Origin of the sequence: Sphingobacterium bambusae, from assembly GCF_033955345.1 — a bacterium.
GTDB classification, from domain to species: domain Bacteria; phylum Bacteroidota; class Bacteroidia; order Sphingobacteriales; family Sphingobacteriaceae; genus Sphingobacterium; species Sphingobacterium bambusae.
The window spans coordinates 461,372-519,042 of the sequence record NZ_CP138332.1; the positions used below are offsets into that span (position 1 = coordinate 461,372).

General features: G+C 45.3%; 48 protein-coding genes, 3 tRNA genes and 2 pseudogenes (2 of these 53 running past the window's edge). 22 read left to right on the forward strand and 31 right to left on the reverse strand.

Features of this window, described 5'->3' with window-relative positions:
* The 6 genes from SCB77_RS01930 to ygiD all read left to right on the forward strand — a co-directional run.
* Positions 1-351: the 3' portion of a C40 family peptidase gene (locus SCB77_RS01930; protein ID WP_320184747.1), read on the forward strand. It extends 882 nt beyond the left edge of the window; the window shows 351 of its 1,233 coding nt (coding positions 883-1,233); its start codon lies off the left edge, out of view; the stop codon is at positions 349-351.
* 7 nt (positions 352-358) lie between these two features.
* Positions 359-1,414, forward strand: coding sequence for a dipeptide epimerase (locus SCB77_RS01935; RefSeq protein ID WP_320184748.1), 1,056 nt, complete (start codon positions 359-361; stop codon positions 1,412-1,414).
* Positions 1,415-1,559: 145 nt separating this feature from the next.
* The gene (locus SCB77_RS01940) at positions 1,560-4,760 is read left to right on the forward strand and encodes a SusC/RagA family TonB-linked outer membrane protein (RefSeq protein ID WP_320184749.1); all 3,201 of its coding nucleotides are present in this window, start codon (positions 1,560-1,562) and stop codon (positions 4,758-4,760) included.
* 18 nt (positions 4,761-4,778) lie between these two features.
* Entirely contained in the window at positions 4,779-6,248 is a 1,470-nt protein-coding gene (locus tag SCB77_RS01945) for a RagB/SusD family nutrient uptake outer membrane protein (protein WP_320184750.1), read from the forward strand.
* 180 nt (positions 6,249-6,428) lie between these two features.
* Positions 6,429-7,259: an AraC family transcriptional regulator gene (locus tag SCB77_RS01950; protein ID WP_320184751.1), complete on the forward strand. Its 831-nt coding sequence runs from the start codon at positions 6,429-6,431 to the stop codon at positions 7,257-7,259.
* A gap of 89 nt (positions 7,260-7,348) precedes the next feature.
* Positions 7,349-8,230: a 4,5-DOPA-extradiol-dioxygenase gene (ygiD, locus tag SCB77_RS01955; RefSeq protein ID WP_320184752.1), complete on the forward strand. Its 882-nt coding sequence runs from the start codon at positions 7,349-7,351 to the stop codon at positions 8,228-8,230.
* Positions 8,231-8,294: 64 nt separating this feature from the next.
* Here ygiD and SCB77_RS01960 read toward each other — a convergent pair whose 3' ends face one another.
* Genes SCB77_RS01960 through SCB77_RS01970 form a run of 3 tightly spaced genes read right to left on the reverse strand, consistent with a single transcriptional unit; the run spans position 8,295 to position 12,841 of the window.
* Entirely contained in the window at positions 8,295-9,977 is a 1,683-nt protein-coding gene (locus tag SCB77_RS01960) for a sodium/sugar symporter (RefSeq protein ID WP_320184753.1), read from the reverse strand.
* A 47-nt stretch (positions 9,978-10,024) separates the two neighbouring features.
* Positions 10,025-11,353 (reverse strand): xylose isomerase, encoded by a 1,329-nt coding sequence (gene xylA / locus SCB77_RS01965; protein ID WP_320184754.1) that lies wholly within the window; start codon positions 11,351-11,353, stop codon positions 10,025-10,027.
* Complete coding sequence (locus SCB77_RS01970) at positions 11,354-12,841, reverse strand: xylulokinase (protein ID WP_320184755.1); 1,488 nt, start codon at positions 12,839-12,841, stop codon at positions 11,354-11,356.
* A gap of 90 nt (positions 12,842-12,931) precedes the next feature.
* Between SCB77_RS01970 and SCB77_RS01975 the strand changes: the two genes are divergently transcribed.
* On the forward strand, positions 12,932-13,957 hold the full coding sequence (locus tag SCB77_RS01975) for a LacI family DNA-binding transcriptional regulator (RefSeq protein WP_320184756.1): 1,026 nt from the start codon (positions 12,932-12,934) through the stop codon (positions 13,955-13,957).
* 51 nt (positions 13,958-14,008) lie between these two features.
* Here SCB77_RS01975 and SCB77_RS01980 read toward each other — a convergent pair whose 3' ends face one another.
* The 4 genes from SCB77_RS01980 to SCB77_RS01995 all read right to left on the reverse strand — a co-directional run bounded on the left by SCB77_RS01980 (position 14,009) and on the right by SCB77_RS01995 (position 18,987).
* Positions 14,009-14,266: a hypothetical protein gene (locus SCB77_RS01980; protein ID WP_320184757.1), complete on the reverse strand. Its 258-nt coding sequence runs from the start codon at positions 14,264-14,266 to the stop codon at positions 14,009-14,011.
* A 20-nt stretch (positions 14,267-14,286) separates the two neighbouring features.
* Complete coding sequence (gene icd, locus SCB77_RS01985) at positions 14,287-15,549, reverse strand: NADP-dependent isocitrate dehydrogenase (RefSeq protein ID WP_320184758.1); 1,263 nt, start codon at positions 15,547-15,549, stop codon at positions 14,287-14,289.
* Positions 15,550-15,564: 15 nt separating this feature from the next.
* On the reverse strand, positions 15,565-17,721 hold the full coding sequence (locus SCB77_RS01990; RefSeq protein WP_320184759.1) for a cation:proton antiporter: 2,157 nt from the start codon (positions 17,719-17,721) through the stop codon (positions 15,565-15,567).
* Positions 17,722-17,841: 120 nt separating this feature from the next.
* Entirely contained in the window at positions 17,842-18,987 is a 1,146-nt protein-coding gene (locus SCB77_RS01995; RefSeq protein ID WP_320184760.1) for an ABC transporter permease, read from the reverse strand.
* A 157-nt stretch (positions 18,988-19,144) separates the two neighbouring features.
* Here SCB77_RS01995 and fmt point away from each other — a divergent pair, with 157 nt between their 5' ends.
* A complete protein-coding gene (fmt, locus tag SCB77_RS02000) occupies positions 19,145-20,059 on the forward strand; it encodes a methionyl-tRNA formyltransferase (RefSeq protein ID WP_320184761.1) in 915 nt (304 codons plus the stop codon).
* Between the two features lie 10 nt (positions 20,060-20,069).
* Here the strand turns inward: fmt and SCB77_RS02005 are convergent, their stop codons facing one another.
* Positions 20,070-20,282 (reverse strand): helix-turn-helix domain-containing protein, encoded by a 213-nt coding sequence (locus SCB77_RS02005; RefSeq protein ID WP_320184762.1) that lies wholly within the window; start codon positions 20,280-20,282, stop codon positions 20,070-20,072.
* Positions 20,283-20,627: 345 nt separating this feature from the next.
* On the opposite strand from SCB77_RS02005, the gene SCB77_RS02010 reads away from it, so the two are divergent.
* Together SCB77_RS02010 and SCB77_RS02015 are read left to right on the forward strand one after the other, a co-directional pair.
* The gene (locus tag SCB77_RS02010; RefSeq protein WP_274265926.1) at positions 20,628-21,488 is read left to right on the forward strand and encodes a sigma-70 family RNA polymerase sigma factor; all 861 of its coding nucleotides are present in this window, start codon (positions 20,628-20,630) and stop codon (positions 21,486-21,488) included.
* Positions 21,489-21,690: 202 nt separating this feature from the next.
* Positions 21,691-22,572: an OmpA/MotB family protein gene (locus tag SCB77_RS02015; protein WP_380935297.1), complete on the forward strand. Its 882-nt coding sequence runs from the start codon at positions 21,691-21,693 to the stop codon at positions 22,570-22,572.
* Positions 22,573-22,723: 151 nt separating this feature from the next.
* Here SCB77_RS02015 and SCB77_RS02020 read toward each other — a convergent pair.
* The 5 genes from SCB77_RS02020 to xerD all read right to left on the reverse strand — a co-directional run bounded on the left by SCB77_RS02020 (position 22,724) and on the right by xerD (position 27,203).
* Positions 22,724-22,795, reverse strand: a tRNA-Arg gene (locus SCB77_RS02020).
* 113 nt (positions 22,796-22,908) lie between these two features.
* Complete coding sequence (locus tag SCB77_RS02025) at positions 22,909-23,538, reverse strand: hypothetical protein (protein WP_320184764.1); 630 nt, start codon at positions 23,536-23,538, stop codon at positions 22,909-22,911.
* 11 nt (positions 23,539-23,549) lie between these two features.
* Positions 23,550-25,874, reverse strand: coding sequence for a TonB-dependent receptor (locus SCB77_RS02030; protein ID WP_320184765.1), 2,325 nt, complete (start codon positions 25,872-25,874; stop codon positions 23,550-23,552).
* Positions 25,875-25,915: 41 nt separating this feature from the next.
* Complete coding sequence (locus SCB77_RS02035; RefSeq protein WP_320184766.1) at positions 25,916-26,239, reverse strand: hypothetical protein; 324 nt, start codon at positions 26,237-26,239, stop codon at positions 25,916-25,918.
* Positions 26,240-26,309: 70 nt separating this feature from the next.
* A complete protein-coding gene (xerD, locus tag SCB77_RS02040) occupies positions 26,310-27,203 on the reverse strand; it encodes a site-specific tyrosine recombinase XerD (protein ID WP_320184767.1) in 894 nt (297 codons plus the stop codon).
* A gap of 97 nt (positions 27,204-27,300) precedes the next feature.
* On the opposite strand from xerD, the gene SCB77_RS02045 reads away from it, so the two are divergent.
* Positions 27,301-30,156, forward strand: coding sequence for a M16 family metallopeptidase (locus SCB77_RS02045; protein ID WP_320184768.1), 2,856 nt, complete (start codon positions 27,301-27,303; stop codon positions 30,154-30,156).
* A 137-nt stretch (positions 30,157-30,293) separates the two neighbouring features.
* Here SCB77_RS02045 and SCB77_RS02050 read toward each other — a convergent pair whose 3' ends face one another.
* A complete protein-coding gene (locus SCB77_RS02050; RefSeq protein WP_320184769.1) occupies positions 30,294-31,310 on the reverse strand; it encodes an endonuclease/exonuclease/phosphatase family protein in 1,017 nt (338 codons plus the stop codon).
* A 196-nt stretch (positions 31,311-31,506) separates the two neighbouring features.
* Here SCB77_RS02050 and SCB77_RS02055 point away from each other — a divergent pair, with 196 nt between their 5' ends.
* Genes SCB77_RS02055 through SCB77_RS02065 form a run of 3 tightly spaced genes read left to right on the forward strand, consistent with a single transcriptional unit; the run spans position 31,507 to position 34,839 of the window.
* On the forward strand, positions 31,507-32,682 hold the full coding sequence (locus tag SCB77_RS02055; RefSeq protein ID WP_320184770.1) for a glycosyltransferase family 4 protein: 1,176 nt from the start codon (positions 31,507-31,509) through the stop codon (positions 32,680-32,682).
* On the forward strand, positions 32,667-33,689 hold the full coding sequence (locus SCB77_RS02060; RefSeq protein WP_320184771.1) for a lysylphosphatidylglycerol synthase transmembrane domain-containing protein: 1,023 nt from the start codon (positions 32,667-32,669) through the stop codon (positions 33,687-33,689). The genes SCB77_RS02055 and SCB77_RS02060 overlap by 16 nt, the downstream gene beginning before the upstream one ends.
* Complete coding sequence (locus SCB77_RS02065) at positions 33,670-34,839, forward strand: glycosyltransferase family 4 protein (protein WP_320184772.1); 1,170 nt, start codon at positions 33,670-33,672, stop codon at positions 34,837-34,839. Before SCB77_RS02060 ends, SCB77_RS02065 begins: the two co-directional genes overlap by 20 nt.
* 26 nt (positions 34,840-34,865) lie before the next feature.
* Here the strand turns inward: SCB77_RS02065 and SCB77_RS02070 are convergent, their stop codons facing one another.
* The 6 genes and pseudogenes from SCB77_RS02070 to SCB77_RS02095 form a co-directional block, all read right to left on the reverse strand.
* Entirely contained in the window at positions 34,866-35,384 is a 519-nt protein-coding gene (locus tag SCB77_RS02070) for a hypothetical protein (RefSeq protein ID WP_320184773.1), read from the reverse strand.
* A 105-nt stretch (positions 35,385-35,489) separates the two neighbouring features.
* Complete coding sequence (locus tag SCB77_RS02075) at positions 35,490-36,293, reverse strand: GNAT family N-acetyltransferase (protein WP_320184774.1); 804 nt, start codon at positions 36,291-36,293, stop codon at positions 35,490-35,492.
* Positions 36,294-36,367: 74 nt separating this feature from the next.
* On the reverse strand, positions 36,368-36,649 hold the full coding sequence (locus tag SCB77_RS02080; RefSeq protein WP_320184775.1) for an antibiotic biosynthesis monooxygenase family protein: 282 nt from the start codon (positions 36,647-36,649) through the stop codon (positions 36,368-36,370).
* A 448-nt stretch (positions 36,650-37,097) separates the two neighbouring features.
* Positions 37,098-37,451: an aldo/keto reductase gene (locus SCB77_RS02085; protein ID WP_320186649.1), complete on the reverse strand. Its 354-nt coding sequence runs from the start codon at positions 37,449-37,451 to the stop codon at positions 37,098-37,100.
* 68 nt (positions 37,452-37,519) lie between these two features.
* A complete protein-coding gene (locus tag SCB77_RS02090; protein ID WP_320184776.1) occupies positions 37,520-38,056 on the reverse strand; it encodes a hypothetical protein in 537 nt (178 codons plus the stop codon).
* Between the two features lie 487 nt (positions 38,057-38,543).
* Positions 38,544-39,720 (reverse strand): annotated as a pseudogene (locus SCB77_RS02095) (IS3 family transposase).
* A gap of 506 nt (positions 39,721-40,226) precedes the next feature.
* Between SCB77_RS02095 and SCB77_RS02100 the strand changes: the two are divergent.
* Both SCB77_RS02100 and SCB77_RS02105 read left to right on the forward strand, forming a co-directional pair.
* Positions 40,227-40,493 carry a hypothetical protein gene (locus tag SCB77_RS02100; RefSeq protein WP_320184777.1) on the forward strand — a complete coding sequence of 89 codons (267 nt, stop codon included), beginning with the start codon at positions 40,227-40,229 and terminating at the stop codon, positions 40,491-40,493.
* A gap of 74 nt (positions 40,494-40,567) precedes the next feature.
* Positions 40,568-40,810 carry a hypothetical protein gene (locus SCB77_RS02105; RefSeq protein WP_320184778.1) on the forward strand — a complete coding sequence of 81 codons (243 nt, stop codon included), beginning with the start codon at positions 40,568-40,570 and terminating at the stop codon, positions 40,808-40,810.
* 37 nt (positions 40,811-40,847) lie between these two features.
* Here the strand turns inward: SCB77_RS02105 and SCB77_RS02110 are convergent.
* Positions 40,848-40,921 (reverse strand) — tRNA-Arg (locus SCB77_RS02110).
* A gap of 191 nt (positions 40,922-41,112) precedes the next feature.
* Between SCB77_RS02110 and SCB77_RS02115 the strand changes: the two genes are divergently transcribed.
* Both SCB77_RS02115 and SCB77_RS02120 read left to right on the forward strand, forming a co-directional pair.
* Positions 41,113-41,637, forward strand: a complete 525-nt coding sequence (locus tag SCB77_RS02115; RefSeq protein ID WP_320184779.1) for a YceI family protein — start codon at positions 41,113-41,115, stop codon at positions 41,635-41,637.
* Between the two features lie 91 nt (positions 41,638-41,728).
* Positions 41,729-41,813 (forward strand) — tRNA-Ser (locus SCB77_RS02120).
* 449 nt (positions 41,814-42,262) lie between these two features.
* On the opposite strand, the gene SCB77_RS02125 is transcribed toward SCB77_RS02120, so the two are convergent.
* Together SCB77_RS02125 and SCB77_RS02130 are read right to left on the reverse strand one after the other, a co-directional pair.
* Positions 42,263-43,999: an erythromycin esterase family protein gene (locus SCB77_RS02125; RefSeq protein WP_320184780.1), complete on the reverse strand. Its 1,737-nt coding sequence runs from the start codon at positions 43,997-43,999 to the stop codon at positions 42,263-42,265.
* A gap of 54 nt (positions 44,000-44,053) precedes the next feature.
* A complete protein-coding gene (locus SCB77_RS02130) occupies positions 44,054-44,224 on the reverse strand; it encodes a hypothetical protein (protein ID WP_320184781.1) in 171 nt (56 codons plus the stop codon).
* A gap of 1,085 nt (positions 44,225-45,309) precedes the next feature.
* Between SCB77_RS02130 and SCB77_RS23125 the strand changes: the two genes are divergently transcribed.
* Complete coding sequence (locus SCB77_RS23125) at positions 45,310-45,891, forward strand: DUF6944 family repetitive protein (protein WP_380935293.1); 582 nt, start codon at positions 45,310-45,312, stop codon at positions 45,889-45,891.
* A 39-nt stretch (positions 45,892-45,930) separates the two neighbouring features.
* Here SCB77_RS23125 and SCB77_RS02135 read toward each other — a convergent pair.
* Positions 45,931-47,129: pseudogene (locus tag SCB77_RS02135) on the reverse strand (IS256 family transposase).
* A 283-nt stretch (positions 47,130-47,412) separates the two neighbouring features.
* On the opposite strand from SCB77_RS02135, the gene SCB77_RS02145 reads away from it, so the two are divergent.
* The gene (locus SCB77_RS02145; RefSeq protein WP_320184783.1) at positions 47,413-47,901 is read left to right on the forward strand and encodes a GtrA family protein; all 489 of its coding nucleotides are present in this window, start codon (positions 47,413-47,415) and stop codon (positions 47,899-47,901) included.
* Between the two features lie 90 nt (positions 47,902-47,991).
* On the opposite strand, the gene SCB77_RS02150 is transcribed toward SCB77_RS02145, so the two are convergent.
* A complete protein-coding gene (locus tag SCB77_RS02150) occupies positions 47,992-48,159 on the reverse strand; it encodes a hypothetical protein (RefSeq protein ID WP_320184784.1) in 168 nt (55 codons plus the stop codon).
* Positions 48,160-48,424: 265 nt separating this feature from the next.
* Between SCB77_RS02150 and SCB77_RS02155 the strand changes: the two genes are divergently transcribed.
* On the forward strand, positions 48,425-48,949 hold the full coding sequence (locus SCB77_RS02155) for a YceI family protein (protein ID WP_320184785.1): 525 nt from the start codon (positions 48,425-48,427) through the stop codon (positions 48,947-48,949).
* A gap of 79 nt (positions 48,950-49,028) precedes the next feature.
* On the opposite strand, the gene SCB77_RS02160 is transcribed toward SCB77_RS02155, so the two are convergent.
* The 4 genes from SCB77_RS02160 to SCB77_RS02175 form a co-directional block, all read right to left on the reverse strand.
* Positions 49,029-49,742: a pirin family protein gene (locus SCB77_RS02160; RefSeq protein ID WP_320184786.1), complete on the reverse strand. Its 714-nt coding sequence runs from the start codon at positions 49,740-49,742 to the stop codon at positions 49,029-49,031.
* An 83-nt stretch (positions 49,743-49,825) separates the two neighbouring features.
* Positions 49,826-50,728: an aldo/keto reductase gene (locus SCB77_RS02165; protein WP_320184787.1), complete on the reverse strand. Its 903-nt coding sequence runs from the start codon at positions 50,726-50,728 to the stop codon at positions 49,826-49,828.
* Positions 50,715-51,395 (reverse strand): FKBP-type peptidyl-prolyl cis-trans isomerase, encoded by a 681-nt coding sequence (locus tag SCB77_RS02170; protein WP_320184788.1) that lies wholly within the window; start codon positions 51,393-51,395, stop codon positions 50,715-50,717. The genes SCB77_RS02165 and SCB77_RS02170 overlap by 14 nt, the downstream gene beginning before the upstream one ends.
* Positions 51,396-51,400: 5 nt before the next feature.
* Positions 51,401-52,387 carry a glycosyltransferase family protein gene (locus SCB77_RS02175; protein ID WP_320184789.1) on the reverse strand — a complete coding sequence of 329 codons (987 nt, stop codon included), beginning with the start codon at positions 52,385-52,387 and terminating at the stop codon, positions 51,401-51,403.
* A 116-nt stretch (positions 52,388-52,503) separates the two neighbouring features.
* Between SCB77_RS02175 and SCB77_RS02180 the strand changes: the two genes are divergently transcribed.
* The gene (locus SCB77_RS02180) at positions 52,504-53,442 is read left to right on the forward strand and encodes a zinc dependent phospholipase C family protein (RefSeq protein WP_320184790.1); all 939 of its coding nucleotides are present in this window, start codon (positions 52,504-52,506) and stop codon (positions 53,440-53,442) included.
* 112 nt (positions 53,443-53,554) lie between these two features.
* Here the strand turns inward: SCB77_RS02180 and SCB77_RS02185 are convergent, their stop codons facing one another.
* Both SCB77_RS02185 and SCB77_RS02190 read right to left on the reverse strand, forming a co-directional pair.
* Positions 53,555-57,196: an ABC transporter permease/M1 family aminopeptidase gene (locus tag SCB77_RS02185; RefSeq protein ID WP_320184791.1), complete on the reverse strand. Its 3,642-nt coding sequence runs from the start codon at positions 57,194-57,196 to the stop codon at positions 53,555-53,557.
* Positions 57,189-57,671 carry the 3' portion of an ABC transporter ATP-binding protein gene (locus tag SCB77_RS02190; RefSeq protein ID WP_320184792.1) on the reverse strand. Its footprint extends 402 nt past the window's final position, so only the last 483 of its 885 coding nucleotides appear in the window; the start codon falls outside the window, past its right edge — the gene reads right to left on this strand; its stop codon occupies positions 57,189-57,191. The genes SCB77_RS02185 and SCB77_RS02190 overlap by 8 nt, the downstream gene beginning before the upstream one ends.

The window sequence follows — 57,671 nt, forward strand, 5'->3', positions numbered from 1 at the left end:
GATGCATCCCAGCAGGCGCTACATGGAGAGTCTATCGATATTTTGGATAATCAAGGTAATTTCGACACGGAAAAAGCATTGAAAAACCTAAAACCTGCCGACCTACTGTTTTTTGCTGGCGGCAAGAATAAAAATAGCAACGCTCGCGTCACCCATGTAGCCCTTTACCTTGGCGATGGTCAATTTATACATGCGGCCGGAACAGTACGCATCAACAGCATGTTGAAAGAGGCCGCCAACTATGATGATTTTCAAGCCCGAACGGTCGTCGCTGCGCGGCGCTATTTGGGCACCTCAGATCCTGCGGTGCAACAGATTAATAACAGCAGCTACTACAACAACGTTAAATAGATTGCAGATGGATACAGCAAATTGGTCAAGCAAGAAGATGGGTAAGTTTACCCTGCGTTTCAGACCCTACACCTTGGAGATGAAACATGTTTTTACAGTGGCCTCATTCAGTCGTACCACAACGCCCGTGGTACTTACGGAGTTAGAATACGAGGGCACAATTGGCTACGGCGAAGCCAGCATGCCGCCCTACTTGGGCGAGTCGCAGGACAGCGTCAGCTCCTTTCTGAACAAGTTAGACCTGTCTGCCTTCGATTCGCCGTTTGAAACCGAAGAAATTATACAATACATCGATCAGCTCGATCAAAAAAATACAGCAGCAAAAGCAGCTATAGACATCGCCTTACACGACCTGATCGGCAAGTTGCTGCGGCAGCCTTTTTACAAAATCTGGGGCTTAAACCCATCCCTGATACCGCCGACGTCCTTTACAATAGGCATTGATACTGAAGAGGTCATCCGCCAAAAAGTTGCCGAAGCCGGACAGTTCAAAATCTTGAAGGTAAAACTAGGCCTTGAGACCGATAAAATGATCATCGATACCATCCGTTCCGTGACAGATGTGCCGCTGTGCGCCGATGTCAACCAAGGCTGGCGAAACAAAGAAGAAGCTTTGGACATGACCCATTGGTTGAGCGAACGAAATGTCCTTTTTTTGGAGCAACCCATGCCCAAGGAGCAGATAGACGATATGGCTTGGTTGACCGAGCGGTCTCCCATACCCACGATAGCCGACGAGGGTTGCCAACGTTATAAAGATGTCCGAGCGCTACAGGGCGTGTACAGTGGTATTAACATAAAACTGATGAAATGCACCGGAATGCGCGAAGCCAAAAAAATGGCTGAGCTTGCACGCGCATTGGACATGAAAGTCATGTTGGGCTGCATGACCGAAACTTCCTGTGCCATTACAGCGGCCGCTCAGCTGGCGCCACTGGTTGATTGGGCAGATCTTGATGGCGCACTCCTCATTGGCAACGACATCTTTGACGGCATGCACGTGCGTGACGGTAATTGCTACCTGCCCGAAAGGCCTGGTATAGGTATCCAACGCGTCCAGTAAACGCATGTGCCACACGTAAATGGCTTGCGCTAAGCTTACAGCGCAAGCCAAAAAACTAACTATCCGCAACAGAAAGTATCTCCTCTGCACGTTGCGTTACGCATACAAAGCGATTGTATTTAAACCACCGAAGCGAATAAACGTTATGAACAAGAAACTACTAACCTCCCTCTGTATAACGGCCTGCAGCGCTATACAGATTGTGCAAGCACAACAAACTACCTTAGCCGGAAAGATCACCGATGCTACGGGCTCACCGATTGCCGGCGTGACCATCACGCTGAAAGGTAGTCAGCAGGGCACATCCACAAATGAAAGCGGACTTTTCACCTTGCCGGTTCCGCCGAATGCAACGCTGATCCTCTCCGCAGTAGGCTATGTGAGCCAAGAAATACTGATCGACGGACAAAAGACCTTACAAGTAACCATGCAGTCGGATGGCACAGCACTCGATGAAGTGATGGTCGTAGCATACGGTACAGCAAAGAAGAGTACCTACACCGGATCGGCAGCTACCGTCACCCCAAAGGAAATAGAAGGCCAACCCATCACCTCCTTTGAAAATGCGCTGAACGGTCGCGTCGCGGGTCTGCAGGTGTCTACCGGATCGGGACAAGCGGGAGCTACCTCAAACATCCGCATCCGTGGTATCGGATCAATGAATGCTTCCAATGAACCACTTTATGTTATTGATGGCGTACCCGTTATTTCGGGTAACGTAGGACAAATGAGCGGACAACTCTATGCAACCTCTAATGTTATGAGCACACTCAATCCCGCAGATATAGCTTCCATCACGATCCTAAAAGATGCGGCCGCATCTTCGCTCTACGGATCGCGTGCTGCCAATGGCGTGATCGTGATTACCACGAAACAAGGATCCACGGGAAAAGCAACGGTCAACCTACGTTCTTCCATCGGTATCACCCCCAATTGGGCCACCGACAACTATGAAGCAGCCGATCCGCAGGCGCAAATAAACATGGAATATCAAATATTTCACGACTACCGAACGTCCAATAGGAACAATGCCACCGGCGTAAACTATACGGATGCCGAAGCCAGCACATATGCGCTCAATCAGATAAACAATCGCTTTAATAAACACGGATACCGATTTGAAGTTGATGATGTTTCCCGCATGTCCAATGTTCGGATACTGGGTATGGAGGATGGAATAGAGAACCGGACAGGGAAATATTTTGATTGGGAAGATTACCTGTTCAGGAAAGGTATATTCCAAACAAATGACCTATCAATTAGTGGGGGTTCCGAGAACACAAAATACTACAGTTCGCTTTCCTACACCAAAGACAAAGGTCGGGCGATCATCAACGAATACGAACGCATCGCTGGGCGGGTCAACCTAAATCAACGTGTGTTTAAAAACGTAACCTACAACATCAATCTCCATGTCGCCAATACCGACAAAACTGGTTTCAACGATACCCGGAGCACCGGATCCAACCCATTCTTCCAGTCAAGAAACCTTTTATTTCCATTCTATTGGCCAACAGACTATAAAACAGGAAAACCTTGGACAGCCCAATATGGAAGCTTAGCGTTTAATGCCGATTATTACAATGATCAGTGGGACAATAGTACAGGTACCCTAAAACTCGGCGCCGTACAATCCCTTTCTTGGGAAATCGTCTCGGGATTGACAGCAAAAACCATTTTTTCCTTCGATAACACGGCTGTACGCGACGACCTATACTATTCAGCCCTGCATTTCAATGGGGCGACCGATCGCGGTTCAGCCAGCAAATGGAACACCAATATACGGAAATATGTATCTTCAAGTACACTGAACTACAATAAAACTATAGATTTACATAAAATCAACTTATTAGCTGGTTATGAAGCCGAAAAGAATAGCACAGATTACCAATTTAGCAACGGCATAAATTTAGGCTCTAGCAGCAGTAGCTCCATAGGTACAGGAGCTAACTTCCGTGCCGACAGCGATATCTGGGGCAACAACTTGCTTTCCTCTTTGGGAAGAATAGATTACAACTTTGATGAACGGTATTTCGCTGGAGCCTCTATCCGTCGGGATGGATCCTCCCGTTTTCATCCCGATAGTCGATGGGGAACGTTTTGGTCCGTTTCTGGCGCTTGGAGTATACATAAAGAACGCTTCTTAAGCGACAGCCCTATCGTTAGCACATTACGTCTTCGCGCATCCTACGGCGTGAATGGCACCTTGCCCAACGATAACTTTGCCTGGCGAACGCTGATGTACTATAAATACAACTACAAAGGTAGTCCAGGTGGCCTTGTTAGCGATGGCTCACTCGTAAACATTGATAAAGGACTTGGCAACACCAAACTTACTTGGGAGAAAAGCAACACTTATGATCTAGCGTTAGAATTTGGCTTTCTACAAAATCGAATTACTGGATCCGTGGAATACTTTAACCGCGATTCCAAAGATCTCCTGCAAGACGTACCCACCTCTGGAACCACGGGCTTTACACGTGCGCTGCAGAATGTCGGTGTGATCAATAACAGCGGTATTGAACTGGACCTCGGTGGAGATATCATCCGCAAGGAAAATTTCTCGTGGTCATTGCGTGCCAATGCCGCCTTCCTTTCTTCACGTGTCAAATCGCTCAATGCGGGGAACGATATCCTCTGGAACGATCCTACCGGTGGCGATGGCCGTGCCCAATTTATCTATAGAGAGGGCGAATCGGTACTCGCTTTCTATGGATACGAGTGGGCTGGGGTGCACCCGGACAATGGACGAAATGTGTGGTACACCAACAATGAAACCAGCGACTTCGAATATCAAGGTCGAGCAGCCAGCTACAGCTATTCCAAAGCGAGCCAAGTAATTATCGGAAGCGCTGTGCCAACCGTTTATGGAGGTATCAATAGCGACTTGACCTATAAGGGATTTTCGCTGGCACTGAATTTCGCGTACAAACTGGGTGGAAAGCTTTATGACGGAGCAGAGAAAGACGTCAACGATGATGGCTACTATTGGGAACGTATACGCTCCCAGCAGTACTACGAAAATATGTGGTCGCCAACAAATCCTACAGGCAGTCAACCCAAGATCGATGGAAACGACTTAACCGATGCCATACAGTTTAGTAGCAGGCATATCTATGATGCGTCATTCCTACGATTAAAAAATATCAACTTGGCCTACACCTTGCCCACAGCCCTTACCCAGCGTGCGAAGATTACGCAGGCACGCTTATTTTTCAATGGCACCAACCTGCTAACGGCTTCCGCCTACAAAATGGCTGACCCCGAGGTTGGTCAATTTGGCACCCGAGGCTGGGAAACACCTTTGGGAAAAACCTATACTTTCGGTATCGAACTAAACTTCTAACCTCAAATGACTATCATCATGAAAGCATATATAAAACTAATAAGTTGTGCCCTACTCCTATCCCTGTTCAGTAGTGCCTGCAAAGATTTTTTGGATGTGCCGCCAGCCAATGCGGCCGATGCAGACATAGCCATACAAACCGCAAACGATGCACAAATTGTAATCAATGGCATACAACGGCAGATGACCAACTCTGCCTACTACGGCCGTAATTTCATCGTCTACGGCGAAGCCAAAGGCGGCGATGTCACGCTCTTTTCACAGGGCCGCGGTTTAGACGCCTTTTACACCTTTAACCATAACCCGCAGGCCAATAGTTTTTCCAGTTTTTGGACAACGATTTACAACGTCATCTACCAAACCAATAACCTGCTGGAGAATATAACCCGATTAGAAGCAGCTGGATCAACAGAAAACTTTGCCATAGCCAAGGGCGAAGCCTACACCTTACGAGCACTAGCCTACTTTGACTTAGTACGTATCTACGGAAAACCTTTTGCTACCGACAGGACGGCATTCGGTGTGCCGATGGTGATCAAAACGTTAAATTACAATGAAAAGCCCCTGCGTTCGACCGTAGAAGAAAACTACCAACAGATTGTCGCCGATCTGATTGCTGGAGAAACTGGCCTCCCTAAAACCAAGCGTGATGGATACCTTAATTTCTATGCAAACAAAGCTTTACAGGCACGTGTGTACCTGACGATGGGAAATTACACGGAAGCGCTCGCAGCAGCGGAAGAAGTTATCGAAAGTGGATTATACAATCTGTACAGCAACACCCAATGGGTAAATGCCTGGCAAAGCCAGTTTGGATCCGAGTCCATCTACGAACTTGTTATCGAGCAAAACCAAGCGGATCTCGCCCGCGCCTCCTTGGGCTTCTATTTTATGCGCCGCGGACACCAAACAGGCGCCCTCGGCAATTTCTTGGCTAGCAGCGGTTTCTTAACGGCTTTGGGGCAAGACCCGGACGATGTGCGCTGGGGCGTCATGGCGCGCGATGAGTCCTCCGCCAACCGTTTGGGTTCCTGCTACAAATACCTCGGATCGACAACCTTTGCTGGCGACAAAGGGTCTGCCAATTACACGGCCGTCAACATCAAGGTCATCCGCCTCTCTGAACTATACCTCATTGCGGCCGAAGCAGCCCTGAAGCTCCCTGCTCCTGACCGAGCAAAAGCCGCAGCCTACACGCAAGAGATACATAAACGATCTCCCAATCTGCCTGCTATCGATGCTAACAGCGTAAGCGAAGCGCTGATCTTAGCCGAAAAAAGCAAAGAATTTTATCAAGAAGGCCTGCGCTATTTTGATATGCTAAGACTGCAGAAGACCATCAGCTTTGATGATGCTTTCGCGGGAATCAGCGTGCCTACCCGCGAAACTTCCATAAATAGCAGTTTCTATAAATTGATCCTACCGATCTCGCAGGACGAAATCAATGCGAACCCCGGTATAGCTGCACAACAGAATCCGGGATACTAAGCGTCCAAAAACAAACAGGGAGAAATACAGAGCAACGAAGTTTACAGCGTAAAAGATGCTGTCTATAAAGAACCAACGTATTTCTCCCCGTTTTCACAATTTCCATCTGCCGTTTCTAGCACAAAGCAAGCTTGCAATCTTCATTTTTATGTATTTTAGTAATGTAATAAGAGAAAACAAATGACTGATCTGTTTAAGCTTTATAAAATACAGCCATCCGATGTAGCGCATATTGAACGTTCAACAAACAACATACACCATCATGATTTTGAAGAACTTATTATAGGAGTAAAAGGAAAAGCAGCGCACTTCATTGATTACAAGTCAGCCCTGTACACCGCTCCATTTGTAATTTTTGTGGCCAAGGGCAAGGTACATCGCATCCAACCTATTACCGTCAACAGCGATTGTGATTTTTGGGTTATTCGCTTTAAGAGCGAGTTTATTCCCGAAACAACATTCAACCTTTATGCAGCCTACCACGATAATGCAAACATCGCCCTGCAGCAAAACAGCTGCTTCGACCGCCTGTTGACGCTTTGCATCCTGATGGAAGGAGAAATGAAACAAGCAAATCCAGATCTCGCCGTGGTAAAAAGCCTACTGAGTGCTCTATTTGTCATGATCGAGTCCGAACGGAAGAAGCAGCAACCCCAAACAGATAGCCTGCTAGCCAATCAAAACACCACATTTGGTACCTTTTTATCTATCCTAGAGGAGAACTTTAGGCGTGCAGAGGGTGTAGCCTTCTATGCCGAGAAGCTTTTTATGAGTTCGCGAAACCTCAACCTCATCTGCCAAAACATTATGCAGCAATCGGTTTCGGAAATCATCGAAACTAGAAAGCTTATCGAAGCAAAAAATCTGCTGATGACGACCGATCGACCTATTGCCGATATAGGTTACGAACTTGGCTACAGCGATAAAGCACATTTCTCCCACACTTTCAAAAAGAAATCCGGTCAAACGCCTTCCGAGTTCAGGGAAGAAATCAAAGGCCTATTTTCCTAAAAACCCAACCCTTTTTCCGATTTATCATAACCCCCGCTGTCACAAAATGCGCAATTTTGTACTATTCAAATACGAAAGGATTACAGCAAATGACACGCAAAGACTTTATAGCACTCGCTTCCACATTGCCACTGGCTGGTGCAGCAGTGAAGCTCAACAGCCTGAATCGCTTTTTGGATGAAGCCCATCATACCGCTAAAATGCCTGTCCTCTTTTTGGGGCATGGCAGTCCAATGAACGCCATCGAGGAAAACGAGTTTGTCGATGAATTTCGTCGGCTAGGCCGCGAGATGGAGAAGCCTAGCGCCATTTTGGTTATTTCTGCCCATTGGGAAACCCGGGGCACCTTAGTGACCGCGATGGAGCATCCGCAAACCATCCACGACTTCGGAGGCTTTCCTCAGGCTCTATTCGACGTGCAGTATCCCGCACCGGGCAGCCCCGACTTGGCAAAAGCAACTAAAGAGATCGTGAGCAGCACCGACATTCACCTCGATGACAAATGGGGCCTCGATCATGGCTCTTGGTCGGTGGTAAAACACCTTTACCCAAAAGCCGATGTGCCCGTTGTACAAATGAGCATAGACTACACCCAGCCCCCTAGCTACCACTACAACCTAGCGAAGGAACTCGCCACGCTAAGGCACAAGGGTGTCCTCATTGTGGGTAGTGGCAACATGGTACACAACCTACGCATGGTATCTTGGCAACACCTGAATGAAAGCTACGGTTACGACTGGGCAATTGAGGCCAATGAATCCATGAAAGCATGGATACAAAATGGTAATCACCAAGCGTTAATCGACTTCCGCAAGCAAGGGCGTGCCTTCGACTTGGCGATCCCAACCCCAGAGCACTATTTACCCCTCTTGTATAGTCTGGCACTACAAGACAAGCAGGACGATATCTTCCTCTTTAATGATAGCCCAGTAGCGGGTGCATTGACCATGACCTCCGTCAAAATAGGCTAAAAAGCAAAGGAGTTTGCCCAGCAGGGCAAACTCCTTTGTTGTATATTCTTTTTCTGACTCTTTATTACCAATAGATCGCATATAAAACGGCCGTAGCAATCGCTACTCCAAGCGCACCAGCAACAAATCCGGGGTGTGCTTTGAACATCTTGGTATCAACCTCCAGTCCATTGGGCACCACGCCACGAGATGTTTCGATAACGCTGATCAAATACATGCCGACAATACAGATAATGAACACAAAGCCCATACGATCCAAGAATGGAATCTCGTACAAACCACTCACAGGACTCAGTACGGAGAAGCCGCTACTGCTTAAGAACGAAAGATCCACCGCCTTGGGCAAGAACTTAAAGCCTACAGAAAGTAGGAATCCGCCGATCGTAGCGAAAAGTGCAGCATTGGGTGTTGCTTTCTTCCAAAAGAAGCCCAAGATAAACATCGCAAAGATACCCGGAGAAACAAATCCCGTATATTCTTGGATATATTGAAAACCACCTTTTTTGTCGATTCCCAAATGTGGTGCAATCAACACCGCCAAAATCATCGAAACGATAATCGTGATTTTACCCGTATTCACCAACTGCCGTTCGCTCGCTGTTTTATTGAATACCTTTTGGTAGATGTCCAGCGAAAATATCGTCGCAATACTATTTGCCTTACCCGCTAAAGAGGCCACCACTGCTGCTGTAAGCGCAGCAAAAGACAAACCTTTCAAACCAGCCGGCAACAGGTTCAACAATACCGGATAGGCCCTATCAGGATTCACTTCCCCTCCTTGCAACATCTCTGTCTGGAAAAGACCATCTTTCCAAAGCACATACGCCGCAATACCGGGCAACACCACGATAATAGGCATCAATAACTTGAGGAAAGCAGCAAACAAAAGTCCATTCCGAGCCGTCTTCAAATCCGCCCCCAGTGCACGTTGGGTGATGTATTGATTACAGCCCCAATAGTTAAGGTTTACAATCCACATACCACCGATCAGCACCGATAACCCCGGCAAATCCAAGTAATTCTCGTTGTCCGTTTTCAGGATCATATGAAAATGTTCAGTTGCCTTGTTCACCATGATACCGTAGCCATTGATCACGCCTTCGCCACCATAATGTTGAGAAACGAGATCCAAGGCCAAGTAGGTCGTGGCCAAGCCCCCCAAAATCAGGAAGAACACTTGGATCACATCCGTATAACCGATTACCTTCATGCCCCCGAGCGTAATGATCACCGCAAATACCGCAATGGCATACATACAGAGCTCAATGCTAAACCCAGAAATACTACTTACCGCCAAAGCCCCCAGATACAAAATGGATGTTAAGTTGACCACCACATAAAGCATCAGCCAAAAGACCGCCATAATCATGGCCACCGTACCGTTGTAGCGCTTGTTCAGAAATTGCGGCATCGTGAAGATCTTATTCTTCAGATAAACCGGTATAAAAAACACAGCAACAATGATTAACGTGATGGCAGCCATCCACTCGTAGGTGGCAATAGCAAGCCCCATTTTGAACCCTGAACCACTCATCCCGATAAATTGCTCGGCCGAGATATTGGATGCAATTAACGAAGCACCAATGGCCCACCAAGTCAATGAACCTTCGGCCAAAAAGTAGTCCTTTGAATCGCCTCCTATCACCCTGGATCGCTTTTTATTGTAAACCCAGATGCCATATGCAGCGACAATAACGAAGTAAACGAGAAACACCAAATAGTCTTTGGTCGATAGTATATTATTCATACGGTTTATTTGATCACTGTCGCTAAGGTAACAAAAGATCTCAGAAATTAAATGTATCTATTGATTAAATTTTCCAAATATTCCTGTTTGCCACTAATACGTGCAGGCTCGCCATGTGCTACCGCGTAATCGCGAAGGCTTTCTAGCGTGAGCTTACCTTTTTCATAGTCCGCTCCAGCCCCTGTATCAAAACTAGCATAACGCTCAGCACGAATCTTCTTGTAATCCGACTTTTGCAGGATATTATCCGCGATAACCAAGGCTCGTGCAAAATTATCCATTCCGCCAATATGGGCATAGAACAAATCTGCCGGATCAGTTGAATTTCTTCGAATCTTCGCATCGAAGTTCACACCACCACCTTGCAAACCACCAGCTTCCAAGATAATCAATAACGATTCGGTCAGCTCATTCAAATCTGTCGGAAACTGATCCGTATCCCAACCATTTTGTGCATCACCACGATTAGCGTCTATGGATCCTAGCAACCCCGCATCCGCAGCTACCTGCAATTCATGCTGAAATGTATGCCCAGCTAAAGTAGCATGGTTTACTTCGAGGTTCAGTTTAAAGTCACCCAACAAATCATACTTCTGCAAGAAACCGATCACCGTAGCCGCATCGTAATCATATTGATGCTTGGTAGGCTCACAAGGCTTAGGTTCGATAAAGAAAGTTCCCGTAAACCCGTTTTTACGCGCATAGTCTTTAGCAAGGTGAAGGAAACGAGCCAGATGCTCCTGTTCGCGTTTCATGTTGGTATTCAACAGTGACATATAGCCTTCACGACCACCCCAAAATACATAGTTTTCACCGCCCAATGCAATAGTAGCATCCAAGGCAGCTTTTACCTGCGCTCCTCCATGAGCCAACACATGAAATTCAGGATTAGTAGATGCGCCGTTCATATAGCGATGGTGGCTGAACAAATTGGCCGTACCCCATAGCAACTTAATACCGCTTTGCTGCTGCTTTTCCTTCGCATAAGCGACGATCTCGGCCAAGTTTTGCTCATTTTCCACCACGTTATCCGTAAAATCCACAAGATCCACATCATGAAAACAATAATAAGGAAGTTGCATTTTCGTCATAAACTCAAAGGCAGCATCCATTTTATCTTTTGCACGGTCCAAGATTGCCGTCTTTTGATCCCAAGGAAAGAAATGCGTTCCACCGCCAAAAGGATCAGATCCATTGCCATTGAATGAATGCCAATAGGCGCAAGCGAACTTGAAATGCTCGGCCATTGTTTTACCGGCAATAACACGCGACGCGTCGTACCAGCGAAAAGCCAAAGGGTTGTCCGAATCGGGTCCTTCGTATTTGATTTGCCCGATCGCCTTAAAATAGGTTTGATTTCCTAATAAAATGTCCATTTATATTAAATTTGAAAGTTTATGTTCTAAGCTTTGTTTCCATTCTTGATAAAGGGCTTCATAGTGTTCCACCGCTTCGGGCACTACGATAGCACGCCGTTGCAGACCGGCAAATGCCTCCTCGCGAGAGCCATAGATTCCTGCACCCATACCGGCTCCCAGCGCCGCTCCTACACTGCCATCATTGTCATACAGCTCCACCGACACATTGGTAACACCCGCAAAAGACTGTTGAAACACAGGACTCAAGAACAGGTTAGCATAACCTGCCTTAATAACCTTGGGATGCAAGCCATTATCACGTAAAATATCGAGTCCATAACGAAAGGCAAAGGCAATGCCCTCTTGTGCTGCACGCCACAACTGTGCTTCGCCATGCCTTACAAAATCAACCTGCTCGATATGCGCATGCACCGTCTTATTTTTCAACATACGTTCAGCGCCGTTTCCAAAAGGAAGGATACGCACCCCCTCCGATCCGATGGGGACAGCGGCCGCCAACTCGTTGATTTTGTCGTAATCATAGCCAGCAGCGGATATTTTTTTTATCCAACTATTTTGTATTCCCGTGCCGTTGATACAGAGGAGTACCCCCAAATTAGGCTTTTCTTGCTGATGGTTTACATGGGCAAAAGTGTTTACGCGCGATTCCTGATCGTACAGCAGGCTGTCCGTCACGGCATAGATAACACCCGAGGTGCCGGCTGTCGCTGCCACCTCGCCCGGCTCAAATACATTAAGTGATAAGGCATTGTTGGGTTGGTCTCCAGCTTTATAGTTTACAGAAACCTCGAGGGAAAGTCCGAGTTCTTCAGCCACTGCGGCTTTTAAACTTCCGTAGTTGGAAAACACCGGACGCAATTCGGGCACCAAGGCCTCATCAATACCATAGTAGTCCAATAATGTGCTGGATAAGCTATTGGTTTGGAAGTTCCAAAGTACACCTTCAGATATGGAACTGATATTGGAATTGATTTCTCCGGTTAAACACGTGCCAAGGTAATCTCCGGGCAACATGAATTTGTGTGCCTTTGCATACACCGCAGGCTCATTTTCTTTTACCCAAGCCAGTTTCGATGCCGTAAAATTACCCGGGGAATTGAGGTGTGTGGCTAGAAAATCTGCTCCCTGCAGATCCTCCATGGCACGATTCCCGATATCCACGGCTCTACTATCGCACCAAATAATTGCATTGCGCAGCGGTTGTTGTTTATCATCGACAAGCACTAAGCCGTGCATTTGGTAGGCAATGCCGATGCTAGCAATATCCTTCGGATCATAAAGTCCCGAACGATGCGCTTTTTGTATGGCCAGTTTGGTGAAATTCCACCAGCTCCGCGGATCCTGCTCTGCCCAGCCCGGCCGATCAGAAAGAATAGGCGCTTCCGACTCTGGATATTGCGCAGAAACAATCCTTTTGTTCGTTTGTGCGTCTATAATAGAAACCTTGATTGACGAGGTTCCCAAATCTATTCCTAGTAATAACATATGTCTAATTGGGTATAAATGCAACCGCTTGCATAAAATTATTTATAAAATTTTATATTTACAAAATATATTTCTCAAAACAGATTCATTTTGGCAAAGAAAACGACGATTTACGATATCGCAAAGGAACTTAATATAACCGTTTCTACGGTATCCAGAGCATTAAACAACATATCTACTATCAGTGAAAGTACGCGCGAAGCCGTATTGGAGATGGCGAAGAAATTGAATTATCGCCCCAATAAGGTGGCATCTTCGCTTACATCGGGAAAAACCTACATCATCGGGGTGCTCCTACCCAGTGCCCAAATCCAATTTTTTGCTTCGGTTATCCATTCCTTAGAAAAATATTTAAAGTCATTCGGCTATAGCACCTTGCTCTACCAGACCAACGAATCCTTAGAATCTGAAAAGGACGGGATATCCACACTTTTAGAAGCACAGGTAGATGGCATCATCGCATCGCTATCCCTCGAAACAGAAGAGGATATATCGCATTTTGAGAAGGTCAAAGAAGAAGGTAAGCCATTGATTATTTTTGACCGTACACATGATAACCTAGATGCACCTGTGGTCAAGATCAACGACGAACAAGCCGGCTACCTTGCCACCAAACATCTACTCGACAAGGGCTACAGAAAAATTGCCTACATCACGACTAAGCACCGGATAAAAATTTTTAGAGAGCGCTATGAAGGATATCAAAAAGCACTCCGCGAAGCCGGAATAAGCCCAAACCCATCCTATGCGATCTTGGGCGAACTCACCGTCGAAGGCGGATATACCGGCACCAACAACCTCTTGCGTTTAAAAGATAGGCCAGATGCCATCATCGGTGGAGACGATTATGTAGCACTGGGCATCATCAAGGCGCTCCACGAACAACATATCACGCCTCCAAGCATTGGCGTTATCGGCTTTGCCAACCAAAATTTTTCAGAGCATATCATCCCTAGCCTATCGACCATCGACCAGCAGGCGATACAAATGGGTAAAGAATGTGCAAAGCTGTTTTTAAAAATTATAGAGCGGAAACATTTGGAAGAAAAAACAATGGAGCCAGTCATCTTGAGCCCTATTTTGCTGCCGCGTGAATCTACAAATCGCAAAAGCTAGACGTGCTACATTGTCGTATGCGGCTGAAGATTAAACGTTGAGAACAGCAGACTAGAGCAAAAGCGTTTTCCAAGCCATGGCCACATCACCCTTTTGGAGGTAGTCCTTTGCCTTCAGCTGTAGGTGTGTGTTTCTCGTGCTTTCATCGCCAATAAAGGCCTGCAATAAATCGCGTACTTCCGGCAGCGATCGAATTTCGTCCACCTCGTCTTCATCGGGCAGACGCCCAAATGCCGACAGCTGCAACCGATCTCCATCATCCAACACCTGAGATTCACGCACAAAAGCAGGTAAGTTTTCCAAATTCATACGATTTTCCAATTGGCCTTTTAAAGTTTAGCGATAATTGCATCGGCAAACGCACTTGTCTTTAAAAGTGTTGCATCCTCCATCAAATTATAAAAATCAACCGTCACGGTGCGTTGTTTGATCGTTTCGGCCAGCGCCTGCCGGATCCCGGCTGCAGCCTCTGTCCAACCTATATAGTCGAGCATCATCGCCCCACTTAAGATAACCGACGAGGGATTCATCGTATCGGTATTGGCAAAACGGGGAGCCGTACCGTGGGTAGCCTCAAAGATTGCGTGTCCCGTAGCGTAATTAATATTGGCGCCCGGCGCAATACCTATCCCACCAACCATGGCTGCTAGCGCATCAGAAATATAGTCACCATTCAGGTTCAATGTAGCCACCACCGAGAAATCACGAGGTGCCAACAAAATCTGCTGTAAAAAATTATCAGCAATCATATCTTTAATGATCACTTTACCATCGCGTTCCGCCTGCTGCTGCTCTGCATTGGCCGCTTCCTGCCCGGCTGATACCTTCGTTCGCTCCCACTGCCCCCAGGTGTAGGTATGTTCGGCAAACTCCGTTTCGGCCACCTCAAAACCCCACTGTTTAAAGGCTCCTTCAGTAAACTTCATGATATTGCCTTTGTGCACAATCGTCACCGATGGCTTATGGTTTGCAATCGCATAAGAAATAGCCGCTCGCACCAAGCGCTTCGACCCTTCTTCGGATACCAGCTTAATGCCGACCCCCGTGCTGTCCGAAAAACCATAGTCTATATTCAATTCACCCAGCAAAAAACCTTGTATCTTATCCGCTTCGATAGAGCCTGCGGCAAATTCAATGCCCGCATAAATATCTTCAGTATTCTCCCGAAAGATCACCATATCCACATACTCCGGATGCTTAACCGGCGATGGCACGCCTTCATACCAACGCGTAGGTCGCAAGCAGACATACAAGTCCAAGGCTTTACGCAATGCCACATTGAGCGATCGAATACCACCTCCAATAGGCGTAGTAAGTGGCCCTTTAATACCAACGACATAGTCGCGAAAAGCAGTCAATGTTTCCTCAGGAAGCCAATTGCCCGTTTCGTCATAGGCTTTTTCGCCGGCCAGCACTTCCTTCCATACAATCTTTCGTTTGCCTTGGTAGTATTTTTCTACCGCTTGATCAAATACACGTACGGCTGCTTTCCAGATATCAGGCCCTATCCCATCACCGATGACAAAGGGTATTGTCGGTTGGTCCGGAACCTGCAGTTGTCCTGTTTCTTGTATCGAAATTCTTCCTTCCATGGTCTTTGGGGGTTTTTATTTTTCCTTGTTAAACATATTTCCGATTTCACGGCTGATCTTGCGGAATATCGGCGCGGTCTGTACATCCTCATAATCGTCGATATGCTGATTTTCACGCCTGCTCGGAAAAATAAGGAGCAGGTTTTGGTTTTTGAAATAGCGCCCTATACGCTTAGCCAAACCATCCAGCGAATCCCGGTAGGACACCTCCCCATAGCGTGATGATACGAATACCAACAATGCATCTACTGTATTAAACGCGGCCAGTCCATAGATGTTATCCCAATCCTCATAATTTTCAAAACCATGGGGCACACTCGTTTTGCTCATAAGCGGCAATTCTTGCAAAGCCCCTTGTGTACGGCTATCGCACACGAAGCGTAATGGCAAGGACAGTTCCTGTCCCAGCTTCAAAATCTTTTCCAGCCAATATTCAAAGCCCACTTCAGATTCCGCCAGCGGCGGCACAAAGATCACGATAGATTTATGCGAAACGAACGATTTGTCCAAACGACACATGAACAGATTAGCATCCGTACGATTCAATATGCTTTCTGTTTTCTCGCCCACGATCTTTTCAATAAAGGAGGTGGCACTGGGCCAGCCCAGAATGAGACAATCTGCAAAAAGCTCTTTTGATGTACGCCCTATCCCGCTGGCAATATTAAAGTCGATGGTTGTCAACAGCTCTACTTCTGTTTCCGATCCCGACGCATAGCGAGCCATATTATCGAGGTTTTTACGTGCATTGGCCAGATTCAATTCGGCCTGTTCGTTATCGGCCACCACGCTTAATATATTCAAGGGGTGGTGCGATTTTTTAGACTTGATCAGCGTCGCGAAGTCCAAGATTGGCTCCATGCTGGCCAGGTTAGCAATCGGAATCAAGATTTGCTCCTCATGCTCCGGCACATGCTCCACATGTTCATCATCTTGATGCCCCTCCATAACAATGCGTCGAGACGCATTCTCCGTCACGATAGATGCAATGATGCAGGTAATCAAAATCAATACGATGGTACCGTTCAACACATTTTCATCGATAATTTCTTTATCATAGCCCACCATAATAATGGCCAAGGTGGCAGCAGCATGCGCATTACTCAATCCGAATATCAGATTCCGTTGGTTCTTGGAGTATTTAAAAACCAATTTTGTCGCCGTAGCGGCTAAAAACTTACCTGTCACGGCGACCAAGGTCAATGTACCCGCAATAATTAAGGCCATCGGCCCTTTGGTGAGTACGCTCACATCGACAATCATCCCCACAGAAATGAGGAAAAAAGGAATGAAGATCGCGTTTCCGATAAACTCGATACGATTCATCAAAGCCGACGAATGCGGGATCAACTTGTTCAATGCCAAGCCCGCCACAAAAGCACCGATAATAGGTTCCAATCCGGCTATTTCGGCTAGGAAAGCTGCAAAGAAAACCACGGCCAAGACAAAGATATAATGCGCGGTTTTCTCGCTCTCGATCTTTTGGAAAAACCACTTCGCAATGCGCGGGATAACCCCGAACATAATAAACAGAAATAAAGCAAAAGAAACACCCAAGGTCACCCAAAACTGTTGGTTGATCTCCCCTTGCGCCGCACCCGTCAAAATTGCCAAGATAATCAACACCGCGGTATCCGTCAAAATTGTTCCCCCAATGGTAATCGCAACGGCTTCGTTCTTGGAAATACCGTAACTATTAACAATGGGATAAGAAACCAAGGTATGCGTGGCGAACATACTCGCTATCAAGACGCTCGGCAACAACTCGTAGTTTAAGAAATAATAACATACCGGGAACCCGATACTAATCGGGATGATAAAGGTCAAAAAACCGAAAAGCAAGCTCTTGTTTTTCGTCTTCTTGAATTCGTTCATATCCAACTCAAGCCCTGCAATAAACATAATATAGAGCAAACCAATCGTTGAAAAAAGATCAATAGCGTCGACACCGCTCCCTTGTAAGGTCGCCTTATCGATCTTGGCCAACCAATTGAGTCCATGCGGGCCAAAGAGTACACCAAAAAGAATAAACCCAATAATACCGGGGACTTTTATAGGTCGCAATATGATTGGGGAAACCAAAATAATCGTCAAAATTATGGTAAAGACGAGTACGGGATTGGTTAACGGCGTGGAAAATGCGTGTGAAATATGCTGTAAGAATTTATCCATGTACTATCTAATGATTCGTTTTAATCGGACCTGAATTTACGAGTTTTTTGCTCCAATTCCTAATACGATTAACAAATCAACGCCGCCAACGTTTGTCTAGCAAGCATACGAAAAAGACAACTACTTGAACTGTATAGTCTTGATTGGCGAGATACGGCTGATCAGCATCGCCGGAACAAAAAGGGTCAGCAGTCCGATAATTGCCACCGCTGCATTTAGGCCAATAACTTGGTACCAACTGATATCCATGGGCACATAGGCGATATAATAGGTAGAAGGATCCAACGCAAAAAAATGGGTTTGCGTTTGGAACAAATAAAGTGCAAGTGCAATGAGGTTGCCAATCAACAAGCCCGCACCAATAAGATACAGCGATCCATAGAGAAAAACTTGCCGAATACCTGTATTGGCATAGCCCAAGGCCTTCAGCACACCGATCATGGCCGATCGTTCCAAAATACTAATGAGCAGAGACGACACCATATTGATAATCGCAACCATCATCATCAAAGCAAATATGATGTTATCGTTCATATCCAACATATTCAGCCAGTTAAAAATATCGGGCATCTGCTCCACAATAGTTGATGCATTCAGCTCAATAGGCAACAGCTCGGCAATATGTTCAGCGGTTGTTTCCAAAGAATCGAAAGATTGCAAGCGTATCTGGTAAGCCCCAACATCCGTATCCGCCAAATCATTTAACCGGCGTATGAGATCGAGCGAGCCGATCACATAGGTCTTATCGAGCTCTTCCGAGTGGGTCGTGTAGATACCCTTAATGGTGAAGGGCCTTTTCCGTATCGGCTCTTGTATGAAATACATGATAAACTTATCGCCTACGTCCAGCGAGAGCCGATTAGCCAAATAGGTAGAAATCAACAGTTGGGTATTGGCATTATCGTAAAAATCCAAGGTATCCCCTTTAACGATATTTTTCTGCAGAAACTGCTGGTTGTACGTGCCATCTATCCCCTTTAACAAAACCCCTTCCACTTCACCTTTGACATTCATAATACCCGCCTTGGTGGCGAAGGGCGTAATTTCCTGCACGCCCGGAATATCTTTTATCTTTTGGATATCTTCCTTATGCAACTGTATAGGCGTATTCTCATAGGAAGCATTAAGATCGTTCTTAGTGATAACCACATCGCCAAAAAAACCGCGTTGCTTGTCAATAATCTCCGTTTTGAACCCTTTCAAGATAGCGACAGAGAGGATAATCGCCGAAATAGCCAATGCCAAGGCACCGATGGTTACCCGCACAATAAGCTTCGAAAATGTTCGAGTGCCTGTAAAAATGATCCGCTTAGCAAGGAAGTAAGGAAAATTCAAGCTGAAAATAATTTGTACCTTCGCAAAGTTAGCATTTTTTGTCACTTACCGACATGCCAACATCATTACTGATAAAATAGAATAATTTATGCGCATTGTATTTATGGGAACGCCCGACTTTGCTGTTGCTTCGTTGCAAGCATTGTCGGAGGCAGGAGAAAACGTAGTAGCCGTGGTGACCGGCGTAGACAAGCCAGCCGGCCGCGGGCAAAAGATTCAGGAATCTGCCGTAAAAAAGTATGCGGTAGCCAATAATATACCCGTACTACAACCGGAAAAGCTACGCCATCCCGACTTCCTCAGCGAGCTAGCCTCCTACAAGGCCGATCTTCAAGTTGTCGTTGCCTTCCGGATGTTGCCCGAGTTGGTTTGGAACATGCCTGCCAAAGGGACCATCAATGTACACGCATCTCTCCTACCACAATACCGTGGAGCGGCTCCCATAAACCACGCCATTATGAATGGCGAAAAGAAATCGGGCGTAACCACTTTCCTCCTGCAGCAAGAAATCGATACAGGAAATATCCTGTTCTCTAAAGAGGTCGAAATCGGTGCAGATGACAACGCCGGCATCCTGCATGACAAATTGATGCTAGCGGGGGCTGAAGTGCTGCTAGAAACCGTAGCGGCCATAAAGACAGATAGCATCCAACCTATACCGCAGGACGATGTCATTACCGCAGATCTAAAAACTGCTCCTAAAATCTTTAAAGAAGATTGCGAAATAAATTGGAAGGCGAGTACCGAAGAGGTTTACAACCGCATTCGGGGATTAAGTCCTTATCCCACAGCATTCACGCAGTTACAGGGCAAGGGATTGAAAATTTTCGAAGCTGAAAAAGGTCCTAAAACAGGTAAAGAAGCTGGCACGTATGAAACCGACGGTAAAACCTATATTCGTTTCGCTACTGCCGACGGCAGCATCTTGCTCAAAACCTTGCAGCTTGAGGGCAAGAAAAAAATGGATAGTGTAGAATTTTTACGTGGTTATCGATTCGAATAAGGCTACTACCTTATTCGTCGTCATCCACATACTGTATAATATCCCCTGGTTGGCAGTTAAGCGCTTTACACAGGGCGTCTAAGGTACTCAAACGTATAGCCTTCGATTTTTCATTCTTGATGATCGATAGATTGGACAATGTTATTCCAACTTTTTGGCTTAGATCGTTTAAAGAGACCTTTTTTTTTGACATAATGTCATCGAGGTGAATCCTAATAGGCATAAGCTGATCGACTTTATATTTTAAACCATAGTATACAAGTAACAATTGCGACACACAATAGTTTTATTGTGCAACAAAAAATTAAAGCGACCGCTAGTCAAAGCATTTCATAATAAAGCTGTTACAACGTCAATCTTTTTGTATCGCAGGAAAACAAATCGTCGATAAGGGCGTTATTCCTAGGATAACGGTATAATTGGAATAATTTTTGCTGTTTGAACAGCATTATTCTTCCATTCTTAACTACCTCATACAGAGTGATTAATTTACACTTAGATGAAGGTTAATTCGTAAGAATTTACTATTTTTGCAAACATTTCAAAGAGAAAGGTTTTTAGACATTAGATGAGACAGCTCAAAATTACACAATCCATTACCAATCGCGAATCGCAATCGCTTGACAAGTACTTGCACGAGATTGGTAAAGTAGACTTAATTACCGCGGAGGAAGAAGTAATCTTGGCCCAACGCATTCGCGAAGGTGACCAAGTAGCTTTAGAGAAATTAACAAAAACCAACTTACGTTTCGTTGTTTCTGTTGCAAAACAATATCAGAATCAAGGACTCACCTTAGGTGACCTGATCAACGAGGGCAATTTAGGCTTGATAAAAGCAGCAAAGCGTTTTGATGAAACTAAGGGTTTCAAGTTTATTTCTTATGCCGTATGGTGGATTCGTCAGTCTATTTTGCAGGCGATTGCTGAACAGTCACGTATCGTGCGTCTACCTTTAAATCAGGTAGGTTCATTGAGCAAGATTAGTAAGGCGTTCTCCAAATTGGAACAGGAATACGAGCGCGAACCTTCTCCAGAGGAATTGGCAGACATTTTGGAAACCACCGTTGATAAGGTTTCCGACACGTTGAGCAACTCAGGAAGACATGTATCGATGGATGCCCCTTTTGTACAGGGCGAAGAAAACACCCTCTTGGATGTTTTGGAAAATGCAGATCCCGATACCGATAGCCTATTGATCGACGAATCATTGTCGGAAGAGATCAAACGTTCGTTGGCTACATTGACAGAAAGAGAACGCGAGATTATCGTACTCTTTTTCGGACTAGGTACCAACCACCAGTTGTCTTTGGAAGAAATTGGCGAAAAGTTCAACCTTACAAGGGAACGCGTGCGCCAAATCAAAGACAAAGCGCTACAGCGCTTACGCCATACTTCGCGCAGTAAAATTTTAAAATCTTATTTGGGCTAGTTTTTAGCCCCTTCAATTTATGCGATGCGCAGCCGATAGGTTGCGCATTTTTTTATGCCGGTACCCAAGTAAAGGGGCAAAAAACAACCGAAACAACGTGATATATCCTACTTATTTTATTATTTAACAATAATTAATAATTGTTGCCATTTTGTTTAGGCATTACTTTTGTAACTTTAGTCCAATAAAATGCTATCGTATGATGAACAGAAGAATAATAACGATGGGTGTATTGCTGTCTGGTTTGTTTTTGGCCAGCTGTGTAAGCAATAAAAAATATACAGCTTTGCAAACGCAGCACCAAGATTTGGCAGCGCTATACCAAAAAGGTCAATTGGACCTGACCGAGGCGAGATCAAAGATTAAAAGCCTCGAAGACCAATTGGAGTACGAACGCAAGAACAATGCATCGCTAAAAGAAGCATTGGGACGCTTGCAAGGCACCTTGGATCTCAGTATCAACCAAAATAGCCAGGGAAATGCCAACATCTCCAAGCTGGTGGATGAGATCAATGCCTCCAACAAGTATATCCAACATTTGGTGAACACCAAAAACAAAAGTGATTCCCTTAATGTCGTGCTTACCAACAACCTAACGCGCTCATTGAGCCGCGAGGAACTTCGTGACGTCGATGTTAAAGTGCTAAAAGGTGTTGTTTACATATCCCTATCCGACAATATGTTGTACAAATCGGGTAGCTATGAGATTTCCGATAAAGCAGGCGAGACACTGAACAAGATTGCGAAGATCATCCAAGATTACAAAGATTATGAGGTCTTGATTGAAGGTAATACCGATTCCGATCCTATTTCAAAACCGAATATCCGCAACAACTGGGATTTGAGTACGCTTCGCGCATCATCGGTGGTGCAAGCTCTACAAAATCAGTATGGTGTAGATCCAAAACGCTTAACAGCAGGTGGTCGCGGGCAGTACAACCCTATTGCCGACAACAACACGCCTGATGGCAAGGCAAGAAACCGTCGTACGCAGATTATCATCACACCTAAACTGGATCAGTTTATGGAGTTGATCGACAAAGCGCCGGAATCATCTGCCGACACAACGGCTGGAGGCATCTAGGTCGACAAGTTAAAGGCTAATATTATAAAACGAGGTAGCGGTCTTACAGGCCACTACCTCGTTTTCTTTTGTGCTATGGCGTAGCGATGCTCAACCTGCAATTTTCTCCATAAAAAAAGGTTTCAGCATCAGCTGAAACCTCTTCTTTGTGTGTTCCCGGCGGGGGTCGAACCCACATCTTCAGAACCGGAATCTGAAATTCTATCCATTGAACTACGGGAACATTGCGTGCAAAAATAACACTTTTTAGCTTAGATCAAATCTTTTTTAAAATATTATTTTCGCACGCTTAGACGACCTATTTTAGGATCCAAGCCCGTCGTCGCCGATCGTTATTTAATGATCGTGATCGCCCTCAGGAACCAAGTGCACACTTACTTTTAGGTCCAAGTCATTCTCACCGGTAAACTGGTTGTAGTTCACGTTGTTCCAGTCAGCAGCCGTAATACGCGACTTAACACCAGCATTCAAATGGCGCAACACATAGTTCAAGGTAAACGTGTTGGCAAGCGCATTTACGGTAAGATAACCCGTAACGCCTACATTCAACGCATTTCCATCAGCGTCTTCATCCGCATACTCGTAAGACAAGCTATTTGCCGGCGCACCCAAGATAAATGCTTGGTGGATATCAGGACGCGCTACAAACGTTTGCTGTGTTTCTCTACCCGCGAAATCCGTCGCTTGCAGTTCCAGTCTGTAGCTTTTGCCCACCTCCAAGTGCAAGTGCTCACCTACTGGAGGCAACATATCCGCACCCGAAAACGAAACAGAAACCACCTCTGCATTTTCGATATCGTGATAGTGTGCATGGTCGCCATGCTCCTCACGTTCTACTTCCGTAAATATCAATTTCGCGGTTCCCACTTCTTCTTGATCTACCTCCGGCGTGGGGTCATCTTTTGAACAAGATGGAGCAAGGAATAACAGCGCTAAAAAAGAAACAACTAGACTAATTTTTTTCATGATAAATAACATTAGAATTGATAAGATAATTTTAAATTGAAATTTCGGCCCATTTGATGCGTAAAGTAGCGCAAACGGTCCATGTAATCCTTGTATGCCGTATTGCATACATTGTCTACCGAGAAAAGCACATTAAACTGCCTCCCGGATGCCAGATCAAACTGCTTGCTCGCCACAAAATCAATCAGATAATAAGCGGGCGGCGGAGCAGCATAATCGCTGTTTGCTTCGTAGCGATGCTGGCGCGCCACGAAACGATGTGCCAGCTTCACATAGCTAAGCGGTTGGCGTTCCCCAAACAAAGCATAGGAAATGCCCTGCTGGAATCTGTCCGAGGGAATATAAGGCAGATAGGTATCTAAGGTCAGGTTCTTGGCGCGGATCAGTGAAGCCGTTGCTTCATATCGCAGCTTGGCGCTAAGCTGGTAACCGAGCTTCAGGTCGGCACCATAAAAAAGAGCGTCATGCTGTTGGTATACGAAAAGCGGAAAAGTACCACGTATGGTTTGTCTCACCGAGTCCGGATTGGGTTGCGCATAGATATAGTCATACAGCATTTGTGCATAAACATCCGCAGTAAACTGTAGCCGCTCTCCATTCCAGATTAAGGTGTTCATCCACTTCAAGCCTTTCTCGCTGCGCAGCTGCTGATCGCCCAGCTCATAAGTCGCGCTGCCGTGGTGCACCCCATCACTGTACAATTCATTGGCCGACGGCGCACGCCAAGCTAGGCCGAGGTTACTTTTCCAGCTTAACCGTGGCGTAATGTGATAGAGCGCCCCTACCGTTCCAGAGGCATTGTGGAAGCGGCGCGTGTCGGTCAGCAAATATTGTTCGATACTGCCGTCATCGTTCACGGCATCGCGGCGGTACCGATATCCCGCTACATCCAAATACTTGAAGTCGTAGCGCCCGCCCGCCTCCGCATGGAGACGCCCGATGTGGAACTGATGAATTGCAAAAAGACCTAAATTATAGCTATCAAAGTTTGGGATAATAGGTGTAGTACCCGTCCCCGGTGTATTGTTGTTGATCTGTATGAGCGACTGCACACCAATGGAACTGTTCTTCTGCTTCAGCACCACATCCATGGTCTGCGCACTCAATACCATATCGGCCATGGGCAAATCGTCAGACTCCACCCGGCGTACATCATACTCTCGGCGATGGTTACGCTGATAAGCATACTGCACCTCCAAGCTTCGATCAGCATGGAAGTGATGTGTCCATTTCAGCTTCGCCAAATCATGGCTCACGCGTTGTCGTGGCGCCTCAATCTTATAGCTAAAATCATACGCCTCAAAGGGACGTCCATATGCTATACGTGCCTCGATATCTGCCACGGTGCCAATATGAGCACCGCGAAAAATACCCAGCGTGGTACCGAAATGGCTATAAAAAGCTTCCAAGGTATTGCTATTCCATTGGTAGGTCAACGCACCGCTATAGTTTAGCTCTTCCACGCCGGTGTTGCCCACCACATAGTCAGGCGTTTCATAGTCACCGATCTTTTTCGTCGATGCTTGTACACGCCAGCCCAGCTGCGGAATACTTTTAACCGCGCCTTCCAAGCTTCCCTGCATCACGCCACCTCGCCCATTGCTACGTCCCAAGAGATCAAAATTACCGCTCAAGGCCTTATCCATGTTGATGCCTGCTGGCGTCACGAGCACCACGCCCCCCAGTGCATCGGCGCCATAGCGCACACCTTGCGCACCTTTAATCACTTCCAAGCGGTCTGCAATAAAAGGATCAATCTCTGGCGCATGTTCTACACCCCATTGCTGTCCCTCCTGCCGCACACCGTTGTTCATAATCAAGATCCTGTTGCTGTGCAAGCCGTTGATGACCGGCTTCACAATACTATTGCCCATGCCAATCGTCGACACACCGGATATGTCGGCCAACGACTCGGCCAACGTTTGTCCTTTGTTTTCCTGCACTTGCTGCGCCGAGAGGCGATGCACACTGCTGGAAAGCGATCCCTGCTGCTGCCCTATAATCTCCACATCCTGAATATGTATGGCATCTGGATGCAAGGTAAACTGCAACACGGTATCTCTTGCTATCGCAAATGAAACGTTTATTGGCGAATAGCCCAAGTACGACAAGGACAATTCATAATTGCCCGTACACAATTTGTCCAGCACAAAATGTCCGCTAGCGTTCGTCGTTGCCGTTCTATTTTTACTGATCCGTATAATAACATCGCCCAAGGGTTCACCTTGCGCCGATTGCACCATCCCGCTCACGCGGATAGCACAGTTTTCTTGAGCATGTAGCACCGGTATGCACAGAAGCAACCATAGCAACAGCCCAATGCCTTTAATTTGCATGTATCTGCCTTATGTTTTTTATAAAAAAATATTCCCCCGATTTACAGGGTATAAGGCGGATCTTTATTACTTTTTAGGGAATGTACCTGATCGGGAAAGCGAACAAGCATAAGCGCTTCAGCTACCGGCGAAGACAAAGAAATCTGCGCAGTGGGCAGCAAAGAAGCTAATTGAAAATCATCGAGAACCTGATGGGAAACAAACCAACAGAGCGAACAGTGCTGGTCGGCATGATCGCGCTGCTCCTCCGTGGAGGTGGAACAGCTATGATGCGCTACATCATGGGTATACTGCAGCCCGCTTGTTAGCAGCAGACCAGTGAGTCCTACCCATAAAATAATATGCAACAATATCTTTTTCCGCATCAATAGCGACAAAGATAAAACAAATGCAACAGCATTGCAAATATTATCCTATAAAGAAGAGCTATCTCTTTTAGGAGCGTGGATGATAATGGGTGATCACAGACTGCAGATAATCGCGATCAACATGGGTATAGATCTCCGTAGTGGTGATACTTTCGTGCCCCAGCATATCCTGCACGGCACGCAGGTCGGCGCCACCTTCCACCAAATGCGAGGCGAAGGAATGCCGAAACGTATGCGGACTGATGGGCTTTGTAAGTCCTATTTTTTTAGCCAGATCTTTTATAATCAAGAACACCATCACCCGGCTAAGTGATGCCCCTCGCCTATTCAAGAACACGAAATCTTCACAACCCGGCTTTATCGGCGACAGCGGTCTAACTTCTTGCAGGTATATCTTCAGGTGTTTGATCGCCTGTTTACCAATCGGTATCAGCCTTTCCTTATTACCTTTACCTTGCACCTTAATAAATTCCACATCCAAGAACAGATTGGATATCTTGAGGCCCACAAGTTCCGACACACGCAGCCCACAGCCATAGAGCACCTCCAAAATAGTCTTGTTGCGCGTTCCTTCGTTTGCCGAAAGATCGATCGCCTGAATCAACGCATCGATCTCCTGAATGTTCAGCACACTTGGAATCTTTCGGCTAAGCCGTGGCGACTCCAATAGTTCCGCCGGGTTCTTCTTCCAGTCATATTCGATCTGCAGAAACGCAAAGAACGTTTTTAGCCCGGAAAGCAACCGCGCTTGCGTAAAGGGCGATATATTGAAATCATTAATAAACACGAGGAATTGCTGTACGGTTTTGGTGTCTACCTGTGGCAAGTTTATACTGCGGTAGTCGCAGTAAGCTTCCAACTTTTGGACATCATTGAGATAAGCATCTATAGAATTCGCAGACAGGTTGCGTTCCAACTGTAGATAGCGTTTAAAATCTTTTTTAGCATTATCCCATTTCATAGCGTAAAGATAATCAAATTAACTGCTAAAAAATTAGCAGAAATTCGTTCCGTTTCGTAAGTTTACCACATACAGTTGCACAAAACCATTAACATCCATGAATATGATCAAACCGATTGCCATAGCCTTTCTGCTCCCTGCTATCTTTCAGACTGCGCAGGTACAAGCCACAACGATGCATGCCAGCGCTAGGGAAATCTTAAGCGCCGACACCCTCTCTTGGGATACTCCGCTTCCTTTCGACAATGAGGTAAAAACGGGTAAACTGTCTAATGGATTCCAATATTACATCCGACGCAATGTGGAACCGAAAGATCGCGTGACCATGTACTTGGCCACAAAAGTAGGTTCCATTTTAGAGACCGAAGAACAGGTGGGACTAGCGCATTTTCTGGAACATATGAACTTCAACGGATTGAAGCACTTTCCCAAAAACGAACTGGTTAACTATTTGCAAAAAGCCGGCGTACGTTTCGGTAGTGACCTAAACGCCTACACCGGTTTCGACCAAACGGTTTATCAATTGCCGATTCCCTCCGACGATCCGGAGCTGCTGAAGAATGGATTGCAGGTGATGCGCGACTGGGCGCAAGATGCCTTGCTCAATGAGGAAGAAATAGATAAAGAACGTGGCATCGTGCTCGAAGAGATGCGCGGAGGCCGTGGTGCTTCCCAACGCATGCGCGATAAGTATCTCCCTGTAATGCTCAACAACTCGCGCTATTCCAACCGATTGCCCATTGGCACTGAAGCCAATATCAAGGGCTTTCCCTATGCGTCCCTCCGCTCCTTTCACAAAGACTGGTATCGCCCTGATCTGCAAGCCATCATCATTGTCGGCGACATCGATGTTTCCGCCATGGAAAGCGAGATCAAAAGGCTGTTTTCCGACTTAAAAGCGCCAGCAACCGCGCCAAAACGCGAGGAATACCAAGTACCTTTGCTTAACGCCAATCAATTTATTGCGGTAACAGATCCCGAGATGACCTATACGGTAGGGCAGCTCACTATCAAACATAAAGAGCAAAAAGTGAAGACCGTACGCGATCTTCGCTCCAATCTGTTGAAGTCTGTCTACAACGATATGCTCAACGCCAGGCTCGGCGAGCTGGCACAGTCTGCCAACCCACCGTTTATTCAAGCCAGCGTAGGTATCGGTGGTTTCATCGGCGGACTAGATGCCTACAACGCCGTATTTGTGGCCAAGCCGGGATCCTTCGAAATGGGATTCAAAGCGTTGGCGCGCGAACTCGAACGCGTCGAGCGCCATGGTTTTACCGATAGCGAATTCCAGCGTGCGATTACAACCATACGCAAAGGCACAGAGATGGCCTATGTAGAACGCGACAAAAAGAAATCCGACAGTTATGTCAACAGCTACCTCAACCATTACTTGGAAGATAGCCCCGCATTAAGCAATGAAGATTCGTACAATCTCTACAAACAATTGCTACCAACACTGACCCTTCATGAAGTCAATCAGCTGGGCAAGCAGTACTATGTGGACAATAACCGGGATATGATTATCATGGCGCCCGAAAATGAAAAAGCCAACCTGCCCGACGAACAGCAGGTAAAAACTTGGTTTAAGGATATCGAAGGCGAGCAAATAGCTACCTACGACGACAAAGTATCGGATCTGCCTATGCTGGCCAAAGAGCCCGTTGCAGGTAGCATCAGCGCATCCAAAGATATCGCTGCTGTGGCAAGTAAAGAGCTCACACTATCGAATGGCGTTCGCGTAGTACTCAAACCGACGACCTTTAAGAACGACGAGATACTCATCAGCGCCTATAGCCCCGGCGGTACATCGCTTTATGCTGATAGCGACTATTTCACCGCATCGCAAGCGGCCGACCTCGTCAACAGCAGCGGTATTGGGCAGCTTAACACCATTGAGCTGCAGAAATACCTGACCGGTAAAAACCTGAACATCAGCCCTTACATTAGCGAACGCGCTGAAGGGATATCTGGGCATAGCGACAAAGAGGGACTGAAAACAGCTTTTGAGATGATCTACGGCTATTTCACCGCGCCACGCATTGAAGATGACGCCTTCCAGAGCACCATCAGCAAAACGCTATCCATGATCGCCAACCGGGCAAGCAACCCGAACTTCGTGTTTAGTCAAGCGGTTATGCAAAGCCTCTACAACGGAAACATCCGACGCACACCAATCAGCGAAGACGATGTAAAAAAGATCGATCAAGCGCGCGCCTTGGAAATATACAAAAATCGTTTCGCCGATGCTTCCGACTTTACGTTTACCATTGTAGGCTCCTTCACCGAAGAGGAAATAAAACCTTATCTCGAACAGTATCTCGCTGCCCTGCCGGCATCCAACCGCAAAGAGGAAGCTAAGGACTTAGGAATTTATGAGCCTAAGAAGGGATTCGAGAAAGTAGTGCACAAGGGCCAGGAACAAAAAGCAACGGCGGTATTGAGTTTCTATGGTGACTATAGCTACAACGAGCAAGAAAATCTGAATATGGATGCCTTAGAGAGCGTGCTTACCATCAAGCTGCTGGAGCGCCTGCGCGAAGAAGAAAGTGGCGTATATGGCACCGCCGCGCGAGCATCTACCAGCAAGTATCCTAAAAATCGCTTCAGCTTCACGGTATCCTTTGGCACAGCCGTAGACAAATACCAAGCCTTGATAGCCTCTACGCTGGACGAGATCAACAAAGTAAAAAAGGCCGGTCCATTGGAAGAAGATTTAGCAAAATTCAAGATTGAGCAACGAAGACAACTGGAGCTATCCCTCAAAGAAAACCGTTTTTGGATGAGCCAATTGTCGGGTGCCTATCAGCGTAATGAAGATCCGAGCTACATCACGCATTACCTAGACGCATTAGATAAAATTTCAGTAAGCTCCGTCAAGGCGGTAGCCAACAAATACTTAAAAGAAGAGCAACTATTTAAGTTTATCCTCCTGCCAGATGAATCAAAGTAGTTGATCTAGGTCATCAAAAAAAAAGACTTAAGTCGGGGAGACTTAAGTCTTTTTTTCTAACCAATGACTAAGACCATGATGCGCAATCAAGCATTAGCCACTGGTGTGCCACGACCATTGGCGGTTTCTATCTCCAATTACTTTTCAACAAAAGCGGCCAGTGGACGGTCCAACAGCACACTATCTGTTATTTTCTTCCATTTCAAAGAAAGCGAGACAGCACAATGATCAGAAAGGGATTGACCATTGCGATTGGAAAAATGCTGTTTTTCAATTTTATACGAGCGCGGGGTAAATTCTAAATAGGAACTATTTCTAAACAATATCTTATCAATGCTTTCGCAACTATCGGTGAGCGAGAGCTTGTCTTGCGCCACAAAATCGTTTACGGCGCCGGGCAGTTGTCCAGCTCTCTTCGTAAAGATCCACGCGTCATGCAGCTTGTTGCTATGCACAAACTGATGCAGGTTATCCCAGGCCGCCGCATAATGCGCATTGAAGTCGCCCATCACCAGCAGGGCCTGCTGCGCAGAATATGTTTGGATATAAGCTGAAAGCTGTTTGATATTTTTTCGTCTGGCCAAGGCCGCCGCAGGGCTATCCTGCGAGGTGGCATGCACGTTGTATACGTCTACTGTAATTCCCTTGCTCAGCTGTATCCGCGAAACAGAAAAACCTTTCGCCGCTAGGCAATCCGTGCCGTGGCAATCCGCCCAAGCAATACGCTTGGTAAATAAAATCGGGTATTTCGACAAGGTATTCAAGCCATCTCCGTAAGGGAGCGCCTGCTTGTGCAGCGTGCGGAAGGGATGCGTATTTCCTCGATCATACAAGGCGTCGTGATAATGAAAATCCTCCTGCACATTCACAATATCAAAGGAATTGATCTTCGCACCTATCTCGCCCATGCTCTGTGCACGCGGGCTTTCTGCCGCCGAGATGATCTCCGGCAAACCGGCAACATTGTAGGTTAGCAGAGCAAGCTCACCTTCCGACGAATTGCCCATGGCAGCCAACGCAGCATACGAAACGCTCGGATCGTATCCGGCCGAACGACCGGTTTTTATTTGGTATACATATGCCCATAGCAAAAAGACAAGCGCAAGCACACTTATCCATTTTCTCCGGTTTAGCCACACAGCATGTAAGTTCATCTGTTTAAGGTCGTTGATGCTTCACCAAAGCTAAAGGCTTCATGTTAGGTTTGTATAAATTCAAGATGAATCTTTTATGTAGGAATTATGCAGAAAATGTAAACTCGCTTCGAAAAATTCATAAATCATTAACAACCAACACCTATTAACTACACATCTACCTTTTATTTTCGAAAAAACAACTAAACCTGGCGATATGGTAAAAGTGGCATTCTTTGCAGAGATACTTATTGAAGAGTTTGATGGTGCATCACGTACGATGTTTCAGATCATTAACAGGATCGACCCACGTCGGTATTCCTACCTTTTTGTGTACGGAAAAGGTCCGGATCAATTGGAGACACATGCATCGCTCAAAATTCCTTCTTTGAATACAGGCCTCAACAAAGACTACAGTTTTACCATGCCCCTGTTGGTTAAGGAACAGCTGAAACAAGAGCTGGATCGCTTTCAGCCCGACGTGATCCATATCGCCACACCTTCGTTGTTGGGCTTCTTTGCCCTGCGCTATGCACAGCAGCGCAATATCCCAGTCATCAGCATCTACCATACCAACTTCATCTCCTATATCCCTTATTACTTCCGGAAATTTCCCGCCTTGATCAAACCTGTAGAGCGCTGGATGATTGCCGCCAGCAAGAAGTTTTACAACCGCTGCTCGAATGTATACGTGCCTTCACAGTCCATGATCAGGCAGTTGGAACAGTTTGGCGTTTCTCCGGAAAAGTTGACACTTTGGCAACGAGGCATTGACCTCAACCTCTTCAACCCGCAGAAAAGAGACTTAAACTATGTGCGCAATATTACGGGTAACGATAAGCCCAACATCCTTTTTGCCAGCCGTTTGGTATGGGAGAAAAACGTGCAGACCCTTATCGAAATCTACCAGCGCTTGCAGCGCCGCGATTTGGCGCACAACCTCATTATCGCGGGCGACGGTGCTGCCAAAGAAGAGATGCAGCGCCATATGCCTAAGGCCCACTTTCTTGGCAAATTGGAGCATCAGGCGCTAGCGACCTTATACGCATCTTGCGATGCCTTTGTCTTTACCTCCACCTCGGAAACCTACGGCAATGTGATTATAGAGGCCATGGCCTCGGGTCTGCCCTGTGTTATCGCCGATGGCGGCGGCAGCGCCGACCTCATCCGTCACCGCCACAACGGCTACAAATGTCTACCAAAATCGCCGGAAGACTACCTCATCCACCTCTCGCTCCTGTTGAACGACCGCGAGCTTCATCAGGTCATCAGCAATGCGGCGCTCGCTCAGGTGCGCGAGCTAGATTGGGAGAACCTTGTGCAGCGTTACTTCGACGACGTAAAGACGCTTGCCGGTTCCACAAACAGCAGCTTGGTATGGACAGCTTGCTAAAAAACAAGAAATGGCTCAAGGTCCTTATCTTGGCCTGCATCATCGTGCCCATGGTCATTTTCATCCTCCAAACGGATGTCCGCTTGGTATGGCAAGAAATGGAAAAGATAAGCTTCCGCTTTCTATACCTATTGGCTTCCACCTTTGTCGCTTACCTCTTGGGTACCTTTGCGTGGTGGGTATGCTTAGCAGATGAGCGAAAGCACATCAACCTGTTCCAACTATTTAGCGTGCGCCAGATCGGAGAAACTGTCGGGCTATACAACCCCACCAGCGTCGTGGGCGGCGATCTCCTGAAAGACGAACTATTGAAAGCCTACCATATCTCCCGCAAGACCGCCTCCACCTCCATCGTGATCTCCCGCATTACGGTCGTGCTCTCCCAACTGTTGCTCTTTATCGTAGCCACATCATGGCTTCTCTTCATTGCAGCATCCAACATGCCCGCTTTCCTTCCTCCCTTGCTGATCTGCCTAATCATTTTCCTAAGCATCCTCAAATTACTGTTCTTCTATACCTTACATCGGAAGCCTTCCCCCGAGAGGGAAAGCAATAGCAAGCCTATAAAGCTGTGGACGACATTTACCTCGCGCCTACGCAGCTTGCTGCAGCAGGCTCAGGCCTTTTATCAACAGAAGCCCAAGGCCTTCTGGTCGTCTTACTTCCTATCCATGCTGCACTGGCTGGTGGGCAGTTTTGAATTTTATTTGATCCTGCAGTTTCTCGGCTACGACCTGCGAATCATGCACGGGTTGCTCTTGGATATGGGCGTTGTTATCGTGAAGAGTCTTGGCGCTTTTGTTCCCGGTCAATTGGGGGTGGAAGAGCTCGGAAACAAATTTGTGCTGGCTGCCGTGGGAATACACGCCACCGCCGTGTGGCTCGCCGTATCCGTCCTGCGGCGCTCGCGTCAGCTATTTTGGATATTGATCGGCATACTCTGCTATGCCTTTATTAGGAAGCCTCAGGCATTACCGCTTATCGAACATGGAAGTACTATTCGTTAGCCACAAATATCCACCGGCGACCGGTGGCATGGAAAAACAAAGCTACGAGCTGATAAACGGGATGCGCAGCTGCGCCATCGTGCACCATATTGTGTATACGGCTGAAGAAAGTTACTTTCAGTTTTTTAGAAAACTGAACGACCGTATATTGAAGACGGTACATAGCCATCCCGGCATCTCATTGATCCACTTCAATGATGGCCTTATCGCCTCGATGAGCCTTTGGCATAGTGGCTACAGCCATATCAAGCGTGTGGTTACCGTGCACGGATTAGATGTCGTTTTCCCTTGGAGCATCTATCAACGCTTTATTTTGCGGCGCTTCAACCGCTTTGACCATATCATTGCCGTCAGCCAAGCTACCGCACAATCTATTGTGCAACGCGGCGTAGACCAGAGCAAGGTATCGGTTGTCGTCAACGGCATAGACCACAATCTTCAAGCCCAGCACTCGGCAGATAGCTGGTCGGCCATCCGTCAGAAATATGCTATTCCGGCCGACAAGAAGATTCTCGTCACCCTCGGTCGCCCAGTAAAGCGCAAAGGCTTTTCGTGGTTTATTCGCGAGGTACTTCCCCTACTCCCCGAAAATACTATGCTGTTGATGGCAGGGCCCTTTCAGGCCGAACAAACCGAGCAAGAGAAATGGCTCCAACGACTTCCTAAATCTTGGCGGCACCTCGTCATGCTCTTTCTAGGTTTTCCTTCCGATCAGGTAGAGCTCCGTAAGCTGCTACAGGAAGATAGCCATCAGCTTCGGTTGAAGCATGTGGGCAAATTACCTTTAGACGATCTACAGGTACTTTTGGCGCATGCGCATGCTTTCCTCATGCCTAATATCAAGATCGAAGGTGATATGGAAGGCTTTGGCTTGGTATGCCTAGAAGCCAGTATGTGCGGCACCATGGTATTAGCCGCCGATATCGAAGGCATTACCGATGCGATCATCCACGAAAAAAACGGTATTCAGGTGCCTCATGAGGATGCGCAGGCTTGGCAATTGGCTATAGGCAAAATTTTGGACAGCGACAGCCTACATACCGAACAGCGGCAGGCTTATCGTTCGTTTACCCTGCGTAACTTCAGCTGGGAGAAAATGGTGAGCGGATATGCGCGTCTCTTCCAGTCGATCATCCGACAGGCTAGCTGAAGGCGCTTAGCAGCAGCTTGGATCCTTTAGTCTGGCGAATGTACCGTGCGCACTTCCACACCTTTGGGTTTCTTTTCAAAAACAATCTGTGTCTCGCCGCCCGGAAAAAATAAGTTGACCGATAGCCGGTCGCTCGTCTCGCGGAGGTACTTAACCTCTATGGGATAGCTTCCCGCAACGTTATGCTCAGCCTCCTTCGGCCATTGGCTTTCCAAAAAACGGCCATCATCGCTGTCGCTGTTCTTCGCTCTAAAATGTGCATAGGCCGTTTCCAAATCCGCATTCCAGTAAAAACACACAGTCGTAAAGCCGCTTTCCATGTCGCCATAGGGCTCTTCACAGGTCTCTTTGATCAGCTGCGCGTCTTTCACCGCACCTTTTCCAACTACTGTATCGGCTACATGCTGCACAAGCGTGTCGGTCGCTCGCTCCTGTTGCGAAATGCTATCGGCATGGTTCACCGTCTGCCTGCCTTTCGCACCATCGCCGCAAGACAGCAAAAGACACATCGCAGCAAGCATTGGTATATATCGTAAGTTTTTCATTATGGTTATTCTAATTTGTGTAGCCAATTCGCTTTATGTGGATTTAACCAAAGATAGTGCCTAAAGCCCTTGGGATTTTAGTCGTTAAAATAGCTGTGGATTATACTAGCCATAATTACCACCAATTCGGCTAAATATCTGCGTGGGTCGCCATAGCGTTTCTCGACCATAAACCATGCGTATGGCCGTGTCGGGCCGTTTTTCAAATCCGCTTTGCAATAAAAAATTAAGACCTACGGTATTTGACTGCGGTAAAACGGCAACCTGCGCATGGCTGTACTTCAATTCCATCAACGCCAATCCAGCACGCTCGGTTATCGCATAAATAGGCCCCTGTCCCAAGGTCGGCAGGTAATATCCCTCCAACGCCGCGTCCTCTTCATAAACAACAGCTTGGTGAAAATGGCTGCCGATCAACGCACTTCGATCTTCGCCGGTAATATGTCGATCCATTTCCAGCACCTGCTGATGATATTCCTTTCCTCCGGCCCGCACACACTCCGATATGTTGTTTGGAACATAGTCCGCTGTCTTATTTAGAAATTGGTAATGACCAACGGCTTTAAAACCCACCTTCTGATAAACCGGAGCGCCAAGATCGGTTGCAATTAGATTGACGGATGAACATCCTTCAATAAGCGCTTCTTGAACCAAATGCTCCACCATGTGCCTACCGATCCCCCTTCCACGATATGATTCGTCAACAATAATATGCGCTAGCCAAGCCGAATCTACGTGCAAAATTAAAGCCCCTACCCCCACAATGCGCTGCTTATCTACCATTTTAATCGGCCGACAGAAATCTTGTAGACAATATCCTAGCATATTTGGAGCGATATCTCCCCAACCTGCGGGTTGCAAGTGTCCTATAAAGGGTAAATCCCGAATATTGAACCTTTCTATGTTCATGTTTTATAAAGTGATCGACAAAAATACGAGTTTGTAGCACCTCTCAATTACAAACTTCAGGTTGTTCTTCTTCCTTAGGCATAATGCAATACCTGCGGAAAAGGATCGTAATAATGATGCAACAAGGCTTTCCACTTCAAATACTCAGGCGATTGACGAAAACCGACCTCGTGCGCCTCCACTGAAACCCACTCAACCAACAAGATATACTGGTTTTCAATCTCCACACATTTCTTTAAAGCATGCTTGATGTAGCCATTGATCGATGCGATATATTGGCTGGCTTCCAAAAAATCTCGTTCAAAATCAGGCTGTTTTTCAACGCTTACATTCAAGATAGCGACTTCTAATATCATAGGTAAACTTATTTTGATACACGGTATTGCTACAGTTTATAGCTCGTGTAAAGACAAAACTATTCGTTATTATTTTTTGAAAAAGCGACCAATGTGTACAGCATCGCAGAACATAGCGGCCCAAAAAAGCTCTTTAGTACCGTCGCATAAGATACTACTAAGTCGAAATGTGTATCGAACGATGTAGCCTTTTTCAAATGCTCCGCGTGGTAAAAGAGCAGCGCAAATGTTATTTGCCAATTCCAAAGCAACCAAGCAATGAAAAAGGAACCTATAAACGTAAAAATCATGCGGCTATCGATGCGATATCCTGGAAGGCTGATCGAATATTTCATTATTTTTTATTCTTGTTGCTCCTAATATACGAACATATCAACAAACAGAGAAAAACTGACACAACTTACCTACAGCAATATATCGACCGCGCAGCTTAAATTTCTGGATCCTGTTACGCATACCGTTCACTATCATTCTGCGGCAGTATAGCCGCTACGCTCGATGGCACACCGTTTACTTTCGTCCCCGCCTGCAACAAATCCGCCGTACCCTGTAACAAGCTATGAGGAAAGGGGCGCACGGGAGTCGTAAGGATGCTAAGAGACTGCAGCTCGTCTTGCGAAAGTTCCAATTCGGCAGCCCGCATGTTCTGCTGGAGTTGCTCCATCGTTCTTGCGCCCAGCAAGGTGGAGCATACTCCTTTTTGCTGCATCAGCCAAGCAATAGCCACTGCTGCCACCGCAACATCGTTAGCTTCCGCAATCCTTTGCAATTGATCGATCAGCAGATATGTACCCTCCGACAGGTTGGGATCAACCCGACCAACACCTTTAACTAAAGTTTTTTTTGCTAATTTTAATTACATGCTAGAGATCACAGAATAGCGCGGCTATCATCTGCTAAATAAACTGTAACCAAAAACTTGTTATTTTTTCTCGCGCGACTTTTATCAAGATAAATGTGTACAGGGTGTTTATTTAGGTGATGTAATTCTAGAAATATAAATTTGGGTAATTCCTTTTTGCTAAAAATAGCCGTGCACTTATTACCAGCTATTACTTTATTTGCATGCTCGTTGAGGGAAAACTTAGGCTTGTAGAAGTCTATTGGTGTATTGTTCTTTATATCATATAGAACAATTTCTACAATAGCCGAATCTTTTTGTAATGAAGACGATTTAAGGTAATCGACTTTATATCTGCAAAAGGTCTGTGCTTCCTTTAAATTTCTATTATAGGGCGAACAGCTTGCGTATAGGATGATTAAAGCCTTCAACGCTCCGAGTTCAGCCGCTTTTTCAAGCATTGCGGCCAGCTTAAAATCTAATGGCAGATCATTCATAGGATGTAAATTATAGTTAGCGAAGGTACGATGATCTAATTTTTGCAGAACGAAGCTGTCTTTTCTCATCCAACAACAGTTACCGTTTGAAATTCTAGAGCTAGAAATTGAAACAAAATCCCATATTAGAAATTACAGCTAAAACCGAGCGCAAATACGTTTCAAAAAAATGATTATAAGCAGGCAAACAACTTACTGTGACAGCGGATCAGTGTAAGGAGCTAGAAGTTAGCTTGTCCGATTAGCGAATCTCAACGAACTATCACCAGTATATTATGGATCCGGATATGTCATAGGTGAAGAGCTGCTGACAACCAAATGGGTACGCGGTACAATCTAAGGATATTCCGGCGTTCGCCATGCTGTTGCCACTTTGGTCAAAAAGAATTTACTGAAGGCTTATCCGGATATTGTTTGGTAGGTATAACAAAAGCCTCCTTGAGGGGAAACTTTTTTCGCTACTTTTTTTCAAAAATAATGTTGGACATATTAAGAGACTGTAAAATAAACTGTGTCAAGGATAATATGGAATTGCAACAAAAAAAAGGACATTTAGTTAAGCTGCAATATTTTGTTCATTCAGTTTTCTTCCAAACTCTTCAGGGGACATAAATCCCAAAGCAGAGTGCATTCTTTTTCTGTTATACCAAACCTCAATGTATTCAAACACAACAATCGCTGCGTGGTGTTTATCTACGAACTTATTCTGGTATATACATTCAGCTTTGAGCGTCTTAAAGAAGCTTTCAGCAACGGCATTGTCCCAGCAATTTCCCTTTCTGCTCATGCTTCTTATAATTAGCGGGTTTCTTTCTAATAAACTCCGGAATTCATTGCAAGCATACTGAATTCCTTGATCTGAGTGAAATATCAGTTCTTGTGTTATCGGTCTGTTTTTTTGCGCCATGCTAAATGCTGGAATTACGGTGTCAATGGCTTCATTGTTGCGCTTAAAGCCCAGCCGATTACTTTTCTATCACCCAGATCTATAACCGTTGTTAGATATAACCATCCTTGTTTTGTTCTAATATAGGTGATATCAGATACCCAGACAGCTCCTAACGTCCCTGTTTTGAAATTACGATCCAACTTATTTCCCGGTACAGTAAATTTGTGATTAGAATCGGTAGTCACCTTGAATTTCTTCTTCACTATACTTCGTAAATGGATCTTTTTCATTATTCGGGCTACTCGGGGTCTAGAGACTTTAGTGCTCTTTTCGTTCAATGCCTTTGTAATCCTAGGACTTCCATAGCTACCTTTACTCTCTTGGAACGTTTTCCGTATTTCCTGCTCAAGCATTTGGTTTTCCCTATTACGGAATGATGGTGTACGCTTCAACCAGCTGTAAAAACCGCCTCTACTTACTTTAAACACCGTGCACATCTTCTCGATGGAAAATATCCTGCAGTGATCCGCTATGAACCCGAATATTTGCCCTCGTTCTTGGAGAAGATGCTTACAGCCTTTTTTAGGATGTCGCGCTCCATTTGCGTTTCACGCAGTTCTTTCTTCAGTCTGGCTACCTCCTGCTCGGCTTCTGTTAATATTACTTTCCCGTTGCCAGGAAAGCTACTGCCTGCCTTACTTAAATATTCTTTACGCCATCGATAAAGCAATGAGGGCTGGATATCCAATTCTTTGGCCAGAGCTGTTAAATCATTTCTGGTATTACTCAGTTCAACGCTCATCAGCTTGAACTCTTTGGGGTACGTTTTTCTTACTCTTGACATAAGGCTGTTAAGTTATTAAATTCCCTTAACTTATTGTCTGTTCAAATGTAGCAACTCCAAAGGAATATTTTACATGATTAATACCACTTACAACAAGTCATCCCTAAGAATAGATATGGAGAAAATAAACGACGAAAACGACGAAGGCGCCAACTAGGCGCCCCCACTTCCAATCGGAGCCGGAGCACACTCCATTTTAAATCTTATTTGAGGGCTTAACTATAACAATACATCATTCTTAAGATATATTAGCCTTTCAGAAGTAACACTTCCCGAAACGTTACTTGTAATAATTTATTTAATCAGTTTAGATCGTGAAATTAGCATAATGATTACTGCTTTTAATCTTAAACACGCTTGTCAAACATTGGACTTAGACCGCAACACGCTGTATAGATGGCGTGACGAGGGTAAGGTAAAAATGAAACGCATTGACGGCTGATACTACATTGAGGAAGATGAGTTAAATCGCCTGAAAGCAAAAGAAATTGAAAAAGGGAGGCTAAATGAGCATCAAGGAGGAATTAGCGCTGAAAGCGTTAAGAAGAACTTGCGAATTATTAGCGGACAATCATGACGATATAGACCACTTCGCGAACCGACACAACTACCGAGCCACAGCTATTTTATCTACAAATCTACTGAGGTACATACTTAACACCGATTTACCTGCTGGCGATAAAGAACTCGACGAGATTTGCGACCGCTTAGAAGGAAAGGTAGTTGGTATTGATTACTCAGGTCCGGAACCGGTTAGGCTTACTAAAAAATAGCATTAAATCGCACTGTATGTGTTTTACAAAAATGCACTTGCTTTTTGCACTAGCAATATTAAGAGATTTGCTAAATGATCGAATTAAACAAAGAAATAGCGGTGCTTTTGCAGCACCAAGAGCGGAAAATTGGGCAGCTTGTTAAGTTCATTTGGAGCCTCTCCGCAAACCCTGAATTACTGAAAGATCAGAACTTAATGTATCAGCTGATCGATATGGACTTTAATACGGTTGCCGAGCCGAGCGTATCTCAATTGAAGGATATGAAGATACAGGAACGTGAAAAACCAAGTGCAATTCTGAGTCGATCCCAATAAAAAATCCCCTTTATCGCTAAATAAAGGGGATTTTCAGTACGCCAAAAGGGATTCGAACCCCTGACCGACGGTTTAGAAAACCGTTGCTCTATCCTGCTGAGCTATTGGCGCATCGTTCTATGGGACAAAAGTATGGAATTACCGTTGCTCTGCAAAATAAAATTGCTTTTTTTTGTGCTAAGGCAAATAACTGGTTGCTTCCCAAACATATATTTTTGCCGATCATATTTTCTTTGCCATATACCGCGTACTTTTAAAACAAGCGAATCAAATTTGAGTTTATTAAATAAAAACATCTCGTTATGACAACATGGAACCTAGACAAAGCCCACAGTGAAATAGAATTCAAGGTGAGGCACATGATGATCTCCAATGTAAAAGGATTTTTTCAGGATTTCAACATCAGCATGAGTGGCGATCCGGAGGATATCACCACAGCCTCTATCCGTATCGCTATTGCCTCCGCCTCTATCAACACCAAAAATGAGCAACGCGATCAACACCTACGCAGCGCCGATTTCTTCGATAGCAGCAGTTACCCCGAGATCACCTTCGATTCCACCGACATTAAAAAGGAAAGCGACGAAAGTTACGCCATCACGGGAAACCTGAACATAAAAGGCAACGTACATCCTTTGGTCTTCTCCGTAGAGTTTGGAGGCATCGCGACCGATCCTTGGGGCAACAAAAAGGTAGGTTTTGCCTTTTCGGGCAAGCTTAACCGGGGCGATTTCGGCCTAACTTGGAACGCCGCCGTCGAAGCCGGAGGCGTAATGGTGGGCGATGAAGTGAAAATCAGCGGTGACATACAATTTATATTGAGTTAACAATCAGCGTAGTTGCAAAAACAACGGCAATTATGCGCTAGAAATTTGAAATAAAATTTTGCAGGAATAAGAAAATTCGTACTTTTGTCGCGGAGAGTTGGCAGAGTGGTCGAATGCGGCAGTCTTGAAAACTGTTGACTGTAACAGGTCCGGGGGTTCGAATCCCTCACTCTCCGCAGAAGCTTCAATCTAAAAGATTGGAGCTTTTTTTATGTTCGGCGCTGATTATTTAATTGTCGAGGGATGAGAACCCAGGGTTCGATCCGAAGGAGGTTTAGGGTGGAGTGCGGGCTTGTGGGGCTAAGCCAATCCCTCACTCTCCGCCAGATAGAAGCAGCTTTTTTAGCTGCTTTTATCATTTAAGGGATACCTGATTCGAACCGAAGCGCAGGCCGGGGTTCGATCGGATCATGTTCAAAAGTTGTGGAGCTGAAGAAAAATAATCGGATAAATATTCTCCTGTTTAAATCCAATCTGAGGTTTAGAGTTTACCCAAACATAATTTAGTTGTATTTCATTATTTCTGATTTTATATTTTTCTAACTAATTAAGGTAAGTAGCCATACCATTTGTCTTGTAAAGTTGATAATAGTCGATCACAAATAGCTTTATCATTGAAATGCTTCTAGATTGATCCTTTTAAATATTTATAATATTGTCGCTCTTTATTTGCGAAAAATGTAATGTTGCCAATGCTTGGATATCTGACGAAATCCCGAAAAGCAACGCTCTTCCTAATGAAGAAAATAGCATCAAAGTTTTTCTTAAAAGAAGTGAATTCAAAGTTGGCTCTCTTGAAGCTATATCTGGCTATTGATAAGCTCAAAAATATATTATCTTTAATTTGAGATGTTGGATAAAGAAAACGTTCATAAGGTATTTTCAGGGCACTAAATGAAAAACTATTTGGAGATAGTTCACTAATGGAGTCGATGGTCACGGCATTCCTACTACAGCTATCTTGAACAAAATTTCCTGTGCCGAAAGAAAAATCAATTGCATAATAGCGCTCGCTCTTGGTTTTGTGTAGTAAACTCCCCAAAGTATTGATATATTCCCCTTTTCTAAATAAATCATTTTTTTGTAAGTGTTTAGAATGTGCTAACACGATCCAAAGCTCATCAGATTTATAAAATTGACTGTACAAATTACTTACTCGCTTAAACATATCCACGTCTCTGTTAAAATAAAAATTTTCATTAGGTTTAGAAAGACTATTATTGCCTAAGACGTGAACAAGTAAATCATATGTTTCATTTCCCAAACCTTCAAAAAGAGTTTTAGAATTAGATAAAAATGTATGTACTTTAAGAAGATTACCTTGACCAACTTCTTTCAACAATACCTCGGTTTGGTTTGGAGGTAGTAGGTTGGAGAAAATGTCCATCAACGCATAGCTGGGTAATGAAATAGAATTATCCAAGCCAACCAAATGTACTTTCCGTTTCGATTGAAGATTGAAATTTCGAATCCACTCGAATAATCTAAAATATGAGCTTGCGGCAGCAAAAATTTTATTATCCAGATAGTCCTTAACTAGTGTCGTATCATTAATATCTCCTTGAACAAATAGATCATACAACATGGTGTCATCAAATGGTAACTCCAATAACACAATTGAACATTTTCTCTGTTGAATAAATTGCTTCAGGACTTCAAATCTCTGCTCAGTTATACTTAAGCTACCATGAGAACATTCTCCTAAACCAATAATTTGTAACTCGTTGGTTATACCAGGTATGTTGTCTACTGTAAAGGTCTGCCAATCCTTGATCTGGACTGCGTGACTGATATTCAAGTCAGGTACACTTTTTTTAGGAGGAACTAAGACGAATTTTTGAAAATCACCTCTCTCATTATTTAGCTCTATTTCTGCTAAATGGATTTCCTGCTGAAGGTCAGTATTCCCTTCGTACCTGATCTCGATTTCAATGGCCTTTAAATCCACTGACCCAATTTCAAGCTCAATTGTAGACCATTCTTCCGTTCTCCTTAAAGATTTTTCTTTACTCAAAATCAATTGTTGACTTTTGTCAAATCCCGCAACTGAGAAAACAAGGTTACTATTGGAGTTGTTTTTTGCCTTTAATCTCAAACTGATCGGGTGCTTTGTTGATTTCAATAGAGTAATTTCTCTACTTAGCCTAAATGACATTTTTACAGGAGGACCAAAATTTTGAGCTCCGTTTTTTATGATTAAATATTCTGGCAATTTTTTTATACTACAATTGGATAGACTTTTTAACCAGTCCCAACTACAAGTATTAAATTTAGAGAAATCAAGATCATACACATTCTGTAAATTTTGACCATTCAACGATCCTCCAATTAACATAAAAACTAAAACAATAAATTTTTCCATAAGTTCCGATTAATAGGGAAAACTCAAAAGGAGTTTTCCCTAACATATTATCTTTTAATAACCGAATGTTCCGCGAATCGTCGAGTCAGTCTTAGCAATAGTGCCGGCTGTACCAGTCTGTGGATCATAGTAATAGTAATTCTTTGCACTCGCATTTCCAGTTAGCACCCTAACATGCCCTGAGAAACCATCATGTGTTAATACGATGGATTGATATCCGGACATGGACATACCATTTGAGCCATTTGGAGTATCTCCAGCACTGGTAAGTCACATTTGAGGTTCGAAACTCACAATGTCGCTCATTAATATTCCAGAAGCCTGCATCGAAACTGTATTTAAATGGGCATCGGCAAATTAACCTGATTGGCTAACTGACCATTCACCGAAGGCTGACAAGACATCGTTATAACTCTGCCCAGTATCAAATGCAATTGCATGAATCGCACAATCGTTTTGGGAACGAAGTCCCACAAAACCAGAGTATCCACCGCTACAGCTTGTTTGTTCTTGAGGAGAAAGTACTTCGTAACTTTACTCCAGTTCTTCAAAAGCAAGTTTTAGTTTTAATCTGCGGTTAGCCTTTGAATCATTTAATATTTTATATAATCATTAAATTATTTAATTTTTTTGATTTATTTTTAGGCTTAACTAGTACGATGATATACTTGTATCTTATGGTTATAATTTAAAAATTTTAGATTCTATATTATAAGAAATATAAGAGTATAATTGTTAATTTATCCTTCATTCATCTTATAATATTGAGACAAATGGAATGGTTGTAAGACAACGTAGTTATCAAAAAATGTAAATCTTATTCCAATATACGATTAACTTTACAATTTTTTAGCATATTTCATTTTTGCTTCTCCAAAATCTTTGCAAGAGCAAAGTAGCTATTCCGTAATAGTAAAATATAAACACATTCGCTATCAGGTAAATTTTTCGAAGCAGAAAAACTCTAGCGATACTGATATAGTATGGGATATTTCTTATTTACGTAGGATTTCATTACTACCCGAGCGTGAGAACTGACGCGAGTATTGCTAAAATAACACTTATTCAATCGGTCGCCATTTTTATATCATTTTTGATATGTTATTACCAACTATTTACAGTTCTCTAAAAAGAATAATAAACTAATAAGTTGTTCTATAGAAATCCCTTTCTCTCCGCTATATAACAGGGATCATACCGAACTCTTGGGAACGAAAAAGGATCCTTGACCAGCCAAAAGTAATCACTTGTCGGTCATAAGTAATCACTTGCCAGCCATAAGTGATTACTTGTCAGCCATAAGTAATCACTTGTCAGCCATAAGTAATCACTTGTCGGCCATAAGTAATCACTTGCCAGCCATAAGTGATCACTTGTCAGCCATAAGTAATCACTTGTCAGCCATAAGTAATCACTTGCCGGCCATAAGTAATCACTTGTCGGCCATAAGTAATCACTTGTCAGCCATAAGTAATCACTTGTCAGCCATAAGTGATCACTTGTCGGCCATAAGTAATCACTTGTCAGCCATAAGTGATCACTTGTCAGCCATAAGTAATCACTTGTCGGCCATAAGTGATCACTTGTCAGCCATAAGTAATCACTTGTCAGCCATAAGTAATCACTTGTCGGCCATAAGTAATCACTTGCCAGCCATAAGTAATCACTTGTCGGCCATAAGTAATCACTTGTCGGCCATAAGTAATCACTTGTCAGCCATAAGTAATCACTTGCCAGCCATAAGTAATCACTTGTCGGCCATAAGTAATCACTTGCCAGCCATAAGTAATCACTTGTCGGCCATAAGTGATCACTTGTCAGCCATAAGTAATCACTTGTCGGTCATAAGTAATCACTTGTCGGCCATAAGTAATCACTTGCCATCTGCTTAATCCCCTTTGGCAGTATCCCTTAAAGTGTGTAAAAGGGTTTTAGTTTTTCAAGATCCTTTCTTCAAATATAAGGCAAAATTGGCCGTACAACATTCCCCAGTTTTTTAGTGGTCTTGTCCATTGCCTTGTAGCATGTTGTATGGCCAGGAATACAGATTTAGTAATTGCTGCATCTGTTGGAAAGGACATCTTATTTAGTGTATATTTTCTGATTTGTCCATTTAGATTCTCTATCAGGTTAGTTGTGTATACGATTTTTCTTATTTCTAGAGGAAACCCTAGAAAGACTGTAAGATTCTCCCAATTGTTTTCCCAACCTTTCACGGCATAAGGGTATTTGTGCTTCCATTTATCTGAAAGGTGTTGCAAGGCAAGCCTTGCTGCCTGCTCATTTGGTGCATTATAAATCGGTTTCATATCCGCTGCGAAAAGCTTTCTATCTTTATAGGGCACAAATTTACAGGCATTTCTAACTTGGTGTACGACACATATCTGTGTTTGACATTGCGGGAACACGCTGATAATAGCTTCGGTGAACCCTTTGAGATTATCTGTGGCGGTAATCATCACATCCTCTACTCCGCGCGATTTCATATCGGTCAATACACCTAGCCAAAAGGATGCAGATTCGTTTTTCCCCAACCATAGTCCCATGATTTCTCGATGTCCGTCCGGACGTAGGCCAATAGCCAGATAAATGGTCTTATTGACCACCTTGGAGCCTTCCCTGACCTTGAAAACAATGCCGTCCATCCAGACCACTAGGTATATAGGCTCTAACGGTCGGTTCTGCCAGGCCACAATATCCTGGTTAACAGCATCGGTAATTCTGGAGATGGCAGTCGGGGATATCTTGATGTCGTAGATATCCAATATCTGGTTTTCAATATCTGTCGTGCTCATCCCTCGGGAATACAGGGAAATAACCACTTTCTCTATCCCCTCAAGCATGTTGTGTCTCTTGGTTACAATGATCGGGTCAAATGAAGCATCACGGTCTCGGGGAACCTTGATCTCCGACTCCCCAAACTTGGACTTGATCGTCTTTTTTGTAGCCCGTTCCGGAAATTGGGGTTGTCCGATTTCTCGTTTTTCTGATAATCCAAGTGACCATCGAGCTCGGCTTCTAAAAGCTTCTCGATACCACGCGTTTGAAGCTCGCCTAAAAAACTGAACAATTCCTCTCCATTGCTGAACTGGCTCAATAAATCATCGGTAATGTATTTCTCTTTTTCCATTTTTTATCTATCTACAAAGTATGAATTTTTAGCATAGTTAGGAAACTTGAAAAAACAGCAATTACACACTTATAGGGATGGGGCCCAACTTCGCGGCAAGCAAATTGACGTAACATGAACAAGATATAGAAAGACCCGATCCGCCAGTAAGCACAGTTACATTCCTTCCAAACACCAGTACACCGAACCGTAGCATATCGTATTACTGGCGCTATGCCAACCGAGAAGCACTAAATTTCCTAAAAAAAGACTACTTTTAGCCTTCATCAAAAAGCCCACGCTATTGAAACTACCGTTTGCCCATTTCATAACATCATTTACCGATAAGCTCTCTCCTAATTCAACACGGCGCAACAATAAGTTAGAAGGTTTGAAATACCTCTTTTGGGGTGGATTTAATGTACTGCTAAGCTGGATACTATACTTCGTGACCTATCATTATATCATTTCGAAAAATAACGTGGAGATACTACCCTTTTTAACCATTAGTGGCCATATTTTTTCTTTCCTGCTGTCTTTCGTCATCACCTTTTTCACCGGTTTTGTATTCAACAATTTCTTGGTCTTCAACAGCGCCAAAAGCGAACCCATCTATAAAAAGCTGTTCCGCTATTTCCTAGCCAATATGGGATCACTTCTGATCAACTACGTACTACTCAAAATATTTGTTGAATATTTCATGTTCTATCCCACGCCCTCACAAATATTGTGCACCTTCATCATCACGATCTATAGCTTTCTCATGCAAAAGAAGTTCACCTTCCGCAAATGAGCAAATCGCGCAAAAAGATAGACCGCGCTACTGCGGTAAATAGTAAAAACGATAGATCAAAAACTTAATAAAAGGGCCGAAAGTAATGTCTTACCCCTCATCAGCAGCCTGCATGCGCCTCAATATGCGCATCACATACAGAAGAAGCAGAAAAAACACCACCGTTAGCGCTCCCAAAACCGGTAGGCTGTCTGTATTTACGTTCCATGTTGCGACGAACAGGACGATTGTCATAAGTAAAAGAATAATAGGTTTCATAATTTGTGTATAGCTTGCACAATGATATGCATTAAATATAAGATCGTCAAAAAAAAAATAAAAAAATATTAAATCCAGATTATTGTAAAAAAGATGTGATCTAGCCTACACAATTAATCTACATAACAGTATATTAGTCAAACAAATGTAGGCGCGAACAAAGAACATTATTTTTTTTCTTATCGTACATCAATGGTTGAACATATTTTATGCATGAAATTTGATTCATCAATAATAAAAAAAAGAACAAAAAATATAAAAGATTATGGCAACATGGAATTTAGACAAGGCTCACAGCGAGCTCGAGTTCAAAGTTAAACACATGATGATATCCAATGTAAAAGGACAGTTTCAGGACTTCAATGTAACGGTAGATACAGATTCGGCCGACCTATCTGATGCCCAAGTTACTGTTGAAATAAAGACCAATTCTATCACGACGAAAAATGAGCCGCGCGACCAGCATTTGAAAAGTGACGAGTTCTTCAATTCGTCTACCTACCCTGATATTACCTTTACCTCGAAGGAAATCACCAAGGTGGATGATGATGAATTTACCCTGCACGGCGATCTAACGATCAAAGGCGTGACCAAGCCGGCTGTATTCACCGCAGAGTTTGGCGGTTTGGCAAAAGATCCTTGGGGTAACAAAAAAGCTGGATATACTGTTTCTGGAAAGATAAATCGTCAAGATTTTGGATTGACCTGGAATGCCGCGCTGGAAACGGGAGGTGTGATGGTCAGCGAAGAGGTACGCTTCCACGCCGATGTACAGTTTGTATTGGCGTAGTTTAAAGAAGTCCATTTCATACAAAAAGCCTAGCAGATGAACGCATCTGCTAGGCTTTTTGTATAGTTACGATAACCTACTAGGCCATCGCCACTTCCATCAACAGAAACTCCGCATCGCTTGTGGCTTTGATGCGCACCTGCTGCGTATCGGTAATGCCGAGTCCATCTCTGTCAGAAACTGTCTTCCCGTCCACTTCTATCGTTCCACTTAGGTTGAACACATATAAACCCGTATCTGTCCCTTTAAAGCTATAAACCTGCTCTTGCCCTGCTTCGAAATGCGCCAAGCTAAACCAAGCATCCTGATGTAGCCAAAGCCCCTCGTCATTTGGCGACGGCGAAATGACCTGTTGTATTTTATTAAACCTATCCTTGGCGTCCAAGGTAAGCTGATCATAGCGCGGTGCCACATTAGACTCGTTGGGCGTCACCCAAATCTGCAAAAAGCGAACCTCCTGATCTTTGTTTTTATTGTATTCACTGTGCGTAATGCCCGATCCGGCACTCATCACCTGCACATCGCCATGGCGGATCACCTCCACGTTGCCCATGCTATCTTTATGCTCCAGATCGCCCAGCAAGGGGATGGAAATAATCTCCATATTGTGATGCGGATGCGCCCCAAAGCCCATCCCTGCCGCCACCTGATCGTCGTTCAACACGCGCAAGGTACCGAAGTTCATCCGCTCGGGATCGTAATAGTTGGCGAAGCTAAACGTGTGTTTGGAACGGAGCCATCCGTGATCGGCATGTCCGCGGCTCGCGGCCGCATGAAATACATAATTTGCCATAAGTAAACCTTTCTATTATTATCTACCCCACAAAGATGCGACAAAGGCATCACGTAGGCATTGATATAGGATAATGAAATAGCCTACAAGTGATCCGTATACTGCAGGCGCCGCAAACCGCGCGTTAAGTCGGCTAATACTGCCGGCGAGAGCTGCGCAAGATTACGGCTAGCCTCGCGCAAATCACGCAGCTGCGCGAGCGTGCGCACACCTACCGCCGCCACATCGGCCACCTCTTGGCTCAGCACATAGGAAAGCAGTACCTGCGACATAGACATGCCCAGCTCTTGGGCCACACGTTCCACATTGCGCTTGGCGTGCCCCACCTCGCTAGAGGTCAGCTGCAGATACTTCTCCAACGGCTTATCGATTAACAAGCCCTGCGTCAGCGCACCACGGCTGATCAAGCCTATACCATTTTTCTGTAACAATGGAAAAACATCTTCTGGCCGCCGATCGAGCAGGCTGTACTGCATCATCACACTCACGATATTGGATTTCTCGGTATAGGCACGGATCACATTCGGGCGGATAGAGGATAAACCATAGTAGCGAATTTTTCCCGCTTTTACCAATTCCTCAAAAGCCTCGATGATCTCATCGATCGGATCGTCGATGGTGCCGCCGTGCAGCTGGTAAAGGTCTATGCAAGAAGTATGCAGGCGCGATAGCGAAGCCTCCACCGTTTTGATGATATAAGGCTTAGACGCCTTCCAGTCCCAAGTGGTACCATCCGAGCGCCATTGGTTGCCTACTTTCGTGGCAATAACCACTTTGTCGCGCACCGAACGAAGCGCATGTCCAACAAGCTCTTCATTCATGCCTCGTTCATACAGATCGGCCGTATCAAAGTAATTGATACCCGCATCCACAGCCTCCAGCAAGATCTCCGTATTGAGCTTTGTCGTGCCGCCCTTCAGCGACATGCCGCCGATACCGATCGGCGACACCGCTAACGCGGATTTGCCTAATTTAGTTAACTGCATTCGCATCCTTTATCCCCAGCAACTCAATCTCAAACACCAATGCGCTGTATGGCGGAATATCGCCACCGGCACCACGCTCGCCATAGCCCAGCTCTGAGGGGATGTATAGCCTGTACTTAGCACCTACAGACATCAACGGAATCCCCAACTGCCAGCCCCTTATTACGCGATCCAATCCTAAATCTATCGGCTCTCCGCGGTCATAAGAGCTGTCAAACACCTTACCATTGGCCAATGCGCCTTTGTAGTGCACCGTTACCTCGTCGGTAGCCGTCGGCTTGGCGCCGCTACCTTCCTTCAACACCTCATAGTAGAGGCCGTCGCTGAGGTGCTGTACACCCGCCTTATTTTTTATGCTTTCAAAAAAAGTAGTTTCTTCTTTTTTCATGAGGCTCGCTTTCTCTTCCGCTGCTTTTGCAAAAGCAGCTTTGATAATGCGGATCCCTTCCTCCTGCCCGATCAATCTGCCGGCACCCTGCACGCCATCGTTCAAGCCTTTTAAAAAGCTCTCCGGGCTAATACTCACCCCATTGCTCGCCAACGACGAACCCACATCAATACCCAATGCGTAAGACACCGAGTCGCTAGCCGATTTCAAATCCTGTGCACGTCCCGTTACAGCCTGTGTCAAGGCCAATGCCAATACGCAATATCCAATCTTCTTCATGTTTTTTACTTATGTTTTTCTACAATTTTCGTCACGATCGCCCGCGTTTCATCGGGGTAATCGACACTTACTTTATTTTTACTATTTAACCAAGCCTCAATGGCATATTCATACTTTCGTTTTAAACTATTGATCACCGGCACCCCCATCTGTTCCAAGGCAGCAGCATTCAGATGCTGCTCATATTGGTTCTTCATGGGCACCACCAGCAGCTTCTTATTCAGGTAGAGCGCTTCCGCCGGCGTCTCAAAGCCCGCTCCACACAAAACGCCCGACGCATTGGCCATGCTCTTAATGAAGCTGTCGCTCTGAATGGGGTTGATGGTCACGTTCTTCAACGTAAACTGCTTCTTGTTGTGCTTCGAATACACGTCCCATTGCACATCCGGAAATTTCGACAGATGCTTCAACAGATGCGCATCGTCATAGGAAGGCAGATACACCGTGTAATGGCCCAAATCTTTAGGTTCCAGCTCGCGGATAGATTGCCGGATGACCGGTGTGAAAACATTCTTGCTATAAGCCTTAAAATGAAAACCATAGGAGGTGCTTGTTGGCGCATAGTTTTTCATGATAAACTTGCCCAGCATATCCTTTTCATCGGGCTTTGGACTGGCCGCATCCAAGGCACCAATTTGGTGGCTCAGGCCGACGCAGGGCACATCCCGCGTTTGGCAGGCCCAAGCCGAGATAGGCTCGAAGTCGTTGATCACCAAATCATACTGCTCCACCGGAAGCTGGTTGATCTCCTGCACAAACTTGCGCACCGTGGAGCTCATAAAAGTGCGCCACAAGTCCACGCCACCCGACTTACCGAAAATAAAGCTTAAGCCATGCAAACGATACTTCACCTCAAAAGGCAATTGAATATCGGCCTGTATACCACTCACCAGCACATCGACCTCGCCCAAATCCCGTAGTATGGGAATAATGTCCAAGGCCCGGCACAAATGCCCGTTTCCTGTACCCTGAACCGCGTAGAGTATTTTCATAACTGCTCTTTTTTCTCTGCCCCAAAGTACAAATTTTATGCCTAAAACCGATGTAACAAAAGGCGCTATTTTAGTAGATTTTTGCGTAGATTTATGGGAACTAATGTAAACCAATTATGTCTAGAAGATTATGCCTGCTCAGCGCTCCTTTGGCCCTATTGCTCTCCTCTTGGGGATTCTTTGCCCACAAGCTCATCAACCAACATGCCGTGCATACGCTCCCTGCCGAGCTTTCCGTTTTTTACAAGAAGCACATACAGCTCATTACCGAGAAAGCCGTCGATCCGGATAAAAGATGCTATATAGACACGCTGGAATCACCGCGTCATTTTATCGATATAGACGATTACGATCAAGGGCAGATAGACTCCATCCCCATACATTGGTCGCAAGCCAAAGAAAAATACCAAGAGCGGCAGCTGCGCGCCCATGGCATCATCCCCTGGCAGATACAGCTCACCTACCAAAAGCTTGTTAAAGCATTCCGCGACAAGGAACTGCAGGATATTATCCGCCATTCGGCAGATCTAGGTCACTACCTCGCCGATGCCCATGTGCCCCTACATACCACAAGCAACTACAACGGTCAATATACCGGACAGATCGGCATCCATGCCTTTTGGGAGAGCCGCATTCCAGAAATGTTTGCCAAGCGCTACAACCTTTTGGTGGGCAAAGCCACCTATATCAAAAGCCCGCTGGACACCGCTTGGCTCATCGTGAAAGAAAGCCACGAACGGGTAGCGGATGTACTCGCTATCGAGCGGCAGCTGGCACGCGAATTTCCCAAAGATCGGCAGCGCGGCTATATAAAGCGCAACAATATCTTAGTAGGCACCTACTCCGATGCGTACACGGAAAAATACCACGAGCGGATGCAAGGTATGGTAGAGCAACGGATGCGCGCATCCATACGCCGCATCGGTTCGTTTTGGTTTTCAGCATGGGTAGATGCCGGGCAGCCTACACTCGATATCAAACGAAAAATGAACGCTTCCAAAGATACGCTGGGAACCTCGAACGGGAAGATTTTAGGTCGTGATGAATGGCATTGACCGCATGAGGCGCTGAGCGAAAGTAAAGAATAAAAAAGCGGACGATTATACGTCCGCTTTAAGTCTGCGTGTTAATGACACTATTTAACCTTCTCCATCCGGCCTACATCGTTTAAAGTGTTTTCCGGTTATCGTCGGAATTGGTATCGATCAACTTATTATACGGGTCGACGCCCACCTCTTTGGGCAGCTCCGAAACGATCAACGAAACCTTGTTGTTGATCTTCGTCACTTTGTGCCTTGCCAGATAGATCTCGTTATCGACCTCCGCCTTGCCTTCTTTTTTAGGCTCGCCAAACACCGCGATATCGACATAATCCTGCAGCGGTAACGACTGGAATTCCTTCTTGCCCACCTGCTCTTTCAGCGCCTGTCCTTTCACATCCTCATAAGAACGTTTGCCCTTATCGTCTGTGCGGTATTTCTGCACCTTAAAGGTAATATCCACTTGGTATTTCCCCTCCGACAACTTCTTGTACGTCGCCGCCTCCACATCGTTATCATAAACGGTGATCGTCTCATACATATCTTTAATCAGGTACTGCAAAGAGTCTGGCGTATGTTGTTTGAGCAAATCTACAAACTCCAAAGAAGTCGTGTAAGGCGCTTCTTGGAAGGCAACACGCGAAACATAGTCCTTCAAGAAGTTATTGAATTTATCTTCGCCCATAAAATCACTCATGGCATACATCACCACAGCTCCTTTATTGTAGTGTATATACTGCTGGTTCTCGGTTAGCGTCAACGGATTTTCCTTAAACGGCTCGTTACCGCGACCGGTAAGGTAGCTATCCAGTGATTCCTTCAAGAATTTACGCATCTGAAAATGACCGTAGGTTTTCTCCAACACCTTCAAAGAGCTGTATTCCGCCATAGACTCCGATAGCATCGTCGAGCCTTTGACATTGGCACCAATCACCTGGTGAGCCCACCATTGATGAGCCAGCTCATGGGAGATCACGCTGTAGGGATAGTCCACCGCGTTAGGGTTTTCATCGTCCACATGGGCGATAAACCCGATACCTTCCGAAAACGGAACCGTATTGGCAAAGGCCTGTGCAAAGGTGCCATGTGTCACCGGAAATTCGATGATGCGCATCTGGTTAAACTGATACGGGCTGAACGAACCAGCATAGTAATCCAACGACTTCTTCATGGAAGCCATCATCCGATCCAAGTTGTACTCGTGTCCCGGATGGTAGTAAATCTCTAGATTAATATTCTTCCAACGCTCTTTTTTCACTTCGTAGCGCGCACTGATAAACGCGTAGAAGTTGAGCATCTTTTGATCCATTTTGTAATGGAAATAACGGCGATCGCCCTCCTTCCATTCCTTTTGGAGAATACCGGGCGCAATAGCGATCTGGTCGGCATCCGTGCTCACCACCGTCTCAAAGCGTATCCAGTCGGAATCGTTGGCAATGTACGTATTCTGCCGCGCCTGCATGTCCGTAGGCTCAGCCATCCGATCGCGGTTAGGCAGTCCATATTTCTTGCGCACATCATTGTCCACAAGCTCTACCGCATCTTGGTAGCCAATGCTCGGAAAGGAACTATTGCTAAAAAAGGTACCGTTCTCCAAAATAGCAGAGCGATCAAATAAGAAATTATTCGGCTTATTCTTGACACGCGAAAATAGCTGCACGCTATCGCCGGGAGCCAACGGACGATCCAATTTGTAGATATCAAATTCGGCCACGCTATCCTTCAAAACCAGCTTCGCACCGGCCACATGCATAGAGTCCACCAAGTCATTGTAATTGATAAAAATCGAATCAATAGCCACCGACGTTTTATTCTTCAATACATAGTTCACCTTGGCCACAAAATCCCGTTTTGAGGGGTAGATATCCATCTGCACATAAGCCTGCACAATCCGTGGCTGCGCCTTGCCTTGATACTTTTTATATTTCTTCTCATAGTCCACCTGCTCCTGTTCCTGCTGCTTGGCCGACACATAGCGATCCACGATATTTTTCTCCCGGTAGATGGCAAATCCCAAGCATACGAATAGTACCAGCGCTGCCAGCATAGGGACATAGATAACCGCCGTTCCTCGGCTTTTTGCCGTTGCCCAACGATCCTTCACACTCGAGATAATACCACGGCGCCAAAACAACTGCGTGATACCAGTTAGGAACAACGCAAATAAAAGCCAATACACCTTGTACCAAATATAGTGACGTACATCGCCATAGCCATCCATATCGGAATAGCTGTAGCGCGGCCCTTGGTTGAATTTAAAAATAGACTGCTCAAGCCCCACTTTAGACAACATCGGCATCACCATAACAATCACCAAGCATACAAAAAAGCCGATATAATAGTTCTTGAAAAAGGCATGTATGAACAGTGCAAACAAGATCAACAGCACATAGTTAAGCATATCCAGCACGAACAGCTCGTAGAGGTAATGCCCTACCTCTACCTGAAAATAACCCTGCGACAATTGATATCCGATACCGGTCAACATACTGATAAACAGCACGAGGCAGGTAATCTTGATCATGGCGAGAAACTTCGAAAAGAATAAAGCCCAATTGGGAATCGCTGTTGCATCAACCAGCAGATTCATCCGCGCCAAGCTGGAGCGCTGCACCAACAGTCCCGAGAAAAGGTAAATAATCAAGGTGAGGAAGAAACTGTAAATACTCCCCGTGTTGCGCAGCATCATCCAGGTTACGGGATAGGTTTCCGTTCCATAGAGCTGCCCCGCCGAGGAGGTCATCACGGCTACCATCAACACCGCAAAGATCATCATGATAATGAAAACCCAGTTTTTGATGATATACTTAAAATCGTGTTGCGATAGGTTCCAAGCCGTTTTCAGGTAGGCGAAAAACGAATAGTTCAATTTCACCGCCGGCAGGTTGACCAACATGATACTACCAAAATTGTTTTTGGTGACACGCTTCGGCGCTTTAGCTTTGCCCAGTTGCACACCCGCATAGGAGAAGCTAAACGTGCAGTAGACCAAAGCCAATACCAGCAGCCCAAGTCCGCCCCATATCAACCTGTTGTACAGGATGGCACCGCGGAAAGGAATATTGTTTACATTCTGCTCGTCAATGGTCCAGTACTTCGTTTCGTAGCGCATGGCGTCAAAACCAAAGGGATCGATCAGCGAAGCCAGAAACTCATTATCCATATTGCTGCGCAGCTGCCCCAAAAAAGCATCCAGCACAAACAGAAAGATGATAAATATAAAGCCGATGTAGATATTCCGCGTGTAGGTAACCAAGGCAAAGACAATGGCACCAAACAAGATCAAGTTGGGAATAACGAAATAAAAATAGGCCTGTAAAAACGACCAAGGGTGGTTAGGCCCTAGCAAATCGGGATTTACATTGGGAAGCAACTGCGCCGCTAAAAAGCCCAGCGTCGTCATGCAGACAATAAGCACCGTGATACAGAGGGAGCTGAGAAACTTAGCCGACAGGTACGATGTTTTATCCAAGGAATAGGAATAGAGTACATGATGCACACCATAACGGAAATCACGGTAGATCGAGGCACCTACAATCGTTGGAAGAACAAAATATACAAAGATCGACAGCGCATTCAACATGCCGCTCACGCTCATCGGCGAGTTGGCATACACCGGACTGGAGGTCGTTGCCGTAGCCTGATCGAGCACGCCCAAGCTGCTTCCCATCGTGAATAGCGCAAACACAAAAAAGAGGACGCCATAAATGTAGAACGCCGGATTCTTAAACCAACGTTTTAGCTCAAAGGTGAAAATAGCACTAAACATGTAGAGCTTCCTGTTTGAGGTTTACGAAATAAACATCTTCCAGCACCGGTTTGGCCTCGCGTACGGAATCATCGGGCTTCACATCGTGGTACAGGCGTATGTTCAAGGAGTTATCTGGGTTATAATTCGAAGAAATAACATTGTAGCGTTTGCTCTCCGCCTCAAAGTCCACCCGATCGATCGTCTTGGTCCATATTTTACCGGCCAACATATCCTGTCCCTGCTGCGCCGTACCGCGATACAACAATCGACCACCATTAAGGATGGCCAGCTCGTGGCACAGCTCGCGTACATCATCCACAATATGCGTCGAGAAGATAACCGTATTGTCCGTACCGATCTCGCGCAACACATTCAGAAAACGCTGCCGCTCTGCAGGATCCAGCCCCGCGGTGGGCTCATCCACAATGATCAGCTGCGGGCGGTTTAGCAGCAGCTGCGCAATACCGAAACGCTGTTTCATACCTCCCGAGTA

Bases quoted from the DNA above. Each gene is read 5' to 3' on its own strand.
- SCB77_RS01935 (WP_320184748.1), top strand. From the start codon at position 359: ATGGATACAGCAAATTGGTCAAGCAAGAAGATGGGTAAGTTTACCCTG.
- SCB77_RS01940 (WP_320184749.1), top strand. From the start codon at position 1,560: ATGAACAAGAAACTACTAACCTCCCTCTGTATAACGGCCTGCAGCGCT.
- SCB77_RS01945 (WP_320184750.1), top strand. From the start codon at position 4,779: ATGAAAGCATATATAAAACTAATAAGTTGTGCCCTACTCCTATCCCTG.
- SCB77_RS01950 (WP_320184751.1), top strand. From the start codon at position 6,429: ATGACTGATCTGTTTAAGCTTTATAAAATACAGCCATCCGATGTAGCG.
- ygiD (WP_320184752.1), top strand. From the start codon at position 7,349: ATGACACGCAAAGACTTTATAGCACTCGCTTCCACATTGCCACTGGCT.
- SCB77_RS01960 (WP_320184753.1), bottom strand. From the start codon at position 9,977: ATGAATAATATACTATCGACCAAAGACTATTTGGTGTTTCTCGTTTAC.
- xylA (WP_320184754.1), bottom strand. From the start codon at position 11,353: ATGGACATTTTATTAGGAAATCAAACCTATTTTAAGGCGATCGGGCAA.
- SCB77_RS01970 (WP_320184755.1), bottom strand. From the start codon at position 12,841: ATGTTATTACTAGGAATAGATTTGGGAACCTCGTCAATCAAGGTTTCT.
- SCB77_RS01980 (WP_320184757.1), bottom strand. From the start codon at position 14,266: ATGAATTTGGAAAACTTACCTGCTTTTGTGCGTGAATCTCAGGTGTTG.
- icd (WP_320184758.1), bottom strand. From the start codon at position 15,549: ATGGAAGGAAGAATTTCGATACAAGAAACAGGACAACTGCAGGTTCCG.
- SCB77_RS01990 (WP_320184759.1), bottom strand. From the start codon at position 17,721: ATGGATAAATTCTTACAGCATATTTCACACGCATTTTCCACGCCGTTA.
- fmt (WP_320184761.1), top strand. From the start codon at position 19,145: ATGCGCATTGTATTTATGGGAACGCCCGACTTTGCTGTTGCTTCGTTG.
- SCB77_RS02005 (WP_320184762.1), bottom strand. From the start codon at position 20,282: ATGCCTATTAGGATTCACCTCGATGACATTATGTCAAAAAAAAAGGTC.
- SCB77_RS02010 (WP_274265926.1), top strand. From the start codon at position 20,628: ATGAGACAGCTCAAAATTACACAATCCATTACCAATCGCGAATCGCAA.
- SCB77_RS02015 (WP_380935297.1), top strand. From the start codon at position 21,691: ATGAACAGAAGAATAATAACGATGGGTGTATTGCTGTCTGGTTTGTTT.
- SCB77_RS02025 (WP_320184764.1), bottom strand. From the start codon at position 23,538: ATGAAAAAAATTAGTCTAGTTGTTTCTTTTTTAGCGCTGTTATTCCTT.
- SCB77_RS02030 (WP_320184765.1), bottom strand. From the start codon at position 25,874: ATGCAAATTAAAGGCATTGGGCTGTTGCTATGGTTGCTTCTGTGCATA.
- SCB77_RS02035 (WP_320184766.1), bottom strand. From the start codon at position 26,239: ATGCGGAAAAAGATATTGTTGCATATTATTTTATGGGTAGGACTCACT.
- xerD (WP_320184767.1), bottom strand. From the start codon at position 27,203: ATGAAATGGGATAATGCTAAAAAAGATTTTAAACGCTATCTACAGTTG.
- SCB77_RS02045 (WP_320184768.1), top strand. From the start codon at position 27,301: ATGAATATGATCAAACCGATTGCCATAGCCTTTCTGCTCCCTGCTATC.
- SCB77_RS02050 (WP_320184769.1), bottom strand. From the start codon at position 31,310: ATGAACTTACATGCTGTGTGGCTAAACCGGAGAAAATGGATAAGTGTG.
- SCB77_RS02055 (WP_320184770.1), top strand. From the start codon at position 31,507: ATGGTAAAAGTGGCATTCTTTGCAGAGATACTTATTGAAGAGTTTGAT.
- SCB77_RS02060 (WP_320184771.1), top strand. From the start codon at position 32,667: ATGGACAGCTTGCTAAAAAACAAGAAATGGCTCAAGGTCCTTATCTTG.
- SCB77_RS02065 (WP_320184772.1), top strand. From the start codon at position 33,670: ATGGAAGTACTATTCGTTAGCCACAAATATCCACCGGCGACCGGTGGC.
- SCB77_RS02070 (WP_320184773.1), bottom strand. From the start codon at position 35,384: ATGAAAAACTTACGATATATACCAATGCTTGCTGCGATGTGTCTTTTG.
- SCB77_RS02075 (WP_320184774.1), bottom strand. From the start codon at position 36,293: ATGAACATAGAAAGGTTCAATATTCGGGATTTACCCTTTATAGGACAC.
- SCB77_RS02080 (WP_320184775.1), bottom strand. From the start codon at position 36,649: ATGATATTAGAAGTCGCTATCTTGAATGTAAGCGTTGAAAAACAGCCT.
- SCB77_RS02090 (WP_320184776.1), bottom strand. From the start codon at position 38,056: ATGAGAAAAGACAGCTTCGTTCTGCAAAAATTAGATCATCGTACCTTC.
- SCB77_RS02100 (WP_320184777.1), top strand. From the start codon at position 40,227: ATGAGCATCAAGGAGGAATTAGCGCTGAAAGCGTTAAGAAGAACTTGC.
- SCB77_RS02105 (WP_320184778.1), top strand. From the start codon at position 40,568: ATGATCGAATTAAACAAAGAAATAGCGGTGCTTTTGCAGCACCAAGAG.
- SCB77_RS02115 (WP_320184779.1), top strand. From the start codon at position 41,113: ATGACAACATGGAACCTAGACAAAGCCCACAGTGAAATAGAATTCAAG.
- SCB77_RS02125 (WP_320184780.1), bottom strand. From the start codon at position 43,999: ATGGAAAAATTTATTGTTTTAGTTTTTATGTTAATTGGAGGATCGTTG.
- SCB77_RS02130 (WP_320184781.1), bottom strand. From the start codon at position 44,224: ATGTCCGGATATCAATCCATCGTATTAACACATGATGGTTTCTCAGGG.
- SCB77_RS02150 (WP_320184784.1), bottom strand. From the start codon at position 48,159: ATGAAACCTATTATTCTTTTACTTATGACAATCGTCCTGTTCGTCGCA.
- SCB77_RS02155 (WP_320184785.1), top strand. From the start codon at position 48,425: ATGGCAACATGGAATTTAGACAAGGCTCACAGCGAGCTCGAGTTCAAA.
- SCB77_RS02160 (WP_320184786.1), bottom strand. From the start codon at position 49,742: ATGGCAAATTATGTATTTCATGCGGCCGCGAGCCGCGGACATGCCGAT.
- SCB77_RS02165 (WP_320184787.1), bottom strand. From the start codon at position 50,728: ATGCAGTTAACTAAATTAGGCAAATCCGCGTTAGCGGTGTCGCCGATC.
- SCB77_RS02170 (WP_320184788.1), bottom strand. From the start codon at position 51,395: ATGAAGAAGATTGGATATTGCGTATTGGCATTGGCCTTGACACAGGCT.
- SCB77_RS02175 (WP_320184789.1), bottom strand. From the start codon at position 52,387: ATGAAAATACTCTACGCGGTTCAGGGTACAGGAAACGGGCATTTGTGC.
- SCB77_RS02180 (WP_320184790.1), top strand. From the start codon at position 52,504: ATGTCTAGAAGATTATGCCTGCTCAGCGCTCCTTTGGCCCTATTGCTC.
- SCB77_RS02185 (WP_320184791.1), bottom strand. From the start codon at position 57,196: ATGTTTAGTGCTATTTTCACCTTTGAGCTAAAACGTTGGTTTAAGAAT.